This window comes from Chitinimonas naiadis (genome assembly GCF_054780835.1).
This window is the reverse complement of record NZ_BAAGVO010000004.1, coordinates 1,744,448-1,797,745: the sequence shown is the minus strand read 5'-3', so window position 1 is coordinate 1,797,745 and position 53,298 is coordinate 1,744,448. Positions and strand designations below refer to the sequence as shown.

The following is a 53,298-nucleotide window of genomic DNA, read 5'->3' as shown; positions in this document are numbered from 1 at the left end:
CCGACCGACCTGGATGCCAGCCATGCCGCCCTGCTGAAACTGGAGGCCAGGCTGGAGCATGCTCCGGTGGCTTTGTGGCAGGCTCAGGGAGAGAACGTCACCGCGCTCAATGCCGCCGCCCGGCGCTTGCAGGCACCCGGGCGCGCCAGCTCGCCAGAGGCTCTGCTCGGCGTGTTGCGCAGTGCGCCGGTCGGTCAGCGCAGATTGGTGGGCTTTGACAGTGAGCGTGGTCACGAACGGGCACTGCTGGCGGCGATCAGCCTTGCCATGGACGGAGAGGAAGAGCGCCTGCTGGCGCTGATGCCGATCGAGTCTGAACTCGAAGCCGAAACCCTCAAGGCCTGGCGGCAGCTGGTGCATGTGCTGACGCACGAGATCATGAACTCGCTGACACCCATCGCCTCGTTGTCGCGTACTGCCAGGGGACTGGTGGAAGAACAGCCGGATGCCGACGAAGATGTGCTGATGGCCATGGACACCATCGCCCGCCGTGCCAGCCACCTGGTGGAGTTCGTCGCCAGTTATCGCAGTGTCAGCCAGTTGCCGGAACCGAAGCTGGAGCCTGTCAGCGTGGTGGCCCTGTTTGCCCGCTTGCGGCAACTGGTGGCCGGTGACTGGTTGGCTCGTGGCGGGGAGGTCCGCTTCAGCGTCGAACCGGAATCACTGGAGCTGATGGCCGACCCGGGCCAGCTTGAACAGGCCTTGCTCAACCTGATCAAGAACGCGGCCGACGCCACGCGTGCACTCGCTACGCCACGCCTGCTGGTCGAGGCCAAGCTGGTGCGGGGTGGACGTTTGAGCATCGAGGTCAGCGATAACGGGCCGGGTGTGCCGCAGGGTATGGAGGCACAGATATTCACGCCGTTTTTCAGCACCAAGGAAAAGGGCCTGGGCGTTGGCCTGGCGCTGGTGCGTAACCAGATACACGGGATGGGCGGCACGGTGCGCTATACCAAGCGCGCCAGCGGCGGTGCCTGCTTCGTGCTGGCGTTCTAGCCGCCTGGGGCGTCGCATCAGGATCGTGCGGGGTCGGCCGGTTCCCAGAGTTCGATCGGGTTCCCTTCCGGGTCGTGCAGGCGCGCGAAGCGGCCGTTGGGGTAAGCCTCCGGGTCTACTTTCACCGTGATGCCGGCAGTCGTCAGCTGGGTCACCATCGCATCAAGGTTGCCTACCCGGAAATTGAGCATCCATGTCTGCTCGCTGCGGCCAAAGTAGTCGGTGCTGGCTGGGAAGGGGGCAAACGCGGTATGGCCGGCAGCTTGCTGCCAGGGTAGCTGGTCGTAGTCTTCCGGTATCGTGCTGATGCCAAGATGATCCCGGTACCACAGCGCGAGCTGCTTGGGATCCTGCGCTTTGAAGAAGAAACCACCTATGCCCTGAACGCGTTCCATGCCTGACTCCGTGCGACATCCATGATCGGGTGTCCGTGCGCAGGGCGGGTCTGGGCCGATCAGGCTTCTTCCAGCATGGCCTTGCGAAACTTGGGCCACTGCGAACGGATGGATTGGCGGGAGCTGCTTGCCCGCTCCGTCAGGATATACACCCGGATATCGTCTTTCCACTTTACCAGAATGCCGCGCATGGCAGAGCGGGGGTCGATGCTGAACCAGTGCTCCTGGCCTTCCCGGTCCGTGATCAGGTAGCGATCCACCGCCAGCCGGACCGGCTTGGGGCTCAGTAGTTGCCAGCCTTCCTCGCCCAGGACGTGTTCCGCGATCGAAGGGCCATTATGGAAATAGACATGATGGTCCTGAAAGCTCAGCCCCCAGCGGCACCAGCCGACGGTACCGTCCTTGCGCACAACAGGCAGCTTGGCGTTCGGTTCCCGAAACCAGATTTGGCGACCCTGGTATTCAATGGCAGTGCACATGGCGGTGGCTTTGTGACGAGCAATAAGGATTGGCTAATTCACATAGTACACAGTGAACGAACGTACTCCAAGTGCTTCTGGTGTGATTGATCACAGCCGCCCTTGCCCTGTCGCCGCAATCCCAGTCTGGATACGCCTTGGCAGGCTGCTCCGTCGGTCGCAATGATGCTTCCCTGATGCGCAAATCGGACGGTCAGGCCTTCAGTCGCAGCTTCAATTGCTGCCGTGCCATCAGCTTGCCGGCGCGCAAATAGCGGAAGTGGTAGTCGGCGGTCTGCTTGTCGCGGTTGACGCTGATATCGATCTGGACTTTGTCGTCGCTATCGAGTTCCGTCTCGATGCTGGCGGGAGACTTGGTCGAGAACAGCATCTTGGGCCGCGTCAGCACCCTGTTGTTGTCCAGGTCCATGACTTCGCTGGTGGCGACATACATGCCGGCCTTCTCGCTGGAAGGCTTGATATCTACCTGCACGGACAGATGGCCGGATGCCTGTGGCGCCGGATTCGTGTCTTCGGCATGCAATGAGGCGAGCGGCAACAGGGCGGCCAGCAGGCATGCCGGGCGGGAAATCTTCATATTCTTCTCGATGTAACGACGTGCTTTTTTATAAGAAGGGGGGGAGCTTAGTCACTCTGACCCGGCGAGACAATCCTCCACCTGGAGGAAGACAGCCGTTGTCCGATAAAGTTTTTTGCTCGCGTTATGCAATTTTCTTATCCCGATTCTCGGCAAGTTTGTATTTCACTAAATACTTATTAATCAGCTGCTTAGCCGCTTGCGGGTGTTTTCCTGGCATGACCGGAAAACAGGCCCGTCCTTGCAATATAAAAGTCATGTTCATGTCACTTCCTGCTTGTAGCGTGACGGCGCACGAGTGCCTCCAGCCGACCTGGATGCGCCGCAAAACAAAGGGGAAAACATGAAGAAGCGCAATATCGCTCTCGCCATCAGCATGGCGATGGCGGGCTTGGCCTTGCCGGCGTTCGCCGCGGGCCAGATCGTGATCAGCCAGGTCTACGGCGGTGGTGGCAATAGCGGCGCCACCTTGCGTAATGACTATATCGAGCTGTTCAACCGTGGCGATGCCACCGTCACCCTGGATGGCTGGAGTGTGCAGTACGCGAGCGCGGCCGGGACCACCTGGGCCAAGACGCCGCTGACCGGCAGTCTGCAGTCGGGCCAGTACTACCTGGTTCAGCAGGCGCAGGGTGCGGGCGGTAGCCAGGCCTTGCCCACGCCGGATGCCATCGGCACGCTGGCCTTGTCCGGCACCGCCGGCAAGGTGGCGGTCGTCAGCAACAATGTCGCGCTGGCCTGCGGCGCCAGCTGTGCCCTGACCGGCAATGTGGTGGACTTTGTCGGTTTTGGCTCGGCCAACAATGCCGAGGGCGCCAGCGCACCGGCACCGTCCAATACCCTGGCCATCTTGCGTGCGGCGGGCGGTTGTACCGACAGCAGCAATAACAGCGCCGATTTCAGCACCGGCTTCCCGGTGCCGCGCAACAGCGCCAGCGCCTTCACCGTCTGTACCGATACCGGCGGTGGCCAGAATCCCGGTCCGCAGGTGGCGCGTATCCGCGACATCCAGGGCAATGCACACCTGTCGCCGCTGAAGGGCGTCTCGGTCAGCAAGGTGCCCGGCGTCGTCACGGTGCTGATGGGCAATGGCTTCTTCATGCAGGACACCCAGCCCGACTCAGATCCGGCGACCTCGGAGGGAATCTTCGTCTACACCGTGGGGGCGCCCACGGTCGCCGTCGGGGATGCCGTCGAAGTGGCCGGTCTGGTGGCCGAGTATCGGTCCGGTGGCGCCAGCGGGGCGAGCAATCTCACGACCACTGAAATCACCGCACCCAGCATCAGTGTCCTTTCCAGCGGCAATGCCTTGCCGGCACCGATCATCATCGGCCAGGGCGGCCGCATGCCGCCGACCGGTGCCATCCATACCGGCAATGGTGACGTCGAGACGCTGGGTAGCCTGAATGTGTCCGCCAATGCGCTCGACTTCTACGAAAGCCTCGAGGGTATGCGGGTGCAGATCGACGCACCGGTCACGGTCGGCCCCACCAATGGTGGCGAACTGGTCGTGATCCCGGACGCCGGCGCCTGGTCGACGGTCCGTACCGGCCGCGGCGGCGTGGTGATCAGAGCGAGCGACTACAACCCGGAACGGGTCGTTGTGGCCCGAGGGACGGCAACCCCGCCATCTGCCAACGTGGGTGACACGTTCTCGCGCATCGTGGGGGTGTTCGACTACGCCAGCGGGAACTACAAGCTGATGGCGACCGAGATCAGCGGTTATCTGGACCAGGGCCTGCAAGCCGAGACCACCCGGGCGCAGACGACCAATGAGCTGGCGGTTGGCTCCTTCAATCTGGAGAACCTCGCAGCCAATGATGCGCAAAGCAAGTTTGATGGCCTGGCCCGGCAGATCGTCAGCCGCCTGAGTGCGCCCGACATCATCGGCGTGATGGAAGTGCAGGACAACGACGGTGCCACCAGTAGCGGCACGGTCGATGCCACCCAGACCATCGCCAAGCTGGTCCAGACCATCCAGCAGCTTGGTGGACCGCAGTACCTGTTTGTTGCCATCAACCCGCAGGATGGCCAGGACGGTGGTGAACCAGGCGGCAACATCCGGCAGGGCTTCCTGTACAACCCGGCGCGTGTCAGCTTTGCCGGCACCAGCGGCGGCAGTGCCACCAATCCGGTGAGCGTGCTGAACAATGCCGGCACACCGGCCCTGAGTTTCAATCCTGGCCGGATCGACCCGACCAACACGGTATTCAGCAATAGCCGCAAGCCGCTGGTAGCCGAGTTCGGTTTCAATGGCCAGAAGCTGTTCCTGATCGCCAACCACCTGAATGCCAAGACCACGGACCAGCCGCTGTTCGGCCGCTTCCAGCCGCCGCTGCTGAGCACCGAGGTCAAGCGTATCCAGCAGGCCGATGTGGTTGCCGGCTTTGTCAGCACCTTGCTGTCGGTCGATCCGCAAGCCAAGGTCGTGGTGCTGGGCGACATGAACGACTTCGAGTTTTCGTCGACCATTGCCAAGTTCAAGGGCGCAGGTCTTGCCGACCTGGTGGAAACCCTGCCGGCCAGCGAGCGCTACACCTACGTCTATACCGGCAACTCGCAGGCGCTGGACCATATCCTGGTTAGCAGCAGCCTGGTGAACAAGGCCGAGTACGACGTGGTGCATGTGAACAGCGAGTTCGCCAACCAGAACAGCGATCACGAGCCGGAAGTCGTGCGCCTCAGCCTGCCGGTGCTGGCGAACCTCTCCGGCAGCTTCAGCTGGTCGGCATCGGGGCTCAGCTACAACCGTGCTAGCGGTCTGTACCAGGGGACTGTCACCTTGACGGCCAAGAGCACGGTAACCGGCCCGCTTGCCCTGGCACTCGGCGCCTTGCCTGGCGGTGTCAGCCTGGCGAACAGCACGGTTACCGTGGCCGGCCTGCCGGCCATCAAGTTGCCGGGCTCGTTGGCAGCAGGGGCCAGCGTGACGGTGCCGGTGCAGTTCAAGAATACCGGTAGTGCCAAGATCGGCTACTCGGTCTACGTCTACGGCGGTATCTGATACGCCACATGTGCCGGATGGGGCATGCCCTATCCGGTACCCGAACTGATTGAGGGATGAACATGAAACGATTGCAGCAAACCCTGATCGGCCTGCTGGCCGGTCTCATGCTGAGCCTGACGGCTCAGGCCAGCGTGGTCTACAACGTCAAGGTCAATACCAGCAGCCTGGCCGGTACCCAGGGTTATCTGGACCTGGGCCTGATCGGCCTGGCGGATTCCCCGCTGGCACAGGCCGCCATCACCGGCCTCTCCGGCGGTACTGCGTTGGGGAACGACACACTTGATGGCGACAGCAGTGTCATTGCCGGTGGTTGGGCGCTGGGCAATACCACGGGCTTCAATGCGATCCTGAGCGCCTGGGAGTTCGGCCAGGAACTGGCTTTCCAGCTGGTGTTTTCCGGTGACTGGGAGGGCAATGGTGTTGGCAGCGGTACGACCTTTGCATTCAAGCTCTGGGATTCGGCCATCGGCAATACCTTGCTGAGTGACGACGCGCAGGGCGACCTGTTCCGTATCGATCTCTGGCCGGGGGCGCTCGTTGACATCAGTACCTTCGGAACCGACGGCACGCCCGCCGCGACGATCCAGCAGGTGACGGCCGTGCCTGAGCCGACCAGCATCGCCCTGCTGCTGGCGGGCCTGCTGGCGATCAGCCTGTTGCGTGCAGCCCGGCAGCGCAAGCAGGATTGAGGCGGGAAGGTTGGACTTGCAAGCAGGCCCGGCAGGGCCTGTTTGCAGGGTGGTGCTGCCCGCATGATGGTGTGGGCAGGCTTTGCGCCAGATCAAAACGTCGAGAGGGCTGGTGGCCCATAGTCTGCGTTGTTTGAGCAGGTGTTGCCGATCAGACAGATGGCAGAAGATTTTTCATCTAGCTAGGGTGACTTTTGTGTTTTAATCATTCCAACAGGCGGTTCAAGTTGCCAGCGTGTCTACAGGATACGCACTATTGAACTTTGATCGCCCAGCCCAATCTACAGGCTATTAAGCTGTGTAGCTGGCGCCGAATACATACCTAGACCGGTGCGCCACAATTCACATCTTCCGCTTATTCTGTGTTTTTCAGTTCGTATTCAGCTAATCTGACAGAAGCTAAGCAAAACTGTATTTCCCACTACCGCGCCGCTGCGGTTAAAAAAGCGAGTATGAGAACAACCAATACCAGTCGTACCCAGAGTCACGAAGCAATTGCAGCCCGTGCTGCCCTGGAAGCTTTATTCGGCAATGGCGATGCACCACAGGCCACGACATCCGTACCTGATGGCGCAGCACTTGTTGCCCGCAAAGCTGCTGAATCCAAGTCTGTCGCATCGCGCATCGATTTTCTGAAGCGCAAGCGTGAAGCCATGAACGAGATACTGCGCGAAGCAGCAGCTCGTGGCCTGACGGAAGACGACTTGAAATCAATCTAGGCCCCGGTGCCGGTCCAGCATTCAGGCTGGATACCTCCCGATTTGACCTGCTATCAGGTCTGCCCTTGCATTCGTGTACGCCATAAGCGGGCATTGCCACGCTCGCCGTTATTTGACTATTGCTTATGGACTATGCCGTTTAGGCAGTTATGTCCTTGCCCGACTGTTTTATCCCGTCGGGGATTAATCATGTGCAAATAACGTACCCACAACCCTCATGACTTTATGGTCAATGGGTGGGTCATGGCTTTCCCTATCGTTTCCGTACAGCTATATCTGCTGAGTGTTTACTCAGTCGGGCGGGGGGCGTGCATGGATCTGCTGATCAATATCGATGTCGATGACCTCGAGAAGGCCATTGCCTTCTATCAGGCTGTGTTCGATCTACGCCCCGCGCGTCGTTTTGGCGGCGGCGGGGTGGAGATGCTGGGCGCTTCGTCTCCCATCTACCTGCTATGCAAGCCAGCCGGCTCACCTGCCGCCAGGGGCTTGGCGCAGCAGCGCAGCTATGCCCGGCACTGGACGCCGCTGCACCTGGACTTTGTCGTGGCGGATATTGGCACGGCTGTGCAGCGCGCTGTTGCGGCAGGTGCACTGGCCGAAGGGGAAATCGAGACCCACGACTGGGGCCATATCGCGCATTTAGCAGATCCGTTCGGGCATGGCATTTGCCTCATCGAATTTCGTGGTCGTGGCTATGACGAGATTGCCGATCCGGCTTGAAAAGGCCCGGTCTGGTCCGTTCAGCGGAGATGGCAGCATGTACGTCGGCTAAGTGTTAAGAAGCAAAAAGGGAGCACGCTGTACTGAAAGCGAGGAGGTACCCTGAATGCGCAAACGGCTCTATTACCTGCTACCCGACCTGAGCAGTGCCAGGCGGACCATGAACGATCTTCTCCTGGCGCGAATCGACGAGCGCCATGTCCATTTTGTTGCCCGGGACGGTACCGACCTGACCGGCCTGCATGAAGCCAACCTGCTGCAGACTTCCGATATCGTGCACGGCGCTCAATCGGGTCTCGTGATTGGCGGTGTTTCCGGTCTGGCGGCCAGCCTGGTTGCGACCTTTGCCGTCATGTCGGGCTCGGGCCTGCCCTTGGGCGCCGTGGTGCTGGGTAGTACCCTGGCCAGCGCCCTGATCGGCGCCTGGGCGTCCAGCATGGTGGCCTGCTCCATACCCAATAGTCGGCTCAAGCAGTTCCAGTCAGCCATCGAGGCAGGGCAGTTGCTGCTGATGGTGGATGTGCCGCGCTGGCGCGTGGAGGAGGTTGAGAAGCTGATCCAGCGCCTCGACCCCGAGGCACATCTGGAGGGTGTCGAACCTACCATCCCCGCCTTTCCTTGAGGTGGGTCAAGGCGAAGCTGGCCGGCCATACCGGCCGTTTTCGTCTGTCGCCTGATCCCTGAGCAATATCCCGGCCGGTTCGCCTGATGCGGGCGGATGTCTGCTGCCGATGGCGGCTACGTGTGCCTGGTTGCACCGGACTTGCGAATTGGCAAGTCACGACCCCGTCTACCTGGATACGATGGGCGCGGGATGCCACAACCGTACGGGTGGGCATGTCGCACTTTTGCGGCAAACCGTCTTGTGGCAACCTAGCCAGGCTCGTTAAGGTGAACAGGTCTTGTACAGTCCTGCGCTCATCGGTCTGCCCATCCAGTTTCTTTCCGGTCTTGTCTGCAGCGGAGTGTTCCATGTCGGTATTCCAGAAACTCAGTTTGCAACTCAAGTTGCAGGCCGCCTTTGTCCTTGTCTCGCTGCTGACCATCGGCATTTTCACCATCCAGGCGGTCAAGACCGCCGAAGAGGATGCACTGGAGACCGTCGATGCCCAGCTGACCAGCGCCGCCCGTGCCTATGTATTGCTGCTCGGACAGAACTACCACGACAAGCTGCCGCCACGGGAAAGTGTGGACCTTGCCCAGAAGCGGCAAGAGGCCATTAAGCTCACGCGAGCTGCAGCGTTTCTGAAAGTCCAGTATCTGTACAGCTTCGTGGTGCGAGATGGCAAGGTGTTCTATGTCCAGGCCTCCTTGTCCGATGAGCAGGAGAAAGATGCGACCTTCGAGCTCTACCTGAAGCCCAGCGACGTGCCGGAAACCGATCCGCATGTGCTGGAGGCCATCAAGAGCGGCAAGCCCCTGTTCGACGAGAGCGACAATCCGCAGTATGGGCACCTGCGCACCATCATCATGCCGGTGCAGACCAGTAGTGGCGAAACCTATGTCGCCTGCGCCGATGTCAACGCCGATGTTGTCGCCGCCGAGGTCAAGAGTGCGGTCTGGACTGCGCTGTTGACGGGCATCGTGCTGTTGGGGGGCTCCCTGGTGGTGTCGCTGCTGCTGGGTAAGCTGATCGCCCGGCCGCTGCAACAACTGCGGGACATGATGCAGGCACTGACTACCGGCAGCGGCGACCTAACCGTCAAGCTGGAAGTGCGCTCGCAGGACGAGATCGGCCAGATTGCCACCTATTTCAATACCTTCATGGGCCAATTGCGCGAGATGTTCCTCAAGGTGCGGGAGGAGACCGTCAAGCTGACCGGTGGTGTGAAGCAGATCAGCAATATGGCGGAGCAGCTGTCGCAGGATGCACGTAGCCAATCGGACATGGCGAGCGCCACTGCCGCGACGATCGAGCAGATCACCGTCAGCGTGGACCATATCGCCAGCAATACCCAGGATGCCGATCAGAACGCGCAGGAGACGGGTCACCTGTCGGACGTCAGCGCCAATGCAGTGACCGATGTAGCACATCAGATCGAGCGTGCCGCGAGTTCGGTCGGTGAGCTGTCCGGTGTCATGGCTGCGCTGGACCAGCGTGCCATCCAGATCAGCACCATCGTCAATGTGATCAAGGAGATCGCTGATCAGACCAATCTGCTGGCGCTGAATGCGGCGATCGAAGCCGCCCGCGCCGGCGAGCAGGGACGAGGCTTTGCTGTCGTGGCGGACGAGGTACGCAAGCTGGCGGAGCGTACCGGCAGTGCCACCGTCGAGATCGAGCAGATGATAGGCGGCATGCGTACGCAGTCGAGCCAGGCCATGACCAGCATGGATGCGACGCACGACGTAGTGCAGAACAGTGTCGGCATGGCGCAGGCAGCGGCCGAGCAGATACGCGGCATCCGGCTGCGCATGGGCGAGGTGGTCAGCCGCGTGAGGGAAATTGCCGGCTCGGCACGCGAGCAATCTTCTGCGACGACCCTGATGGCACAGTCCGCTGAACGCATCAGTGTCATGGCACAGGATGGCGACCGCTCCATCCAGGTTGCCAAGGGGGTGATCGACGACCTGAATGCGCTGGCAGGTGAACTGCGGGAAATGATAGGGCGATTCAAGCTCTAGGCGATGTCCGGCGCTGGTGGCTCCATGGTGGCCCCGCGCCGGTCGACGCAGCAGGATGTTGCTGCACGCACAGCCTGGTGCTTCGGTGGGTCTAGTCCCGGGTGGCGGTGATCGCCTGGCGATAGGCGTCGCTCTGCTTCGTAATGGATAGTTCGGTCCAGAACTGTTCCATGGCGGCCGTATTCTGGGCATAGAACGACTTGCCAACGGCAAGGTAGGAGAGGCTCTCGCCCAGTGGTTCCGGCAGGGCTTCAAGGGTACCGGCGAACTCCGGCATGGCCAGCAAGCGGTTGGCGTCGCCCAGATACACGGCCATCAGTTCCGCACGGCCGGCCAGTATCTTGCGGGCATTCTGTTCATTGGTGGTTGCACCACTTTCACCTGCTACGGCCAGTTGCTTGAGCCGGGCGGCGATATCGGCGTAGCCATGCGGGTAGAGCACCGGACCTTGCAGGCCGACGATCTGCCGGCCGTTCCAGTAAGCCAGGCTACCGGTTTTACGTAGCAGTACATAGGGGGCGGAGACCACGGCCCGGGCGGTATCGATAGCGGGTCCTCGGCGCGGAAAGCTGAAGTTGGCCAGCGCATAGTCGGTGGTCGCCACGGCGAGCATGCCATCCTGCCTGCCGGTCTCCACATCGGTCTGGCAACGTCGCCAGGGCAGGGCGGTCAGTATCACCTTGTGGCCGAGGCGGCTGGCTGTCATGCGTACCAGGGTCTGAAGGGTACCGTCGCGATTGGGGTAGGTATAGGGTGCCCATTCATTGCTATCCACGCAGATTTTCAGCTCATTGGCCCAGAGCGGGCTCGCCAGTAGGCAGGGCAGCATCAGCAAGGTGTATCGCATGGGGTATCGGACCTGGCATGGGTAGGGCGGGTGGTGCTTCAGCATAGTCGAGCCCCGGACGGCGCGTTGCTGCAAGCAGACGCCCCTAGCGCCGCTAGCGATGCGCGAGGATGTGGCGCGTGAACAGACTGGCCAGTTGGTGGCAGTCGCCTGGCCAGCGCGCGGAAAAGTATTGGCCGTCGACCACGGCAAAGCCGGGTGACAGCTCGTCCGCGGTATCCCTGAGCGGCAATAGCGGACCGGCCGAGAAGTCATCGGCCTGGGCGAGCGCGGCTTTGACTTCGGCCTCCACGGTCTGCGGATAGGTGCGGTAGTAGTCGCCCAACCAGGGCTTGGTGATCAGCCAGGCACTCAATTCCATGCTGGCGGTCAGCGCCGTGGTCTTGCGGCCATGCAATACCGATCTGCCGGTGGTCGGGTCCATGGTCCTTGCGGGCAGCAGCACGCCATGGCAGACCGCGGCAACTGGTTTGTCGGTGCGGAAAAAACCCAGGCAGATGGCCTGGGCCACGGGAGACTCCAGCAGCGAGCGCACGCCGGCTGCATGACCGCCGGGGATGAATAAGCCCTCATAGTGGGTGGTGTCCACCTGGACATAGGGCTGGGGTGCCAGGAAGGCCGGTGTCGTGCTCATTGCGTGGTAGAGAGCAAGGTCTGCCGCCCGTGTCATCAGAAAGGGGTTCAGCACCCCGAAGCCCTCGCTCACAAGCCGTGCGTCGGCGTAGCCGGGCTCGCCTGCGGGTGTCGCAAACTGGACATCGATACCCGCCGTAGTCAGCGCGTGCCATAGCACGGCGCTCTCGGTCGGATCATGGTCTATGGCGGGTAGCAGGCAAAGTAGGGTCATCGCAGCAGCTTAGCGTCGGCCGGCATGGCCGGCGCGTTTACATGCCTGGATTTGGTGATTTTTACGCATGGCGCAACAGCATGATCTGGTCGATAGTGGATTCAATACCGGCCGATTCGTGGAATACACCATGCTACTTACCCGCGTCGCCCTGTTTGATGAGCTGCTCGCCCGGCATGCGCCGGACATGGGGCAGGATTACACCGCCTATCGCAACCACTGCTACCGGGTGATGAATTTCTGCGCAGCGCTGGCGCGCAGCGAACCTGATCTGATTGAGAAGCTGGCGATCACGGCAGCCTTCCACGACCTGGGTATCTGGACTGACCATACCTTTGACTACCTGCCACCGTCAGAACGGCTGGCGCAATCCTACCTCGCTCAGGCAGGACAGACCTTCTGGGAGCTGGAAATCACCGCCATGATCCATGAGCACCACAAGCTCACCCGTTATCAGGGCGGCCCGTCGGGCCTGGTCGAGGCTTTCCGGCAGGCGGACTGGGTGGACGTTTCGCACGGCCTGCTGCGTTTCGGCTTGCCAGGCAGCCTGCTGCGTGAGGTATTCGCCGTCTTCCCCAATGCGGGCTTTCACAGGCGGCTGTTACAACTGTCCTGTCGCCGCCTGTTGAGCCACCCATTGAGTCCCTTGCCGATGTTCCGGCTATAAAACTAAAGATAACTTGAAGCTGGCCTAGCGTACTGTCGTGGCATCCTGCCCGAACAGCAGCTTGCGGGATTCCTCATCCACAGTGGGGGCGAGGTTGATCTTGTCGGCAACGGCATAGGCACGTTGGGTGGCTGGGCGGTTGGCGATCCGCTCGAACCAGGCCTTGAGATGCGGAAAGTCATCGAGGTTTTGCTGCTGGCGCGTGTGCGGCACGATCCAGGGATAGCTGGCGATGTCCGCGATGGAATAGTCATCACCGCAGATATAGGTCCGTCCATCGGCCAGGTGCTTGTTCAGCACGCCATACAGTCGCGCGGTTTCGCGCACATAGCGGTCGATGGCATAGGGCAGTGGCTCTGGTGCGTACTGCACGAAATGGTGATTCTGGCCCGCCATGGGGCCAAGTCCGCCGACTTGCCAGAACAACCACTGCAGGGCCAGGTTGCGGCCCCGCACGTCCTTTGGAATGAGGTGCCCGGTCTTGTCGGCCAGATACGTCAGGATGGCGCCGGACTCGAACACCGGGATCGCCTCGCCACCGTCGGTGGGGGCGCGGTCCAGGATGGCGGGGATTCGGTTATTGGGCGACAGACGCAGGAACTCGGGCTTGAACTGGTCGCCCTTGCCGATATTTACCGGGATGACCTGATAGGGCAGGCCTGTCTCTTCCAGAAACATCGTGATCTTGTGGCCGTTCGGCGTGGTCCAGTAGTGCAGGTCTATCATGCTGTCTTCCTTGGCGTCGGTTGGGGTCTGGCCTTGTCTGCTAAGGGCGGGATACGGCTGCTGCGTTCCCGGCACTGCCTCCCTTTAAGCTTGGGGCCATCTACCGGTTTGCAAGCGGGGCAGCCTGGATACGGTCGGTGACCCGATCAGATAAAAAAGCAGGGCGCGGACTCATCCGGACCGTGCCCACGAATCAACGTGAGAGACCATGCAAGCGCGAGCAATCTCAATGAATATGAACGGTAAGGCGTGCAGGCTGGCGAGGTCGATGGCATGACTGCGCTGACGCTCCGACCCATCACTCGCGACAATTTCGAAGCGGTAACCGATCTGCAACTATTGGATCACCAGCGGCAGTACCTCGCGAGCAATGCATTTTCCATTGCGGAGGCGAGCTTCCATCCGTATTGCCACACCCGTGCCATCTACCAGCACGAAGCGCTGGTGGGTTTTCTGATGTACGTCTCGCCGCATGAGGAAGGGGACGCAGGTGAGTATGCAATCTGGCGCTTCATGATCGATGCGCGTCATCAGGGCAAGGGCTATGGCCGGCAGGCCATGCAAGGCGTGCTGGCGGAAATTTGCAGTAAAGCGGATGCGCAGCGGATATCGATCTCCTACTCGCCCACCAACCCGGTGGCGAAGGATTTCTACGCCAGCTTCGGTTTTGTCGAGTCAGGTCTTGATGAGGATGGCGAGATGCTTGCCCACATCGATCTGGCATAGCCGGGAAGGGCTGGCGACTCAGGCCACCAGGTGGACAGGGCCGGTGTCATCGCGATGGCGCTCGTAGTACAGCAGGTCGTACCAGCCGCCGTCCAGCAACATGGCGCGCGTGGCCCGGCCAAACTGCTGGAAGCCATTACGTTCCAGCACCCGCATGGACCCTCTGTTCTCTGGCCGCGCCGTCGCTTCGATCCGGTGCAAGTCCAACTCCCCGAACGCGCGATCGAGCAACAGGGCCAGCGCCTGCCCCGCTATGCCCTGGCCGGCGAACGATTCGCCGACCCGATAACCCAGCGTGGCTTTGTTGTAGTAAGGACGCGTGACCTGGGTGAGGTTGATCCGGCCGACGATAGCATCCTGCTGCCTGATCAGGAACTGGTAGGCCACATCAGCGGCGCTCTCACGCTCCGCCGCCTGGATCGCATCGCGGACGGCGTCGAGGCTGTAGTAGCTGGCAGGGCGGGCGTTGATCCAACTTTCGAAGTAGGCGCGATTGGCCAGCTCGAAGGCGAGGAGCGGTGCTGCGTCGGCAAGTGTGGGGGTACTTAGGGTAATGGAAGTCGACATGGTCCAGGGTCATGCGGTTGTTCGGAGCGTGCCTGTCATGGCAGACGCCACCGTATAGTCCAAGGAGGGCGGGCCATCATAATGGGACGCATCATCGCGGCTCAAGGGTTGCTGCGTATTCTTGCGCTCGTGGAGCGAGTTGCATATCGCGCTATGCTAGCCTCCCGCTATCGATGCGCAGTCTTTACCAGGGAGTAACGCTATGTCACGAGACGCCGCCTTCACCGAAGCGACTGCCGCGCTAGGCTATAGCTTCGATGGCGAGATCAGGGTCGGTGGCCATTATGTGCCGTTGCTGCGCGATGGCAATCAGGTCTACATCAGTGGTCAGGTACCAAGGGTGGGGGAGACGGTGGTCGTCACCGGTCGGGTCGGAGACGAGGTGAGCCTGGAGCAGGCACAGGTGGCTGCCCGTATCTGCGTTGCGCGGGCGCTCGCCCTGTTGCAGCGCTCCCTCGGTTCGCTGGATTTGATCCGGGCAATCCCGCGCATCAATGTCTATGTCCAGTCTGCTGCCGGCTTCACGCAGCAGAGTGAGGTGGCCGACGCTGCCTCCGACCTGCTCCGCGCCGTGCTCGGTGCGGCAGGCATCCACACCCGAACCTCAGTCGGTGTCTATCAGTTGCCCAAGAATGCATCGGTCGAACTCGACCTGATCGCCACGGTGGAGTAACCAGGCCATGACCGTACGTATCGTCCGGCTTGGCACGGCGCGTGCCACCGATGAAGGTACCCGCATAGGTACCGTGCGCCGTCCTCCGCGCGGCGTACCCAAGGCGGAATTTGCCTCACAAAACTGGTACGACGTCTGGTATCCCAATCTGGCACCGAGCGCCGAGACCATGAAGCTGGGGCAGGCGGCCACCACACCGCAGCTCTGGGCGGCTTTCGCTAAACAGTACAAGGCCGAGATGGCCCAGCCGGAGGTGAGCCGTACGTTGGATTTGCTGGCGGTGCTATCCAGGCACAGCAACTTCTCCGTGGGCTGCTATTGCGAGGATGAGGCCCATTGCCACCGCTCCCTGTTGCGGGATTTGTTGCAGGAGCGCGGGGCGCTGGTGGCGACGGCCACGAGCTAGATCTGCCGGCAGGCCGGGCACGTGCCTGGCTAGCAGTTCGGACGCCTTGTCCGACAGACGGCACGACCTGTGCAACCCAGTGCCAACGGGACTCCTTATCTGATACCGCCTGGATGTGATGTCAGAAAAACTTGACATCACATCTGCCTCCGTTCATGCTGGATTATGTCAATAAATTTTGACATGTAGTCATGTATACCAGACATGCAAAGAGGAGGTCGCGATGAGTCTCTCGTTCCAGGAAAAGAGTCTGTGGCTGATGCTGGTCAGCCTGCTGGGGGTTTTCGGTTTCTACTTCTGGTCGGTACTGCCGGGCGGCTCGGCCGATGTGATGCCGCAGCAAGTGGTGCTGTTCGTGCTGGCGATCGTGGTATTGGTCGTCATGCAGGTGGCAGGCCATGTCCTGATCGCCATCGTGGATCGGCGTACCCGTACCGATGAGCGCGACCAGCTGATTGCCCTGAAAGGCTCGCGCAATGCCGCCTATGTACTGGCCACCGGCGTGTTCCTTGCGCTATGTGCCGCCTTGCTGAGCAAGGGCAATTTTCTGTTTACCCATGTGCTGCTGGCGTCCTGGGTGATCGCGCAACTGGTGGAGATTGCCTCGCAGCTGTTCATGTACCGGCGCGGGGTGTGAGCCATGGGCAAGAGCGAGGGCTGCATCAGCAATACGATCCGCGCGCTGCGCTTCCATCAGGGCGAGATGACCCAGCAGGAACTGGCGGATCGGATAGGCGTTACCCGGCAGACGGTGAACGCGATCGAAGGCAACAAGTACTCGCCCTCGCTGGAGGTCGCGTTCCGCATCGCACGTGTGTTTGCGGTGCCGTTGGAGCGCGTGTTCCAGTATGGCGAAGACTGACCCGTCGCCGGGGCATCGCCTGTGGTGCAAGGGGGTAAAGTCCGGATGCGCGACGGTATCAGAACCTGCCGACTGTCAGGCCATGCCCAATCGCCACAAGGAGGTCACTTCCGCTGCACGCGCGGCATGCAGGGGATCGTCCGCATCGCTGGCCTTGGGGTGACGAGGCCGGATGTCGTGCTTCTCGATCACCTTCAGGCCCGCTTTAACAAAGGCCGCTTCCAGCTCGGCGCGGGACCGCAGGCCCAGGTGCTCGGCCAGGTCGGACAGGATCAGCCAGCCTTCGCCGTCCGGCGTCAGGTGTGATGCCAGGCCATTGAGAAAACCCAGCAGCATGCGGCTGTCCGGGTCGTAGACGGCGTATTCGATCGGTGAACTCGGCCTGGCCGGTACCCAGGGAGGGTTGCAGACGATCAAGGGAGCCCGTCCCTCGGGGAACAGGTCTACCTGCTGCAGCGTGACCTGCGAGGCGTAGCCCAACTGGCTCAGATTGTCCTGGGCGCAGGCCAGGGCGCGCGGGTCCTGGTCGGTTGCGACGATGCGTCGCACACCGCGACGGGCGAGGACGGCGGAGAGTACGCCGGTACCGGTACCGATATCGAACGCCAGTTCGGTGCCAGGCAGTGGCGCCTTGGCAACGAGTTCGATGTACTCGCCGCGGTTGGGTGAGAATACGCCGTGGTGGGCGTGGATACGACCACCCGTCTCAGGTATGTCCACCCCCTTCTTGCGCCATTCATGCGCACCGACCAGGCCCTGCAGTTCACGCAGTGACGTGACCGAGGCAACGCCGCTGTCTCCGTACGCCTCCTGGCAGGCTTGTCGCATATCCGGTGCCCGCTTGAGCGGGATGCCGTAGTCGGCATCGAGGGGGATCAGCAGCATGCCCAGGGTTCGGGCGCGTTGTGCCTGTGCCTGTCGATGCAGATTGAAGGCTTCGCTGGGCGAGGCGGCCTGCTTGCGCGGCTTGCGATCGGCACGGCGTGCCATGGCTTGCAGCAACTGCCGCGCGTTATGGAAGTCTCCCTGCCAGAGCAATGCCGTGCCTTCACAGGCCAAGCGGTAGGCATCGTCAGCCTTGAACTGGTCATCGGCCAGGATGACCCGCTTGGGCGGCGGGCTGGCAGCGATGGAGCGCCATAGCGTTTGATGCGGCTGGCCTTGGCCGTCGGTCCAGTTCAGGGTGGGGGTATCGGTCATACAAACAGTCTAGATGGTTGCCTGAGCAGGTGACTGCAGGCGGTGAAAGCGGGCTGCGGGACAACGGCTCAGGTGGCGATCAGCGGTTCCGGTAAGCACAGAAGCCCGGTCGCGGCCCGATCATGGGGTGATTGCGGCAAGTATTCGGCCGAGTCGCGTAGATGGTGCAGCGGCGGGTGTTGGCGTCGAGATAGCGACAATCGCCATTGGCCCGCCGTGTCAGCGTGAAGATGCTGTTCTTGAAGTTGAAGTGCGTGATCACGCCGGCTTTCATCAGCCGCTTGGCGATCTGCTTGGGCGGATCGACCTCGGCTTCGAACGCATCCACCAACTGCATGCGCATCAGGTCACCGAGCTTCACTTCTACCGGCATGGTGCAACACGTTGCCATGCAGCTCTCGCACAGGCCGTCGCGGTACTTGAGCCAGGTACCGGGCTTGTCCAGGTTGGAGAGATGGATCAGGGGCTTGTTCATGCTGCGGTTACGGCTCGGGTGGGCTAAGGCGTGATTATATCGGGCGTGCGGCCCCGTTCGCCTACCGTCTAGCCTTTTGCCTTGTCGAGGTCAGTCGGGCCGATAGGCACGGAGGAAAGCGTCGACCGCTCTTTGGGTGGTTTCCTTGATCTGGGCGGGTGTCACATCCAGCACGACGCACAGCAGCAGGACATCGTGCAGTTCCGATTCGAGCAGGGCGCGCAGATGCCAGGCGCTGACAAAACTGTCGGCCGGCCGTAGCTGACCCTTGTCCATCAACTTCTGCAGGAATTCCGCAACCATCGTCCAGCCGCGCTTGGGGCCGTGCTCGTACAGCAGGCGGCCCACATCGGATCGGACGGAGGAGGCAATCACCATGCGTCGCGTTGCAACCAGCGGTGGCGAGAAAACCACCTTCAGATAGTGCTGGCCAAAACGGTTGAGCACTTCTGGCAGGGCTTCGTCCTGCTTCAGGATGGTGAAGGCTTCCATCATGCCTTCCTCGGCCACGGCCATGACCGTGGCGACGAACAGCTCCTCCTTGGAGGAGAAGTAGTTGTAGAGCGTGGCCTTGGAGCCGCCGACGCGCTGCGAGATCTCGGCCATGGAAGCGTTCTCGAAGCCCACCTCGTGGAAGAGCTGGGTGGCGGTATCGATGATCGCCTTGCGGCGGGCCTCGCTTTTGGTACGCATCGGGTCTGCTGCTTTCGTCATGGTCAGAAGGGGCGGTGGCGCCGGCCGTCATTATCGGCGCAATGGGCGGCTGGCCCAAATCGGGCCGTTACAAATCGCATTAAGTTCAACCGTTCGTCGTTTAACTGAACTGTTCAGTTTAGTTTTGATTGACACCAAATATTTGTCAATGCAAAACTATACCGTACAGTTCAGTTATGAGTGAGTGAACATCATGCAAACCAGTGAACCCCTGCGTTCAGATTCCTCTCCGGCAGCCCATGCCGTGCCTGTGCGACGTACCGTCGTGATGGCATTGGCTGCGTTGACCCTGGGCGCTTGCGCCCAGTTGCCACAACTCTCGCCCAGCGCCGCACCTCGCCCGATAGCCGACTATGCTGGCGGCGAGGCCTTGCAGGATGGTCATGGCGCCTGGCCGCAGGACAGCTGGTGGTCCGCTTATGGCGATAGCCAGCTCGACAAGCTGATGGGCGAGGCATTGATCGGTTCGCCCAGCATGGCTGTCGCTCAGGCGCGGCTATTGCGGGCCGAAGGCGTGGCGCAGCAGCGTGACGCCAGCCTGTTGCCGAGCGTGAATGCGAATCTTTCCGCCAACAAGCAGAAGCAGAGTTACAACAATGGCGTACCGGCAGCGTTCGTGCCGCAGGGCTATCAGAATTATGGTCGCGGCACGCTGGATTTCAGTTATGAGTTCGACTTCTGGGGCAAGAACCGCGCCGCCCTGGCGGCTGCAACGTCCGATCTGGCTGCCGCCCAGGCCGATGCCGCCCAGGCTGCGCTGGCACTGACCACGAGCATTGCCGGTAGCTACGCCGATCTGGCACGCCTGCATGAAGAGCGTGATACCGCCGAGGCCGCCCTCAAGGTGCGGAGCGAGACTGCCAAATTGTTCCGCGAACGTTATCAGAACGGGTTGGAGACCCTGGGCAGCGTCAAGCAGGCCGAGGCCAAGCAGGCGAGCGCCGAATCCGATCTGCTGGGGGCGGACGAGTCGCTGGCGCTGACACGCAACCAGCTGGCGGCCTTGCTGGGGGCGGGCCCCGATCGCGGGCTGGGCATCACGCGGCCGAGCATCAAGCTGGCGCAAGCCAGCGGCCTGCCCAAGCAGATGCAGGCCAACCTGCTCGGTCGCCGGCCAGATGTGGTGGCGGCCCGGCTGCGGGCGGAAGCGGCGGCCAAGCGTATCGACGTTGCCCGTACCGCCTTCTATCCGAACGTGAACCTCAGTGCCTATGTCGGCGTGCAGTCGCTGGGTCTCAACATGCTGGGCAAGTCCGGTTCGGACATCGGCAGCTTTGGTCCGGCCATCTCGCTGCCCATCTTCAATACCGGTCGTTTGCAGGGCCAGTACCGCAGTGCCCGGGCGGACTATGACGAAGCCGTCGCCAACTACGACAGTACCGTTACCCAAGCCCTGCGTGATGTGGCCGATGTGGCAGTCAGCGAACGGGCCCTGAGTGAGCGCCTGGCGAGGAGCCAGGAGGCTGTCGATGCCGCTCGCGAGGCCTATCGCATTGTCCACAACCGCTATGAGGGCGGCTTGGCCAACCATCTGGAAGTGCTGACCGCCGAGGATGCCCTGCTGGGTAATCTGCGCGCCCTGGTGGCCATGCAGTCCCGCCTTTTCAGCCTCGATATCTCCCTGATCCGCGCCCTGGGCGGCGGATACCAGGTTACCCATTCTTGATCTTTTGGAGTGTGACGACATGTCCCATCGTGATGCAAACGTAGAAACCGCCGTTCAGACCGCCGATATCGAAGCGCCTGCCGGCAACCGCAAGAAACTGTTCCTGGCCCTGGCCGGCGTGGTCGCCATGGCGGGCCTGGCCTATGGCACCTACTGGCAGTTCATCGGCTCGCGCTATGTGAGTACCGACAATGCCTATACCGCGGCCGAAATCGCCCAGGTCACCCCGTCGGTGGGTGGTACGGTGCGCGAGGTCAAGGTGGTGGATACCCAGCACGTCAAGCAGGGCGAAGTACTGGTCGTGATCGACGATACCGATGCCAAGCTGGCGTTGGCGCAAGCCGAGGCTGAACTGGGTCGCGCCCAGCGCAAGGTGCGGGGTTACCAGGCCAATGACGAGGGACTCAGTGCCCAGGTCAATGCCCGCGCTGCCGATGAAAAGCAGGCTGCGGCGCAACTGGCGTCCGCCCAGGCGGATCTGGAACGAGCCGGCACCGACCTGCGCCGTCGCGAGGCTCTGGCCAAGTCCGGTTCGGTCTCGGGCGAGGAATTGAGCAATGCCCGTACGACCTTTGCGACGGCGTCCGCCAAGATGGAAGCAGCCCAGGCTGCCGTCGAACAAACCCGCGCCAACCGCGCTGCCGCCCTCGGCAATCAGCGCGCGAACGCGGTGCTGATCAGCGATACCACGGTCGATACCAACCCGGAGGTCGCACTGGCGCGCGCCAAGCGTGATCAGGCCCGGGTCGATCTGGCCCGCACCCTGCTGCGTGCGCCGGTCGATGGCGTGGTTGCCAAGCGCCAGGTGCAGATCGGTCAGCGCATCGCGGCCGGTGCCACCTTGCTGTCGGTCGTACCGGTGCAGAACGTGCACGTGGACGCAAACTTCAAGGAAGGCCAGTTGGGCAAGGTCAAACTGGGCCAGTCGGTCAGCCTGAAGGCGGACCTGTACGGCAGCTCGGTGGAGTACCACGGCACGGTGGTGGGTCTTTCCGGCGGGACGGGCTCGGCTTTCGCTATGATCCCGGCCCAGAACGCTACCGGCAACTGGATCAAGGTGGTCCAGCGCCTGCCGGTACGCATTGCCATCAATGCCGACGAACTGCAGGCCCGCCCGTTGCAAGTGGGCCTGTCGATGGAAGTCGAAGTCGATACCCACACCGAACCCGCCATCAAGACGGCATCGCGCTATTAAAAGGTGGCCAACATGGCTTCGGAATCCTCGAACGACATCCAGCTGTCGCCGCTGCAAGGCGGCCAGCTGGTGGCCGCCGGTCTCTTGCTGGCGGCCGCCAATTTCATCGCGGTGCTTGATACCACCATCGCCAACGTCTCGGTGCCCACCATCTCCGGTGCACTGGGTGCGTCGACGAGCCAGGGCACCTATGTCATCACCTCGTACGCGGTGGCGGAAGCGATCACCGTCCCCCTGACCGGCTGGCTGGCCGGGCGTTTTGGGGCCGTCAGGGTGTTTGTCACCTCCATGCTGATGTTCGGCCTGTTCTCCGCCCTGTGCGGCATGGCCAACTCGCTGGAGATGCTGGTGCTGTTCCGGGTGCTGCAAGGTTTGGCCGGCGGCCCGCTGATGCCCATGTCGCAGACCCTGTTGTTGCGGGTCTTCCCCAAGGAGAAGGCCGCTGCGGCGACCGGCCTCTGGGCCATGACCACGCTGATCGCCCCCATCATGGGGCCGATCCTGGGCGGAGTGATCTGCGACAACATGCACTGGTCGTTCATCTTCCTGATCAACGTGCCTGTCGCGGTGATGTGTGCCTGGCTGGGCTGGAAGATGCTCAAGCGCTACGAGACCAAGCTGGCCAAGGTCCGGATCGACGTCGTCGGCCTGACCCTGCTGATCGTCTGGGTCGGTGCGCTGCAACTGATGCTGGACGAAGGCAAGGACAAGGACTGGTTCAACTCGACCGAGATTGTCGTCCTGGCCGTCGTGGCGGCTGTCGGCTTTGCCGCCTTCATGATCTGGGAACTGACCGAAAAGCATCCGGTGGTGAACCTCCGCGTGTTCCGGCACCGGGGTTATTCGGCCAGTGTGCTGACCATCTGCCTCGCCTTTGGCGCCTTTTTCGGGGCGACGGTGCTGACCCCCCTGTGGCTGCAGAGCTATATGGGCTACACCTCGACCTGGGCGGGCTATACCACAGCGGTTTCGGGCATCCTGGCCGTGCTGGCGGCACCTGTCGCCGCCGGCATGACGGCCAAGTTCGATGCCCGACCGCTGGTGTTCTTCGGCGTGCTATGGCTCGGGGCGGTCACACTGTTCCGTACCGGCTCCAACCTCGACATGACGCAATGGCAGGTCGCCTTGCCGCTGCTGTTCCAGGGGCTGGGCATGCCGTTCTTCTTCGTGCCCTTGACCGGCCTTGCGCTGGCCAGCGTGAATGAGGAAGAAACCGCCTCGGCCGCAGGGTTGATGAGCTTCTGCCGGACGGTGTCGGGCGCCTTTGCCACCTCGCTCGTCAATACCTCCTGGGAGAGCAAGACCTCCTATAACCATGCCGAGCTTGCGGGCCTGGCCGACCGGACCGGGGAAGTCAGTACGCTGCTGGCACAGAACGGCTACAGCGCGGAACAGGCGCGTGGCACGGTAGAGCAGATGGTGCAGGCGCAGAGCGTCATGCTGGCGACCAACCAGATATTCCTGATTGCCGGCTGTGCCTTCGTGCTGGCGGCGGCAGCCATCTGGCTGGCACCGAAGCCGACACGGGTGGCCGATACCAGCGCTGCGCACTGACCGTCAGGCGGTGCAATCAAAAAAGCCCGGTCCTACAGGAACGGGCTTTTTCTATGCCGCCTTGGCGTGGCACTCGCTACACAGGCCATGGATGAACAGGCTGGCCCCCTGCAACCGGAAGCCGTGACTTGCGGCGATGCTGCGCTGGTGTTCGCTGATGGTGGGGTCGGTGAACTCGATCAGCCGTTCGCACCGTTGGCAGTGCAGGTGCCCGTTAGGGTCGGCGCGCCGCAGCGTGTACAGGGCGCGCTGCCTGCCCATCAGGTGCCGCTCCAGGAGGCCAATGCGGTTCAGCTCGGCAAAGGTGCGATAGATGGTGGCGAGGCTCAGGTCGTCGTCATGCCTGGACCAGCGGTGGTAGACATCCTCGGGCGAGAGATGGGTCTCTGCATCGAATAGCTGCAGGATGCGTACCCGCGGCAGCGTGGGGCGCAAATGATGGGCAGACAGGAGCGCGAGGACTTCCATGGACGCAGGCCAGAAAAATGCAAAAGCTGACAGGCTAGGCCTGCACACTTATTCGAGCATTAAGATGGCGGGTGTATTCATGGCCGGGCAACTATACCGGTGGCTCGAAACCCTCAGGAGAACACCCCATGCAGCCCCAGATGATTCTGGTCGCCGGTCCTTACCGGTCCGGCACCAATGACGACCCGATCAAGATCCAGCGCAATGTCGATGCCATGCTCGATGCCGCGCTGCAGCTGTTCCGGGCAGGCCACCTGCCGGTGATGGGGGAGTGGTATGCCTTGCCACTGATCGAGCATGCCGGCTCGACAGGGATAGGCGATCCGGTCTTCGATGAAATCTTCCATCCGGTCGCACGCCGCCTGGTGGCCAAGTGCGATGCCTGTCTGCGCATTGGCGGCCCATCTGCTGGGGCAGACGAGATGGTGGCGCTGGCCTTGTCGGCAGGGAAGCTGGTCTATCGTGGCATGGCGGAAGTGCCGGCCTGCGACGGCTGAGCAGCGCTACAGCATGTTGTGCAGGCGGATGGTGCTGCCGTCGGGCAGGGCCTGTATCTGTTTGAGTACATGGGCTGTGGCGGTGAAGTGTTCGCCGGCAGCCAGTAGCTTGAAGTTGTCCACCTCGTATTTCCCTTCGGCAAATACCGGCAGTACCTTGTAGCTGTAGCACTGGCCCTGGGCAGGTATCAGGCCGGCTTCATGCAGGGCTTCGATCAGGGGCGGCATGAACCATTCTTCGGTCTGTTCGCCACCCAGCAAGGCCTGGAAGGCGTCGACCGTGTCGGCCACCTGTGTGACCTCGGCCGTACCGGTGTTGAGCCAATACACTCCGCCCGACTGCTTCTCGAAGAACATGTCCCCCAGGCTGCTGAACAGCAGCGGGGAGAAGGGCTCATCCAGCAACCAGCCCCAGGCGGCCAACAGGTGCTGGATGGCGTCGTCGTCGGGAGTGCAGATCAGGTCGGACCAGGAAAGGGACATGGGCGATCAATACGGGGCGGTCGAGTCGGGCGCGCAGGATAACCGCAAATAGCATACCGGACGACCGCGCTCGTCGGTTTGCCTAGCCAGCTTGCTGGCCCCGATCCGCGCGCCAGGCCTGCCAGCCGTGCAGTACTACCGGTAGTACGGAGATCGCGACGATGCCCAGGCAGATCAGCGAGATATTCGCGCGGACCCAGTCAAAGCGGCCCAGCCAGTAGCCGGCCATGATCAACCCGACGCACCAGGTGATGCCACCGGTGATGTTGAACAGCAGGAAGCGGCGCGTATCCATGCCGGACAGGCCCGCGAGGAACGGTGCCAGCGTGCGGACGATGGGGACGAAGCGACCGACAAAGATCGTAAACCCGCCATAGCGCTCGAAGTAGTCATGGGTCTTGGCAAGATAGCGCTGCTTGACCCAGCCACGTGTGATCAATAACTGGCCGAAGCGTGAACGGCCTATGGCGTAGTTGCACGCGTCACCGGCGATGGCGGCGGCGGTGATCAGCAGCATCGGCACGATGGGCGAGGCGCCCACCACGCCGAGCAGCGCACCAGCCGTGAACAGCAGGGAGTCGCCAGGCAGGAAGGGCATGATGACCACGCCGGTCTCGACAAAGATCACACCAGCGATCAGCAGTGTGCCGAGCATCCAGTTGTCGGCCAGCAGTTGCAGCATCTGCTGCTCGTTGGTCAGTACTTGCCAGAGCGTGGTCAACATCAAGGGGCCTGCTTGCGGTGGGGCGTAAGGGACGGGATGCGGCGCAATGTCGCCGGTTGCGGCAGGCGAGTCAAGATTTTGCGGGTAGCTCTATCCTGGCTGGCGGTACGATCACGCCATCTGGGGCATCGACCAGGACGGCGTGGGCCGCCTTGAGGGCTGCCGGTAGTGCCTCGCTTTTCAGCCAGTTGTATTCTCTGAGGCGTGCAGCGCCGACGGGGTCCTGATCCACTGCTGCATTGGCCGGGTGGCAGGTCACCAGGCCCTGGTTCGGCGTATGCCGCATCCAGGCAGCCATCTGCTGGCCAAAATTCGTGTCCGATCGCATGGCATAGAGGCCGCCGTAGCCATGGTTATGACGCCAGCCCTCGACATGCAAGCGAGGTTCCTGCCGCTTGGCCCCCATCGCCCGCAGGCCGATCGCCTTGCTGGTCGAGTAAGGCAGGGTCAGGGGGCTGACAGCGCGGATCCACGGTTGGCGACCATATCGCCGGTCCAGCTCGGTGAGCACTACGTCCTCAAGGCCGGGAAAGACATGGATGTGTTGATGCCCATCGAGGAAGGCGGGCGGGGCCTGCATGATGTCTTCGTAGTCATCCAGCTGCTGCTGCAGGGTGGCGAGGGCAATGCGCCCATCCATCAACCCCAGACGGCAAGCCAGCATCAAGCGCCCGGTCGACATGCTGATGGCACCCGGAAACGCCTGGGTCAGGTTGTAGTGCAGTCCTGCCCGCTGCGCGAAGCCCGCCTCACGTAGTTTCGTGCCGTGCGCGGGCCATAATGGCGAGCCGGTAAAGCAGGCTGCGACACTGATCCTGCCATAGCTCAACAAGGTCAGGATGGCTTCGCTGACTGGTTCGTTCAGGGCGTAATCGTCGGCGCACAGTACCAGGCGCTTGGCAGGGCCGCGCTGCTGGGTGTCCTGTATCCGGGTGTAGATGTCCGACTGCGTCATGGCTTGCGACCGATACGATGTGTCCTGCCGCTTCCGGCAGGGGCTGGTTGATGATTCCGAGTGATTGGTCGCTTCTGGCGGCGAGGCCGCTCAAGTCATGTTGTAAGTGCTGGCCGGCAGAAAAGCCAAGCCTTTCTGGCGGAAGTCACCGTGCCCTTATCGGTATCCCCGTGCCTTCTTGCTTTGAGTGCCCTGCCACCCGGCGGTTCAATGTGTCACGCAGTGGACGAACTTGCTGGCGCCCTGGTGCATTGGCATTGCAAAGAGAACGTTCGTTCACCATAATCGACCCATGATCACCTTGCCAAGGTAGCTGCCTTCACTGGCCGTGGGGGCGCCGGAGCATGAACCGTACGCTGGAAGACCCTTACTACTACCTGCAGAACTTTCAGCGTGTGCTGGCCTGGATCGCCGAGCGCTATGACGACCTGCTGCTCGACGAAGAGCGCACCTTCCTCGCGGATTTTTCCAGGTTGCCCCGGCCCTCCCAGGCCTTACTGGTCCGCATGGTGATGCGCAAGGGCGAGCTGTTCCGCGCCAGCAAGCTCAACTACGCGGAGATTGGCGATGCCGCTGCAGCGGCCGAGGCTTTGCTGGCGGCAGGGTGGATCGAGGCCGATCCAGTGCTGGATGCGGTGCAGCTTGGCAAGCTCCTGACCAAGGCCGAACTCGATGTGGCACTGGGCGAGATGCTGGCGGCACAGGGGCTCAAGCTGGTGCGCAAGGGCGACATGCTGGCCGCGCTGGCGGCCGATCCGCCCGAGCCCCGACGCTACTCTGCCTGGCATACCGTCGGCGACGACCAGGTCTACCAGCTCAAGGTGATGCCGCTGTGCGAGCGCTTCCGCCTGATGTTCTTCGGCAACCTGCATCAGGACTGGTCGGAGTTCGTGCTGGCCGACTTGGGCATCTACCAGTATGAGCGGGTCGCCCTGGCGGCCGAAACGCGCGGCTTCCAGCAGCGCTGCGATATCGATACCTATCTGCATCTCAGCGATTGCCGGCGCCGTCTGCAAGAGGGAGAAGCGCTGCCAGCCGTACTGGCGGATATTCCCGTCGCGCCTTTGCCGAACGAATGGCTGGAAGCGCGCCGCAGCAAGCTTTTGCACGGCATCGCCCTGGCTCAGGAACGGCAGGGTGAGCTGGAGGCCGCGCTGAACCTCTATACCCGCAATCCCTATCCGGGTGCCCGAGCCCGTGCAGTCCGGGTCCTTGAGCGGCTGGAACGCCATGCAGACGCCCATGCGCTGGTAGTGGAGGCGATGGCGGCCCCAGAGAGCGAGCAGGAAGCACAGCAATTGCCGCGCGTCTTGCCCCGCCTGCGCCGCAAGCTGGGCTTGCCCAAGCCCGCAGCCAGGGCGGCATTGCCGCTGCAACGCCTGGACCTCTGCCTGCCCAGGCCGGAGGAGGGCTACTCTGTGGAGTTTATGGTGCGTGACCATCTGAGCGCAGACGATGCGCCGGTCCACTATGTCGAAAACACCCTGATCAACTCGCTGTTCGGTCTGCTGTGCTGGGAGGCGGTCTTTGCACCCTTGCCGGGGGCGTTTTTCCATCCATTCCACCGCGGCCCGGCCGATCTGCATAGCCCGGATTTCGTGACCCGCCGCACCGAACTGTTCGAGCGCTGCCTGGCACAGCTCGATGGCCCGCAATACCTCGCGACCATACGTCTTCACTACCGCGATAAATGGAACCTGCAGTCGCCGTTCGTGTTCTGGGGGCTACTCGACGAGGCGCTGCTGGAGCAGGCACTGGCCTGTCTGCCCCCGGCCCACCTGCGGCACTGGTTCCGCCGCATGCTGGCTGATCTGCCCGGCAATCGTTCCGGCTTGCCAGACCTGATCCAGTTCTACCCGCAAACGGGTGCTTATCGATTGATCGAAGTGAAGGGGCCGGGTGACCGCTTGCAGGACAATCAGTTGCGCTGGCTGGACTACTGCCTGGCGCACGATATCCCGGTCTGCGTCTGCTATGTGCAGTGGGCGGAGGCGCAGGGGTGAGCTATACGGTCGCGGTAAGGGCCCTGTGCGAGTTCACTGCCAAGCGCGGAGACCTGGACCTGCGCTTTACACCGGCGCCCACCGCCCAGGAGGGCATGACTGGGCACCAGATGGTGGCCTTGCGCCGGGCCGGCGGCTACCAGGCCGAGATCAGTCTGAGTGGCGAGTATGAACAGCTCACCGTCCGCGGGCGGGCGGATGGCTATGATCCGGCGCAGAACCAGCTGGAAGAGATCAAGACCTATCGGGGCGACCTCAAGCGCATGCCGGACAACCATCGGCAACTGCACTGGGCCCAGGCCTGTATCTACGGCTGGCTACTCTGCCAGCAGCGTGGCCTGAGCAATATCAAGGTGGCGCTGGTGTATTTCAACGTGGTCAGTCAGAAGGAGACGGTACTCAGCGAGGCGTATTCGGCCGAGGAGTTGCAGCATTTTTTTGTCGTGCAGTGTCAGCGCTTCCTCATCTGGGCAAAGCAGGAGCTGAGCCACCGTGCGGTGCGGGACGAGGCGCTGGCAGGTTTGCCGTTTCCTTACGCCGGTTTCCGGCCCGGCCAGCGGCAATTGGCTGAGTCCGTCTACAAGGCCGCCAGCCTGGGGCGTTGCCTGATGGCGGAAGCACCGACCGGTATCGGCAAGACGGTGGGGACGCTGTTCCCGCTGCTCAAGGCCTTGCCGGCCCAGCAACTGGACAAGGTCTGCTTTCTGGCGGCGAAGACGCCGGGCCGGCGGCTGGCACTCGATGCACTGGCGCTGATCCGCGATCAAACGCCGCGGCCTCCGTTGCGGGTGCTGGAACTGGTCGCACGTGACAAGGCCTGCGAGCATCCGGACAAGGAATGCCATGGCGAATCCTGTCCCTTGGCCCAAGGCTTCTACGACCGCTTGCCCGAAGCCCGGCAAGCGGCGGTTGCCCAGAGCGAGATGCTGGATCAGCAGACCCTGCGGCAGATTGCATTGGCCCATCAGGTCTGCCCCTACTACCTGAGTCAGGATCTGGCTCGCTGGGCCGATGTGGTGGTCGGGGACTACAACTACTACTTCGACATGGGGGCGCTGCTGTACGGTCTGGCGCTACTGAACCAGTGGCGCATGAGCGTACTGGTGGACGAGGCCCACAACCTGGTGGAGCGGGCGCGCAAGATGTATTCGGCCGAGCTGGACCAGCCCGCACTCAAGGCGGCGCGCAAGGTTGCCCCGCCCAAGCTGAAGCGGGTGCTCGACAAGGTCAACCGTGCCTGGGATGAGCTCAATCGCGACCAGGTCGAGCACTATCAGGTCTATCCGGCTGCACCGGAAAAGCTGTTGTCGACCCTGCAACAGGCCGGCAACGTGATCACCGATTACCTGACCGAACACCCGACGGGCATGGACCCGGCCTTGCAGCGCTTCTATTTCGACGCCCTGCATTTCGGGCGCTTGGCCGAGCTGCTGGACCAGCACTCCCTGTTCGATGTGACGCTGATCGACCCTCCGGGGCGTCGTACGGGCAGTAAGCCACTCGGGTCGGTACTGTGTTGCCGCAATGTGATACCTGCGCCTTTCCTCAAGCCACGCTTTGAGGATGCGCATGCCGCCGTACTGTTCTCCGCCACACTGAGCCCCTGGAACTACTACGCCGATATCCTGGGCCTGCCCGAGGACGTCGCCTGGATGGAGGCGGAGTCGCCCTTCCGGGCCGAGCAGCTGGTGGTCCACCTGGCCGGCAATATCTCCACCCGCTACCAGCATCGCGATGCCTCGCTCACGCCGATCAGCGAGTTGATGGCGAATCAGTACCAGGCGGCGCCGGGCAACTACCTGGCGTTCTTCAGCAGCTACGACTACCTGCACCGTGTGTTGAGCGTATTCCGCGAGCGCTACCCGGAGATACCCATCTGGGAGCAGGCTCGCAATATGGAAGAGGTCGAACGGGAGCGCTTCCTGGCCCGCTTCACGAACGATAGTCGTGGCATTGGCTTTGCGGTGCTGGGCGGCTCCTTCGGCGAGGGTATCGACCTGCCGGGCAGCCGCCTGATCGGCGCTTTTGTCGCCACCCTGGGTCTACCGCAGATCAATCCGGTGAACGAGCAGATCCGGCAGCGCATGCAGGCCTGCTTTGGTGCCGGCTATGACTACACCTACCTGTACCCGGGCCTGCAGAAGGTGGTACAGGCCGCCGGCCGGGTGATACGCACCCAGCAGGATCAGGGCGTGGTGCACCTGATTGACGACCGTTTCGCGCGGCAGGAAGTCAGGGACCTGCTGCCGCGCTGGTGGGCGGTGGCGGATCACTAGCCGGAGACTGGCCAGCGATGGGCTATTCGAGCGCCAGCATGATCAGGTCCAGTGCAGCCTGCTCCTGTGGGCTGATCTTGCTGCCCAGGCCCAGCAGCTTGCCACCCGATGCGCCGGCAATGGCGGTCGCCAGCCGGAACAGGCGCTGCTTGGCTTCCTGCGCTTTGCCGGCATCCAGATGCTGCTCAAGCAAGGCAGCGCCATCATTGACCATGCTGGCCATATTGAGGACGGCCGCTGCGGTGGTTTCTTCCGAGTCGATATGGCTCAGTACCGAACCCAGGTAGCGTTCCATATTGAGGTTCGCCTCGGCCAGCGCCAAGGCGCTCATGGCCCCCAGCAGACCTTCTACCTCGCTGAGTGCGGCCAGTTCGGCGGTGAAGACGTCGAACTCCTTGCGATCAATCTCACCGTCGATGCCACCAACCATCAGAAACAGCACGGCCGGGATCAGGCTGAGCAAGGCCAGCTCGGCGTGGCTCGGGCCATGTCCTTCGGCAACCTCGCCGACGCCGGCCTGATGCTTTACGGCCGCGGTGTAGAACTCGCGCCATGCCGCCTCATCCAGAGCAGGGCAGCGCAGGTGGTCCTCGCTTAGCCACTGCGCCCGATCACCCAGCAGGTCGACCAGTTTGTCGAAGGGGATCAGGATAGGTGCTTCGTCTGCGTCGGCATGCAATGGCAGACCGACCAGGTCGGCCTTGGCCCATAGCAGGCAGGCGTGGCCGGGGCGGTAGAAAACTGCGCGCCGACGTACACCCGCCGGTGTATTGGCAACCAGCAGCTCGGGACGGCTGAGCTGATGGCTTTCCGGGAAATTGAACTGCAGGACTTTCTCGAACCAGACCGGCGCGATGCGGGCCGGGTCTAGCAGCAACAGGGGGCGAAGACGTGGTCCGGCCACGAACTCCCGCTCCATGGTCACCATGCGGACCTGCTCCTGCGCGTGCTGCAGGTAAGGGCTCAGTACGGACTTCAGCGACTCGCGCACCTGGGCGCGTATCCAGTCGTCGTTATAGCTGTCGCGAAATGCCGCGACATCGAGCGGCGTACCGCCAGCCAGGCTCAGACGGGCCTGGGCGATCTGCGCAAAATTGATCGCCAGCGCAAAGGCGAGCTTGTAGTCGGCCGGGGCTGAACCCGCCAGGATGCGGATACTGAGCCGGCCACTCTCTAGTTCGACTTCGGTCGCACGGATGCTGCTGCCTTGCCGATACCAGTGGCTGATGCCGGCCGCCCAGGGGCCAGATGCCGGAAAGCCGGGTTCGACGCAGCGCAATTGTTCGATCTTGAGACGTTGCAGTACCTGGTGTATCGGCCAGACATGCGAGCCCTCGATCATGACTTCCAGACTCATTACTTCTCCTCTTGGTCTTGGTATTGGGTCCGGAGAGCTGACCAATTCGCCCGCCTGACCTTGCAGCCCGCGCAGTGTAACGGAGGAGAAACGAGGGGGATTCCACAGCGGACCGAGGGTCAGAAACTGTTGCATCCGTGTCGTTCTGGCGAGGGTGCATCGCGCGGATGAGCAGGGGCCGCAGGCCCCGTCAGGCAAGGTACGCAGGCCTTACGCCAGGTCCCAGGTCGGGCCGAAGCCCGGGTTCACCAGGCGCTGGTTTTTGGGCAAGGCCGCAATCAAGCGGCGGTCCTCGTCATCCAGTTGCAGGTGCAGTGCATCCAGGTTCGCCTGCTGGCTCTCTTTGCGCCGGGCTTTGGGAATGGCGGCGACGCCCTCCTGGTCCAGCAGCCATTTGAGTGCGACCTGTGCCGGCTGGGCGCCGTGCTTGGCCGCGATGCGTGCGAGGTCGGGGTGGTCCGCCAGCTTTCCCTGCGCCAGCGGGCAGTACGCGACCACAGGTACGCCGTGGCTTGCCAGATACGCCCTTACCGGAGTCTGGTCGAGCAGCAGGTGGTATTCGATCTGGTTGCAGGCGATGGGTGCGCCGATCTGCTCGATCACGCTGCGCAGCAGCGGCACGGTGAAGTTGCAGACGCCAACGGCGCGCACCAACCCTTGCTCCCTGAGCCGCAACAGGGTCTCGAAAATGGCCGGCAGGTCCATATCGGGGCTGGGCCAATGCACGAGAAAGAGATCGACGTAATCCAGGCGCAGCTTTTTCAGGCTGGTGGCCAATGCACGCTGGATGGCAGCCGGAGCCAATTGGTCGTGCCAGACCTTGGTGGTGATATGCAGCTCGTGGCGAGGAAGGCCTGCCTCGGTCAGCGTGGCGCCGATCTCCGCCTCGTTGTCGTACATGGTGGCGGTGTCGATGTGCCGGTAACCCAGTTCCAGTGCGCTCTCCAGGCTGCTACGGCAGATATCGCCCTCAAGCTTGAACGTGCCAAGGCCCAGTTTGGGCAGGCGTATGCCTTGGGTATCGAGGTAATCCATGCGTATGCTCCCTGTTTCAGTTCGACCGTGGTGGACGGGGACTGAACCGGATCATAGTGCGGTCATGCACTCGGCAGAAGCCACGATGTTGCCTCCACCTGTCACCGTAAGGACACTATGCCGCGCATCGGCCTGATTTCCGACACCCACGGCCTGCTCAGGCCGGAAGCACTGACCGAATTGCAGGGCTGCGACTACCTGATCCACGCCGGTGATATCGGTAAGCCCGAGATACTGGCCGCCCTTGCTGCCATCGCACCACTGACGGCGGTGCGGGGTAACAACGACCACGGTGACTGGGCCGACGCCCTGGCCGAACGGGTCGAGTTGCGGGTCGAAGGTGTGGGTATACACGTGCTGCATGATCTGGCCGAGCTGGATGCGCCGGGCCTATCGGCGGATGTGCAGGTCATCGTCAGCGGGCATTCGCACAAGCCCCTGATCATCGAGCGGGAAGGGCGGCTGCTGATCAACCCCGGCAGTGCCGGCCCACGCCGATTCTCGCTACCCGTCTCGGTCGCGGAGCTGCTGATCGTCGAAGGCCGGATGAGCGCACGGATCGTGAACCTTGTTCTGGCCTGATTCAGGCGCGTACCAGCAACTGTATCAGGCTGGCGGCACTGTCATCGAGTCGCTCGCGATTACCATAGACCCGCTCCATGACGGCTAGTCCACGCGTATAGGTCACGATCAACCGGGCTGCCGCCGTCGGCGGTAGCGCCAGGTTGGCGGTATGGCCTGCCAATTGTTCGGCGATGGTGGCCTCCAGTCGGTCGAGTCTTTCCTGTACGGCCGTATGCAGACGCTGGTCGCCGGCGTCCAGATCGGTGGCGGTCTTGGTCGTGAGGCAGCCGTGCGAGGGCTGGCCCGCCGTCATGGTATCGACCGTCAGTTTGAAGAAGGCGGTCAGGGCCGCCCGCAGGTCCGCGGTCTCGAACGCCGTCCGGGTATCCGCCAGGAAACGTGTCGAATACTGCTCATAGGCACGCAGGAACAAGGCTTCCTTGTCGCGATAGGCATTGTAGAGCGAGCCGCGCTGCACGCCGGTCGCCTGTGCCAGGTCCAGCATGGACGTTGCCCGGTAACCCTTTTCCCAAAACAGTGCCAGCGCCTTCTTCAGGGTGGCTTCCTCGTCGAACTGCCGCACGCCGGCCATTGTTTTGCTCCAAATATATTTGACAGTGCTGTCAAGATTGACAATTATGTCAACATTGACAGTGTTGATAAAGATAGCGCGTTATGCCGTGTCTGGCTACTACTGTCGCCTTGATCCTGACAAGGGGATAACCAACATGCAGACTCATCAAGCCATCGAACCTACGTCCATACCCTGGCATGCCTTGATCGCCGGTATGAGCGCCAGCCTGCTGGGCATCGGCCTGGCCCGCTTCTCCTATACGCCTTTGCTGCCCTCCCTGATTGCCGCGCACTGGTTTGCCGCGGCTGACGTGGTGTATCTGGGTGCCGCCAATCTGGCCGGCTACCTGGTCGGTGCGATGCTGGCGCGGCGTCTTGGCCGACAGTGGGGTAACCGCCGTACCTTGCAAGGGATGATGCTACTCGCCAGCCTGGCCTTTTTCGCCTGTGCCTTCCCTTTGTCGGTGGCGTGGTTTTTCAGTTGGCGTTTCCTTTCCGGTGTGGCAGGCGGGGTGATCATGGTGTTGGTGGCCGCGACCGTGCTGCCGCATTTCCCCTTACACAAGCGCGGCATCGGCAGTGGTGCCATCTTCATGGGGGCGGGCTTTGGCGTTGCGGCATCGGGCACGCTGATTCCCCTGTTGCTGCAGGCGGGCCTGCAGCAAACCTGGCTGGGCCTTGGCGTCACCGCGATGATCCTGACCGCGGTGAGCTGGACCGGCTGGCCTGACAGCGGTGTGCCGGCAAACCCGATCGCGGCGTCGCAATCGGCGCCCAAAGCCGGGCTGCTTCCGCTCTATCTGCAATATGGCCTGGTTGCGCTGGGGCTGGTGCCGCTGATGGTGTTCCTGGTCGATTTCGTTGCCCGCGGCCTGGGCGAAGGCGCCCATGTCGGCTCGCATTTCTGGGTGCTGTTTGGGCTATCCGCCTCGGTCGGTCCCTTGCTGTATGGCATGCTGGCCGATCGCATCGGCTTTGGCTTGACCCTGCGTGTCGGTCTGGCGCTGCAAGCGCTCATGCTGGCCGGCCTTGCGCTGACCCATTCTCTGCTTTGGGTGGGCTTGGTCAGCCTTATGGTCGGTGGCTTCCTGACCGGCGTGGTGCCGCTGGTGCTGGGGCGTGTGCAGGAAACACTGGCGGGAGACGCTGCCGCGCAAGGCGCTGCCTGGAGCCGAGCAACCACGGCGTTCGCCCTGTTCCAGGCATTGGGGGGCTATGGTTACTCCTATCTGTTCAACCAGAGTGGCGGTCACTACGGCGCGTTGTTTGCCGTGGGCAGTACGGCATTCCTGCTCTCGCTGACCATCGACCTGCTGGCGGGGGTGCGGCTGCAGCGTACCTATCGGGCAACGGTACCCTGCGCGTCCTGAGGTCGCTGTCGATGCGCCCGGCGCGGGTTCGTATCCGTATGGTGAGCAGGCAATGGCTCGCAGGCCGTGCCGTGGCTGGGCATAATCTGCGAGCAAGGAACAGCGAACCGGAACGGAGACGGAATGAGCAAGGCTGTCATGGCAGGTCTGATAGGGCTATGGCTCGCGATCACGGGAATGGCGTTGCCGCTCCAGGCCGCGTCGACGCCAACGACCACATCGAGCGAATACCGACTACGACACATCGTGCTGGGTAGCGAGGCGGAAGCCCGGAGCGTGCTGGCCGGGCTTAGGTCCGGCAAGGCGTCTTTCGACAAGCTGGCAGTTGCTTCCCGCGACACCAGCTCAGCGACGGAGGGCGGCGAGTTGGGCTGGCTGCTGCCCGAGTTTCTGCCACCTCCTATCGCCGCCGCCGTGCTGGCACAGGGCAAGGCCGGGCTGTTGCCCGATCCCATACCGACGCCCTTGGGCTGGCACGTGATCGAGATCGAAGGCATGCGGGCACCGGCAGGCATGACCCACTGCGATTTCGACTGCACGCTACGGCGCCATCTCGATGCCATCGACCAGCGAGACTGGCCGGCTTTCGAGGCGACGCTGACGCGCGGCGACACACTGAGCCTCATCCTGCCCAATGGTCGCCTGAGTACCGACGGGACAACATTTCGCAAGCAGATGCAGGCCTGGCTGGCCGACAAGGACTGGCAGTGGCAATACAGCATCGTGCACCAGCGACAGGGCAAGGGCTGGGGTTTGGCCGTACTGAAGGTGACCTATCAGGATAAGGATGAGCAGGGCCAGCCGTATCGGCTCGATTACCTGCTGCAGCTATTGTTCGAGCCGGAGGCCGGCCATTGGCGGCTGATCCATGACCAGAACACGCTGCTGAAGAAGGACTGACAAGTTATTGCCCGGTGCGGCCTGTAATGCAAGGCCTACCGGGCAATCGGACGATACGTGGGCGGGATTCAGGCGAAAGTATCGATGCTGCCACCTTTGCCCGGCTCCTTGACCGTCTGCCGCTGCACTTGCTGCTGTTCTTCCTGCTTCTTGGTCTGCTCGGCCTGGGCCTGGCGCTGCTGGTTGACGCTGCTGCTGGCCTGCAACTGCTGGCTGCTGGAATCGACGCTACCGACATTCATGGTCTCGCTCCTGTCCGCTGATTGGATGTGGCTCTCCGCAGTGTGGCATCGCGTGCGTAGCAGGTAGCTGAACCGGGCCACTTTGCCGATAAGCGGTCGTGGACCAGCGGGTACCGTGAAAGCCAGAAGCCGGAAACCATGGCTCAACGGCCGGCAAGGTTGGACGCCAGCCTGTCGAGCCGCAAGCGGTCGCGCGGGTCGCTGAGCCGCCATACCGCAAGATAGGCCGCACCGCAGGACGCGAGAAAGCCGCCGGCGGCCAGCAGGAACATCAACAGTATCTGGTATTTGGCCGATTCGATCGGGTCCATGCCGGCGAGGACTTGCCCGGTCATGATGCCGGGCAGGGTGATCACGCCCGCCGCGGCCATCTGGTTCATGAGCGGCAAGATGCCGGCCCTGACCGAACGGCGCAGCAGTTCATGGAAGGCCTGGTAACGCGTTGCACCCAGCGCCAACCTGGCCTCGATCGCGTTGCGTTCGCGACTGACGGTCGCAAACACATGGTTGAGCGCAACGCTGGCGGAGTTCATGACCGTCCCCAGGATGATCCCGACCAGCGGGATCAGGTGGTGCGCGTCGTACCAGGGTTGCGGCTTGAGTGAGGAGGTCAGGGCAAACAGGGCGATACCCAATGTGGCGATGGTGACCGGCACGCTACCTACGCCGTAGTGCCACCAGCCCTGCAGGCGTCGCTCCTGCCGTGACCCGACTTCATACGCAGCTGCCGCCAGCATGGCGGTGATGACCGCAGCGCTGAGCCAGCCGGACGACAGGACGAACAAGTATCTCAGGAATGTCCCAACCAGCAGCAACTGCAACACCATGCGTATCGCCGCCATTAGCAGGGGCCGGTGCAGGCCGAGTGCCAGTGCAAAGGATAGCCCGGCGGAGGCCAGTACCAGGGCGGAGCCAAGCACCAGCTCCACGGTACCAAGTGCAACCGGTCCTAATGCTGTGTTGCTCATGGCGTGACCGCCTCCATTCCATCCCGGTGCATGCGCCAGTGCGGCCCGCCCAGCCGCCCGATCTGGGCCTGGTTGTGGGAGACGACCAGCAACCCCATCCCCTCTGCCTGCCAGCGGCCCAGCAGCGATTCCACCTGAAGGGCGCTCGCTTCATCAAGTGCGGAAGTCGGTTCGTCCAGTAGTAGGAACTGGGGGCGTTGGGTGCCGGCCCTGAGCAAGGCCAAGCGCTGCCGCTCCCCGGTTGAGAGTTGTGCCACCGGCGCATCGAGCAAGCTATCTGGCAGGCCCAGCAGCGAGAGCAGCGCAGCCACCGCCTGCGGCGCCGCCATATGTTCGCGCACGCTGTCCGCCCACCAGCCCGACTCGGCGGCAACATAACAGACTCGTCGCCGCCATGCGGGCGCCGGCATGCTGTCACGGGTTTCCGTACCCAGACGGACTTCGCCGGTCCCGGGCTCCAGGTCGGCGATCATGCGCAACAACCGGCTCTTGCCCACGCCCGATGGCCCGCTGAGCAGCACGCACTGGCCGGGCGGGATGGTGAGCGAGTAGGGCCCGTTGTCCTCGCCACGGAGTTGCCGGACGAGCAGGGCGGGTGACGGGGGCTGAGGCTGGTCGGGCGGCATCGCAGTGGGCAGGTTCCGGGGCTTAGGCATCGAACGGCATGGCGAGTTATCGTTAAAAGCGATGATGACCTTGCAAGCTTATATTGGACTGAAGACGCCACACCTTTTAGCATTTCCGCCATGTCGCTTCCCCTACCTGCAGAAGTCCCCACCCGTTTGCCCAAACCCAAGGTCAAGACCCTGCCAGGGCAGGCGGCGGTTGCCTATGTGACAGTGGGTGTCGGTGCACCGGTAGTGCTGGTCCATGGCTCCTTGTGTGACTATCGCTACTGGACCCCACAACTGCTGGCCTTGGCTGACCGCTACCAACTGTTTGCGCCCAGCCTGGCGCACTACTACCCGCCCCTGGCGTCGGCTGCGGGCACGCCATTCTCGTGGGCCGCCCATGTGGCGCAAGTGGCTGCCTTTATCGATGCCCTGGCGGTCGGACCGGTCCACCTGGTAGGGCATTCCCGCGGTGGTGGCATTGCTTACCAGTTGGCAATTCGGCATCCCGCACTTTTGCGCAGCCTGGCGCTGCTCGACCCCGGTGGGCCGGTGGATCACCCCTTGGCGGGCCGGCAGGATCTCGCGGCGGGTCAGGGCGCGCTACGCGCCCACGCGGCCGAGCTGATCGCGGCAGGTGATGCCAATGCCGGCTTGCGCCTGTTTGTCGACGCAGTCAGCCGTCCCGGCTTCTGGGATAAGAGTGACGACGCATTCAAGCGCATGGCCCGTGACAATGCCAGCACCCTGCCGCTGCAACTGGCAGACCCCATGCCCGCCTATGACGCACAGGCTGCCGGCAATCTTGTCTGCCCGACCTTGCTGCTGGATGGTGAAAAGAGCCCCACCGCGTTCCGGGCGACGGTACAGACCTTGGTGCAATGGCTGCCGCATGCCGCCCGGACCAGTATCGCCGGGGCATCGCACGGCATGAGCCTGAGCCATGCCGGCGTCGTGAATGCGGCCCTGGCCAATTTTTGGGCGGCAGTGCCGCAGGCCTGATTACGGTGGCGCCGGACGCGCCTCGAACAGTTCGACTGGATTGCCGGATGGATCATCTACCAACACCTGCCGTCCGCCCGGGCCGTGTACTGGCTCGCTGCGCAGGTGCGCGCCGGTCTGCCGGATGGCGTTGACGGCGTTGTCCAGGTGGGAGACTTCCAGGACCAGTCGGTTCCAGCCACCGGGGACCGGTGTATTGCCATTGGGCAGTGTCTTGGCGGCTGAGGTACCGGGTCCGCTCAGCCAGAGCGAGAGATCGCCGCGCGTGACAATGGCAAAGGGTGGCCCCCAGCGATCGCTCAGCTCGAAACCCAGTGCCATGTAAAAGCGCAGGGCGGCGTCGACGTCATTGACCAGGTAGCGAACCGTCGCCATGTAGGCGCTCCATGTCGGGGTATTGGACCAATCTAGTCCATGCCGACGGAACCGTCAGCCTCCTTGATGACGACCAGGACCTGTACCGGTACTCAGCGTAATACCGAGAACAGCAGACCACACAGCGCACTGACGATGATCACTTCGATCACGCCGCGCTTGAACCGGAACAAGGCGACGGTGGCGCCGGCGGCGATCACGGCGGCGCGCCAGTCAAAGCCGGCTTGCCAGCCTTGCGGCCAAAGTACGTGGTAGCCAAAAAGCAGCGCCAGATTAAGTATCACGCCCACCACGGTGGCGGTGACCGCGCTGAGTGGCGCGGTAAAACCGAGCCGGCGATGGGTGGCTTCAACCAGTGGGCCGCCAGCCAGAATAAACAGGAAAGAGGGTAGGAAGGTGAACCAGGTCACCACGCAGGCTGCTAGCGTACCAGCCCAGAAGGGACTGCCGCCCGCCAGCAAGGGCTGACCGTAGCCGCCGAGAAAGCCCACGAAGGCCACAACCATGATCAAGGGGCCTGGTGTCGTCTCCCCCAGCGCCAGGCCATCCATCATCTGCCCGGCGCTGAGCCAGCCATACTGGTGGACGGCAGCCTGAAATACATAGGGCAACACCGCGTAAGCACCCCCAAACGTCAATAACGCCGCCTTGCTGAAGAACCAGCCCATTTGCGGCAAGGTGCCCTGCCAGCCGCCTTGGGCGCAAAGCAGGCTCATGGGGACCAGCCACAACAGCGTGCCGATGAGGGCGATGACCAGCAACCTGCCGGGACGATAGCGGGCGTGGGGCGGTGTGGGGGTATCGTCGTCCAGCAGGGCCGGTCCTTGGCGTGCGGTGTCGGTGCCGTGGGTGCCCACCGTGTTGAATTGATCGGGCAGGTAGCGTCCCCCGAGATGGCCGATCAGCGCCGCAGCCAACACGATGGCGGGAAAGGGAACATTCAGGGCAAAGACCGCCAGAAAGGAGGCCGCGGCCAGCCACCACAGCGCCGGTCTGCGCAAGGCGCGCGAGCCGATACGCCAGGCAGCATGCAGCACGATGGCGGCGACGGCGGGCTTGATGCCCTGGAACAATCCCGCAACCAGCGGCAAAGTGCCGAAGGCGACATAGAGCCAGGACAGGGCAATCAGGATCAGTAGCGAGGGCAGGACAAATAGGCCGCCGGCCACGATGCCGCCCCAGCTGCGATGCATCAGCCAACCGATATAGGTTGCCAGTTGCTGTGCCTCGGGACCTGGCAACAACATGCAGTAGTTGAGCGCGTGCAGGAAGCGCTGCTCGGACAGCCAGCGTCGTCGCTCGACCAGTTCGGTATGCATGATGGCAATCTGGCCGGCCGGGCCACCAAAGCTGATGAAACCGAGCTTGAGCCAGAAGCGCCAGGCTTCGGCCAGGCTGACGGGATCGGGGCGGGGCAGTTCGGCGGGTTCAGACATGGCGATGGATGATGTTGCGGTGCGCCCGCGCCGTCAAACGGACCTGCGGATTCGCTGTCTATGATGGCGTGTTGGCACGTCTTGGTGAGCAGGCAGCTTTTTACCGCAGAGGTATGACGGAATGACAATACGAGCATTGCAGCGCGGAGACGCCGGGGCGATCGCGACGCTCTGGCATGCGGGGACCAGTGAGAGCGGCGTACACGAGCCTCGCTATCTGCCGCGGATATCGGTCGTCGACTATGCGCGACGGATCGGTGAGGAACTGGCGCGTGGCGACATCTTCGGCTGGGGCGCGTTTGCCGACGAAGAGGTGGATGAGAGCATGCTGGCCTACATGACCGCGCTGATCCAGCCAGCCTCGATCGAATGCCGGCTGGACGCCTGCCTGCAGGTGATCGACGTCGATGTCGCCGCGCCAGCCCGTGGTCGGGGATGGGCGCGGGCCTTGCTGGAAGCGGCCAGGCTTCATGCCCGCGAGCGGGGACTGGCCCGGGTGGAAATCCACTGGCTGATTGATGACCCACGTGCCAGTGCAGTCTGGCACAAGTTGGGATTCAAGCCTTATCTGCAGCGGGGCTATCTGGCCGTTCAGGACGAGCCCGCCATGCTGGCTCAGTAGCGTTTGAGTTTGGCGGTGACCTTGACGTAACCCAGTTCCAGCTCCAGCAGGTAGTGATCCTTGTGGACTTCCATGCTCAGTACGTCGGCACTGCTGCTGAACATGGAGCGGATGTAGGCCTTCAAGTCGTCCCGGCTGGCATGGGCGAGCCCGTTCTCGCGGCTCTGCAGGAACTTGTCGACATGTGTCAGCGCCGCCGCAATTTCCTTGCGGGCATCGTCGGCGGGCGCAATTTCAAAATCCAGGATCATGGGCTTTCGCTTGCTTGGATTGTTGAGTAGGGCGTTGCTGCATCATACCGGCGGGTATGGACAGCAGAACCTATCGCTTGGTCTTTGGGGCTTGTTATTGGTTCAAACCGGCCACCAATGCCTTGAGCAACTGCTCGCCGGCCTCGTAGGCGGCTTCCTTGCTGGCATAGGTGTTGTCTTCATCCCGCACCGGCTGAATGATCTGGGTGCCGTTCTTGTACAAGCTGACCTCGATCAGAAAGCGACCCTGATGGCCGGTCTTGCACAGGATTTCGCCCTTGAAAGGGCCGAGATCGATGGTCTTGCCGAACTTGCTGATGTCCATGACTACCTCGATATTTTCTTGGTTTGTCTCATCCAGATACAAGCCTACCCCAGCTGTTGAGCGCTGTCGAAGCCGGGATGGATCACCTTGGCGTCAGCCTTGTCTGATTTTGTTGATCCGCCAGTTGCCACGCACCTTCTTTAGGAAGAAGGTGGTGCTGACCTCCCGGTTGCTGCAGGTGGCGCTGACTGCTTCGACCAGCGCGGCATCGGTTTCGATCACTTCCACCCGACCCAGCTCGACCCGCAGTTCCGGCAGGCGATTGGTCGGGTTGTAGTAACACTGTTGCTTGTTGATGGGGCGCCCCCCCTTGTTCCGCACCGGCATGAAGGCGGGATAGACCTTGCGCACGGCCAGGAAGACAGCATCCGACTTACGGGAGCGATAAGCAAGATAGAGGCTTTGCGGCGCGTTCTTGAACTCGCCCTGGCTGGGGGGCGGCAAGACCTGCAAGGTCACGGCACGGGAAATGGCGATCTCGTCGTCCAATGTCAGGGAGGGGCCGGGTTCTGCGGCACGGGGTAAAAGGCTGGTCAGTGCCAGCGCTGCCAGGAGTACAACTCTGCGCATGCGTTTCTCGGTCAGCAGGATCAAGCGCATAGGCTAAACCAAAAAACCACGGCAAGTCGCGTTTGCCGTGACGATGCGCCGATGGCTTGCGGACCGTGGCCCTGGCCATGCGTCACGCGGCCGCTATCGCTGCTACGACGAAACTTGCACAACTGTCTCAAATGAATTTGTCCTCCGCTGCGCAGGGTTTATGCTTCAGGCATGTCACCGTCCGCTACCTTGCCCGATGAACTGGTCGCCTTTCTGGAAGGCGGCCGCTCCTTGACAGTTGCCTCCCGCGACCAGGCTTTTCGTCCCTCACTGGCGAAGGCGGTAGCTGCCCGGGTGAGCGAAGACCGTTGTCAGGTGACCCTGCTGTTGCCGCGCAGCCAGTCGGTGCAATTGCTGCGGGATATTGCTGGCTGCGGCCAGATTGCCGCAGTGTTCTCCCAGCCCATCAGCCACCGAACCGTGCAGCTGAAGGGGAAGGATGCCCGGGAGATCGCAACCTCGGCCGAAGACTGGATGCGGTTGGAACAGCAGCGCGGCCGGGTCGTGGCTGAACTGGCAGGGTTGGGTTACGCCGCCGAGTTGATCGAGGCGTTCCTCGACTGCCGTGCGGACGACCTCGCGGCCATCCGCTTCACGCCGTTCGAGGCTTTCAGCCAGACACCGGGTCCGCGCGCCGGTGAGAGGTTGGGCGCAGCATGAGGCTCGAACAACTGCGTGACTGTTTCGAGGGCGGCGCGCCTTCCATGCTGGCGACCTGCTCGGCCGATGGCGTGCCGAACGTGACCTATGTCTCCCAGGTGCATTTTGTCGACGGTGAACACGTAGCGCTGTCGTTCCAGTTCTTCAACAAGACCCACGAGAACATCCTCGCCCATCCGTACGCTACGCTGTTAGTCCTCAATCCGGCGACCGCCGCTCGCTACCGGCTCACGCTGCACTATGTGCGCACGGAATCGGAAGGCCCGCTGTTCCAGTCCATGAAGGCCAAGCTCGCCAGCATCGCCTCGCACACCGGCATGGCCGGCGTGTTCCGCTTGCTGGGCTCGGATGTGTACCGGGTGACCGCGATTGAAACCGTGCCTGGTACGGTGCTCCCGGCGCCGGCTGCCACCTATAACCGGCTCAATGCCGTTCGGGTGCTGGCGCAGCGGCTGTCCTGTGTCGACGACCTGGCCGTGGCGTTCGACGTGGTGCTGGCCGCACTGACTGAATTGCTCGATATACATCACGCACTGGTGTTGTGCGTCGATGAATCCGGTTACTGGCTCTATACCGTGGCCAGCCTGGGCTATGCCCAGTCCGGCCTGGGGTCGGAAGTGGCGATCGGAGACGGGGTCGTCGGGATCGCGGCGCAATATCGCACGCCGATTCGCCTGGGGTGGCCCGCGGCCGAATACGCCTACGGCCGTGCCGTACGGGCGGAAGCCGTTCGCGATGGGCTGGTCGCCCTCGATACCGAGATCCCTTTTCCCGCCAGCGGCGAGCCCCATAGCCAGTTGGCCGTCCCCATCGAGGCTGGTGGCTGGTTGGCCGGCGTACTGTATGTGGAGAGTCCGCATGAGCGGCGTTTCAGCTACGAGGACGAGGACGCGCTAGTGGCCGTCGCCCAGTTGCTGGGCCAGACCATGCGTTGGCTGACCCGGCCACCCGAGCTACCCATGCCGCCGCTGCCCGTCGAACAAGCCGTGCCGCCGGCAGGCAAGACGGTGCTGGTGCGCTATTTTGGCGCGACCCAGAGCTTGTTCCTGGACGACGATTACCTGATCAAGGGCGTGGCCGGTGCGGTCCTGTGGCTGCTGCTGAACGACTATGTCGCGGATGGCCGCACCGACTGGAGCAACCGTGCCTTGCGGCTGGAACCGCGGCTACGCCTGCCGGAGCTGGACGACAACCTGGAGACCCGGCTGCTGCTGTTGCAGCGCCGGCTGCAGGAACGGTGCGACTGGTTGACGCTGCACAAGGTGGGGCGCGGTCGCTTGCGGCTGAGTGTCGCTCGCCCAGTCAAGTTGCTGGATGTAGAAGCGGCTTAACAGCAAGAGCGAGGTGAACAAGGTCTTCATGCCCGATGCTTGTAGACGTTGACCACGAATAACCCGACCGCACTCAAGGTCATCAGGCTACCCACGACAATGCCGGGCTCGGCGGCGGTATTCCCCTGCATGAGTAGCAACAGCGCGAGCAGCATGGTGGGCATGCCGGCGTTGTAGAGCCAGAAATGGGCCGTTGCGAGGCGGCTTTGTCCGGCCTTGGGAAAGAAATGGTAGATCACACCGGTGAGGGTCAGCGAGACCCAGCCCAGCAGGTTGAGGTGGGCGTGGACAGAGCGCAGCGTGTGATCGTGGCTCGCGCCCATATATACGCCGAGCGAGACGGCGCTGACAAAATAAAGCAGGGCGATATAGGCCCAGGGTTTGGCATGTGCTTGCATGGTGGCGTTTCTTCGAGGGTTGCTTGAGGCTCCGCGGGTGATGCTCTCAGCCGCGGGGCCGCCAAGGGTTTCAGGCGGGTACCGTTTGCGGATGAATAGGCGCGGCTTCAGAGGCCCGCTGGCTCAGCAAGGCGTGCGTCAGCTTCTGCATGTCGTGGCTGCGCAGGGTGCCCTGCAGCATGCTCATCACCGCATTGAAGGCACCGGGTGGTGCGGTGTACAGCATCCCCCCCAGCAATTGGGCCCGTTCCTGGGCGGTGCTGTAGGGCACCATCCAGCGCAGCGTCTCCATCATTTTTGTCGGCGGGATGCTATTGACCAGTTCACGATGGAGGTCGTGGATCTCGTTATCGGTATAGGCCGACCACAACATGCGGTTGTGTTCGCGTTCCTCGAAGGCCATATGTTCGAAATTGTCGGCCACGAACAGCGCCAGTTCGCGGTACAGCCGCTCGCCGGTGCTCTGGCGCAGGCTGGGCGTGGCACGTTCCACCGTGGCGATCAGGTCGAATAGTGTTTCCATCGCGGCCTGATGGCGGCTGTGGTCACTATCGGCCAGCATGCGGCCACGTGGCTCAGCAGCCTCGATGGCGGGGTGCAGATAAGTTTCTTCATGTTCCAGGTGGCCGTGGCACACCCCGAGCAATTCGCGCACGGTGGCGAGCGTGCTATCGCGTTCACTGGCGTCGTCCCAGTCGGTCCGGCCGACTTCGCACAGGGCGTGGCTCATCTGAGCGCGCAAGGCCTTGTGGATCAGGGCGTAAATATCAAAACGTGGGCTTGGGTTCTGCATCGTCACTACTCCGGTGGTTGGCATCCCGCCAGCCACATTGCCGTGCGGAATCACGAAGCGGAGTCTAGGGAGAGGTGTCGATGCGGTTGTCTAAAACGCGGTTAAATGGTGCCTAAGAATTCCCTAAGTAGGGATATTGGCTACCTGCGTTGTTGCTGGAGCGGCGTTTTATGGTCTAGGGGGATGGGTGGTGCTGGCAGGGTGTTTCAAGCGGCTGTTCGCCGTAATGTCCTGGCTGCGGGCGTTGAACACGGGCGCTGCGTCGCCGGCAGATGCATCGCCTTGCACCTGATTGTTGCGACAAGGTGGGGCGATGACAGACTGCTTTGCCCATAAAGCCCCGGCGCTTGGGAAGCCCGCGACCTGGCCCAGGCCTACTTCGCCTCTACCTCCGCCTCGTCATCCAGATCGGTGCTGCTGAGCATGTCGGCCTCATCGCCCAGGTCGGCCTCGACCAGGCGGTCGGCCGTCACGTCTTCAGGGTGGGGAGCGAACGGGGTAGGGGCGTCATCCGCTGCGGGTTTCGGGGTCGTAGGCATGGTGTTGTCTCTCGGTGATCGCCGTCGTCTGCAGCGATTTGGCTGTTGTGCTGGGGAGTATAGGCGCTTGGTCCGTCAGCCCGGCATTCGCCTGACCAACTGTGGTAACGACACCGATTGGACAAGAACAAGGCCACAGGATTCCGCCTGTGGCCTTGTTGTCTGTTACCAGGTTGCGTCGATCAGAAGCGGTGGTTGTACTGCATGCCCAGCAGCCAGGAGCTCACGTCGTAGCGGCCGCGCAAGGTGGCGCAGCTCGATGTGTTGCGGGTCGAGTCGCAAACCTGGGAGCCGGCGGCGTTGGTCTTGCCGCCATTGTCGTACATGTCGATCTGGCTCTTGGGCAGGTAGATATAGCTGAGGGCGAGATCCAGCGAGCTGGATTTGTCGAACATCCAGTTCAGGCCGCCAGACAACCAGTGCCGCTTGTTATCCGGGATGGACGGGGTGCGGTTGCCGGAGTCGACCGGGGATTCGTCGATCGCCAGGCCGCCGCGCAGCTTGAGCTTGTCGCTCCACTGGTATTCGGCACCGATCGAGTAGCGCGTCGTATCTTCCCAATTCTCGATGGTCAGGGAGTCCGGCAGGTTGTTGGCAAAATCCACCCGCAGTTCTTCGAAGCGGGAATGGCGGGTGCGGGTGATATCGGCCATCAGCGCGACGCGTTCGAACTGCTTGAAGGCGGAGATCGACAGCGATTCCGGTGTCGTGACCTTGAGCTTGGCTGGGCTATCGGTATAGGCAGCCAGCAGGTTGGCCCGGACCAGGTTGCCCACGCCGGGTAGCGCGCCGTTCAGCAGTGCGGCGAGATTGTCGGCCGGACGCTGCACATCCCACTTTGCCTCGCCTTCCAGCGTGTGCTTGATCTTCGAGCGGTAAGCCACGCCGATGCGGGTGCGGTCGTCGATGTCGAATAACAGGCCCAGGTTGTAGCCGAAGCCCCAGTCATCGCCCTTGATGTCGACCTTGCCGGAATAGGTGGGGTTGCCACTAACCGTCTTGATGATGCCGTTGAGCTGGTTGACCACGGCCGCCCGGATGATGGATTCCGGGACACCCGGGATGGCGTTGGCCTTGACCTGGCTTTCCACCAGGCTGTTCATCGCGCCGGAGCCGAAGTCCGCGCCCTTGGCCAGCTTGCCGTCCATGTACTGGGCCGAGATGCCGGCTCCCAGGCTCAAGCGGTCCGTGACTTTGAAGGCGACGGAGGGGTTCAGTGCGATCGTCTTCAGTTCGGTGCCGATGATGTTGTAGCGACCCACCCAGTCTTCGTCGTACTTGGTCTTGGAACCGAACGGCACAAATACGCCGAAGCCGGCGGTAAGCCGGTCGTTAAGACGATGGCTCAGGTAGGCATGGGGTACGGCAGTGACGTCGACAAAGTCGCCGCCATTCCCGCCGCCGGTTGGACGACCCCAGGAAGTCACGCTGCCACGATCCTCAAACTTGGTGCTGGGGATCACGATGTCCAGCACGCCCGATGCTTGCGTGCCCTCCAGCCGCGTCATGCCGGCCGGGTTGTAGAACAGCACCGAAGGGTCCGATGCCTGGGCGGCACTGGCATTGGCCGTGCCTTGTGCAGAGGCGGACTGCGACCCGAAGTGGTAGCCCGACGCCAGTGCCGGCAGGGCGGCAAAGGCATGGAGCACGGTCAGACAGAGCACGGTACGGCTGAGGCGCATGGCAAGTCTCCTGAATTTTTTTGTATGCGTTGAGGCCTGCCGGCTGGCGGTGCGCGCACGCGATCCTGGATTCGGGCAACAGGTGCAGGCGGCAGGTCGCTTCATCATAGCTCGGTCGCTGCCAGCGCCAAGCAATGGCAACAAGGAGTGATGCATAAAGGTTGCACAAGCGTACGGTAATAGAGCTTTTACGCAAAAATCGCGCGTAGGCTACCTAACAAGGCGATGGATTTCGCTATGCTGAACCGATGTGCGTCACAGGCATGGAAGCTCATGCCGGTCGCTGCAACGCCAAAGAAGACCACAAGGATCAGGAGACCTTCCCATGCTCGACACCCCGCGTCAGGCCTTGTCGCCGCGCCATCTATTGCTGGCCCTGCCGTTGGCGGCCGCCACCCTGCTATCGGCCTGTGGCGGTAGCGACAACGACCCGACCCAGCCCGCTACACCCACGCAGCCAGCCTATTCAGCCGAGATCCGCTACACCTCCTACGGCGTACCGCACATCAAGGCGGCCGACTTCAAGGGCGCCGGCTATGGCTATGGCTATGCCTTCGCGACCGACCATGTCTGCCTGTTCGCCGAGGAAGTCGTCACCATGCACGGCGAGCGCTCGCGCTACTTCGGGGATGTGGATGCCAAGGGCGTGCCGATCACCTATCTGGGCCAGTTCGGTGATTTCACCCCCAACCTGGCATCGGATTTCTTCTACAAGCTCTACCTGACGCCGAACCTGGCCGATGCCATGAAGGCAGCGGCAAGCCAGGACGTGCGGGACATCGTCAGCGGCTTCACGGCCGGCTATAACCGTTACCTGCGCGAAGCTGCCAGCAATGGCCTGCCGAGCGACTGCAAGAACGCCGCCTGGGTCAAACCCATCACCGAGGCGGATGTCTACTACCGCTTCAATCAGGCTGCGATGGCCGGTAGCTCCATGCAGTTCATCCCCTCGATCGGCAATGCCCAGCCGCCGGCGGCCAGCGCCAGCCAGGTGGCCATGCGCAAGGCCTCGCTCGACAAGGTCGCGCTGCTCAAGTCACCGTTGATCCAGGGCACCCGCTGGCTCAGTGAGCATGTGATCGGCTCCAACGGCTATGGCCTGGGCAAGGGCGTGACCCAGAGCGGCACCGGCATGGTGCTGGGCAACCCGCACTTCCCGTGGTGGGGGGCATTGCGCCTGCACCAGCTGCATATCACCGTTCCGGGCAAGTACGACGTCTACGGCGCCACCCTGCTGGGTGCGCCGTTGCCCCTGATCGGTTTCAACAAGGATGTGGCCTGGACCCACACCTTCACGACCGATAACCGCTTCACCCTGTTCGGCCTGCAGCTCGATCCAACCGATCCGACCCGCTACATGATCGACGGCGTGAGCAAGCCGATGACCACCACCAAGCTGACGGTCGATGCCCTGCAGCCGGATGGCAGCATCGTGCAGCGCAGCCGGACCATGTACGGGACCGACTTTGGCCCGGTATTGGCCGACAACAGCAACTTCAAGTGGGGCAAGTTCAGCGCCTTCGCGATCCGCGATGCCAACTACACCAACTACAAGCTGTTCGACCAGGTCCTGCTGAACGGCCAGGCCGATAGCGCCGCCAGCCTGCAGAAGGCGCAGGCGACCTACAGCGCCATGCCGTGGGTCAACACCATGGCGGCCGACAAGAACGGCAAGACGCTCTATGCCAACTACTCGGTCGCAGCCAATGTCAGCGATACACAGTTGGCAAGCTGCGTGAACAACCCGACCGCCCAGTTCCTGCTGGCGACCCAGGGTCTGGTGTTGATGGACGGTACCAAGAGCAGCTGCAACTGGAATGGCGCCATCCCCAGTGCCCAGCGGCCCTATGTGCTGCGTGACGACTACATCATGAACGCCAATGACAGCCATTGGCTGCCCAATGATCAGGTCCGGCTGTCGGGCTACCCCAAGATCATTGCCACCGGACCAGTCGCCGAAGGCTTGCCGCAAGGGGAGCGGACGCGTGCCGGTATTGCGCAGATCCTGGATCGGGTAAAGGGAACCGATGGTTTGCCGGGGACGGGCTTTACGCTGGCCAACCTGCAGCAGGTCTATATGCGTGGGCGCTTCTTCAAGCCGGAGATGTGGCTGGACGAGTTCCTGGCCGCGACTTGCGTGGGTGCGGCTCCGATGGCCAACGACAGTACCGGCAAGGCTACCGACCTGACCCAGGCCTGTGCCGTGCTCAAGGGGTGGAAGAAGACCGAAAGCCCGGCCGATCCTGGCTCGTTGCTGTTCCGTAAGCTGTATGAGCTGTCGAGCGAGCTGAAGGACGCGAGCTACTGGCGCGTGCCGTTCGATCCGGCCAATCCGGTCTATACGCCGAGCGGCTTCAATACCGCCAACACCAAGGCGGCGACCTACTTTGCCGATGCCGTACAGTGGTTTGCCACCAACAAGTTTGCCCTGGGCGAGATCAACGCGCGCAAACAGGTCGTTGTGCGCAACGGCACGCCCATCCCTATCCCGGGCGGGCGCTACACCTTCAACAACTGGCGCGGCAACCTGACCAGCGGGGTGTATACCGATCCCGGCTACGGCAATAGCTACATGCAGTTCGTGACCTTCGATGCGAACGGCCCGGTGGCCGAAGGCATGCTGACCTACTCGCAATCGTCAGCCTTGTCGTCCTCGCACTATTCGGACCTGACCCAGCTTTACTCCGATATCTACTTCAAGGGTGCGAAGTGGATGAAGCTGCGCTACAGCGAAGCGGAGATCACCGGTGACCCGGCCTATACGACCAGGACCATTGCCGAATAATACGAACGACCCTGAGACTGAGAACCCCGCCCATGGCGGGGTTTTTTCATGGCAGCGCCGTCCGGGATGGATGGCGGTCCACACGGCCGGCAAAGCAGCCGCGACGGGCAAAATGGATATGCTGATAGGCAACCTGCGGGTCGGCGAAGCAGCGCTCGATCAGGGGTTCTGCCAGTAGACCATCGCAGACATCGGCGGTGACCATCTGGTGGTCACGGTCGAAGGCGCGTATCGATAGAAGCCGGCGCTGGAATTGCTCGGGGACCGTGCCCACATGGACGGCAGCGGCCAAGGCCTGCTCGCGCACATAGATGGCATGTCGGGACTGATAGGGGCCAGGGGCAGGCTGGTGGGCGTAGTTGACGAGGATGACGGTCTCGCCTACCTCGGCATCCTGCAGCGTGATGCGACAGGGGCAGGCGTTGGCTTCCGTCACCGGGTGACGCTGGGCGTGGTGCCGGGCCAGCTCGGCGTCGGATAGCCCGACCAGATGCTGGAACAGGGATGGGGCGAGGCCCTCGATGCGATAGCTCATGTGACGACTCCGGGTAGATGCTTACCCTCAGCCTAGTCATCGCAGGCTGGGCGGCCTATCCGCTTCTTGCCATCGTATTCTGCTGAGCCGCCACGTTCAGGTGGCGCGTGGCGCCAGCCATAGATAGCGCTTGTAGCCCAGGGTGGCGTAGTAGATCGCCGTGAACAGCTTGAGCCCCCTGAGATTGGACCCGCACTGAAAGCCAAGTTGCTCGCCTTCTGCCACGCTAAAGCGCAGCGAGTTGGAGGTGCACCAGTCGATCTTCAGTGACAGCTCGTGCGTGCCGGCCGGGATATCGAACACCTGCTGCTCGCCATCGCCGATTGCGCCAAGGTACTGGCCATTCAGCAGCACGGTGTAGTCGCGGGCTTTGTCGGCATAGCCGCTATCGCGGGTGAGCTGCAATTGCGTGGTCATATTGGAGTCTGGGTGTGCGGCGGCATTGGCAGGGGAGGGCAGCATAGCATGGTGCCGGAAGCACCCGCGCGCTTACCGCAAACACCGCCTCACCCTTCAATAGAGGCCGGGAATAAAGCGTTGAGTGCGCGTGCAATAGGCATCGTAGACCGGACCGAAAGCCTGTCGCAGCAAGGTCTCTTCCGAGCGGGCACGCAAGTCGCTGCCCAGGACCATCGCGATGAAGCCGAGCCAGCATCCTGGATTGGGGACCCAGATTGCGCTGCCCAGCGCCAGCAGGTTGAGCGCCATATAGATGGGATGGCGGAACAACCGGAACGGGCCGTCCGTGGCGAGTTCGTGGCCGGTGTCGAGCTGGGCCCGGAAGCGCCAGGATCGAAAATGCAGCAGCGACCAGCTTGCCAGTGCGGCACCCAGGCCGATGATGATCGCGCCGACCAGACGTTGGCCTGCGAACCATCCCGGAACGTGTCCACCCAATACCGCCGAGTTGGTGCCCCAGTACATCAGTGTGAAGGCGATGCTATGCAGGACGACCAGCCAGCGCGAATAAGGTGCTGTGCGTGGCTCAGTATTGGTCGGCGCTGCCGTTGAGGTCGCGGTGTCGCCTTGCTTGAGGACGGCACGCGTGATGCCAAAGCTAGCCCAGAAGCCGATATGCAACAGGAAGAGGGAATGATCGATCGAAAACATGGTTCACCGTAAGCCTTGGCCAGGTTGAGGGTGAGCGGTGTGGGCGATGTGCCCGCCGCTCTTGAGGCCCTGACCCTACGGTGTGGTGTTGCCTGCTGCCGGGCCTTGCGATGAACTGCCGCCATGAGGCGCGAAATGACCGGACCACGCCGCCATTGCGGCGGAACGGCTAGCTGCTCAGGGAAGCAAGGACAGGCGGTCGCCGACCGCAATCGTGCCATCGCTCAGGACATCGGCGCGGATGCCGGCCTTGTGGAGAAATTGCTTGACCACCTTGGCGGGCTGCAGGCCGTCGGAAGCGAGACGCTCGCCCAGCCCCATGCACGGCTCGCAGAGCTCCACGCCGCGCAGGCGAACACCACCCAGCATGAATTCCTGCCCGATCAGCGCATTGAGGCGCACGCCACGGGTCACTACATTGCGGCGCGTACAACCCAGGTCAAACGCCGTGCCGTTCGCAGCATTGAAAGTCTCGATCTCTTCGGCTTCGACC

General features: G+C 62.6%; 61 protein-coding genes (2 of these 61 only partly in view). 27 read left to right on the top strand and 34 right to left on the bottom strand.

Annotated features, from left to right (window positions below; translation table 11 throughout):
- A protein-coding gene (locus tag ACYVHK_RS14730; RefSeq protein ID WP_460533526.1) for a sensor histidine kinase crosses the window boundary here: on the top strand, positions 1-996 show its 3' portion. It extends 237 nt beyond the left edge of the window; the window shows 996 of its 1,233 coding nt (coding positions 238-1,233); its start codon lies off the left edge, out of view; the stop codon is at positions 994-996.
- Positions 997-1,013: 17 nt separating this feature from the next.
- Here the strand turns inward: ACYVHK_RS14730 and ACYVHK_RS14725 are convergent, their stop codons facing one another.
- The 4 genes from ACYVHK_RS14725 to ACYVHK_RS14710 all read right to left on the bottom strand — a co-directional run bounded on the left by ACYVHK_RS14725 (position 1,014) and on the right by ACYVHK_RS14710 (position 2,712).
- Positions 1,014-1,391 (bottom strand): VOC family protein, encoded by a 378-nt coding sequence (locus tag ACYVHK_RS14725; protein WP_460533523.1) that lies wholly within the window; start codon positions 1,389-1,391, stop codon positions 1,014-1,016.
- 59 nt (positions 1,392-1,450) lie between these two features.
- On the bottom strand, positions 1,451-1,870 hold the full coding sequence (locus ACYVHK_RS14720) for a hypothetical protein (protein WP_460533520.1): 420 nt from the start codon (positions 1,868-1,870) through the stop codon (positions 1,451-1,453).
- A 193-nt stretch (positions 1,871-2,063) separates the two neighbouring features.
- Positions 2,064-2,447 (bottom strand): hypothetical protein, encoded by a 384-nt coding sequence (locus ACYVHK_RS14715; RefSeq protein ID WP_460533517.1) that lies wholly within the window; start codon positions 2,445-2,447, stop codon positions 2,064-2,066.
- Positions 2,448-2,571: 124 nt separating this feature from the next.
- Positions 2,572-2,712 (bottom strand): hypothetical protein, encoded by a 141-nt coding sequence (locus tag ACYVHK_RS14710; RefSeq protein ID WP_460533515.1) that lies wholly within the window; start codon positions 2,710-2,712, stop codon positions 2,572-2,574.
- 78 nt (positions 2,713-2,790) lie between these two features.
- Here ACYVHK_RS14710 and ACYVHK_RS14705 point away from each other — a divergent pair, with 78 nt between their 5' ends.
- The 6 genes from ACYVHK_RS14705 (at position 2,791) to ACYVHK_RS14680 (ending at position 10,210) form a co-directional block, all read left to right on the top strand.
- Positions 2,791-5,451, top strand: a complete 2,661-nt coding sequence (locus ACYVHK_RS14705; RefSeq protein ID WP_460533512.1) for a lamin tail domain-containing protein — start codon at positions 2,791-2,793, stop codon at positions 5,449-5,451.
- A 56-nt stretch (positions 5,452-5,507) separates the two neighbouring features.
- Positions 5,508-6,143 carry an NF038129 family PEP-CTERM protein gene (locus tag ACYVHK_RS14700; protein ID WP_460533509.1) on the top strand — a complete coding sequence of 212 codons (636 nt, stop codon included), beginning with the start codon at positions 5,508-5,510 and terminating at the stop codon, positions 6,141-6,143.
- 362 nt (positions 6,144-6,505) lie between these two features.
- Positions 6,506-6,862: a hypothetical protein gene (locus ACYVHK_RS14695; RefSeq protein ID WP_460533506.1), complete on the top strand. Its 357-nt coding sequence runs from the start codon at positions 6,506-6,508 to the stop codon at positions 6,860-6,862.
- A gap of 312 nt (positions 6,863-7,174) precedes the next feature.
- Positions 7,175-7,585 (top strand): VOC family protein, encoded by a 411-nt coding sequence (locus ACYVHK_RS14690; RefSeq protein WP_460533503.1) that lies wholly within the window; start codon positions 7,175-7,177, stop codon positions 7,583-7,585.
- A gap of 106 nt (positions 7,586-7,691) precedes the next feature.
- Positions 7,692-8,207, top strand: coding sequence for a DUF1269 domain-containing protein (locus ACYVHK_RS14685; RefSeq protein ID WP_460533500.1), 516 nt, complete (start codon positions 7,692-7,694; stop codon positions 8,205-8,207).
- Between the two features lie 350 nt (positions 8,208-8,557).
- Positions 8,558-10,210, top strand: a complete 1,653-nt coding sequence (locus ACYVHK_RS14680) for a methyl-accepting chemotaxis protein (RefSeq protein ID WP_460533497.1) — start codon at positions 8,558-8,560, stop codon at positions 10,208-10,210.
- A gap of 91 nt (positions 10,211-10,301) precedes the next feature.
- Here ACYVHK_RS14680 and ACYVHK_RS14675 read toward each other — a convergent pair whose 3' ends face one another.
- Positions 10,302-11,057 (bottom strand): substrate-binding periplasmic protein, encoded by a 756-nt coding sequence (locus ACYVHK_RS14675; protein ID WP_460533494.1) that lies wholly within the window; start codon positions 11,055-11,057, stop codon positions 10,302-10,304.
- Between the two features lie 94 nt (positions 11,058-11,151).
- Entirely contained in the window at positions 11,152-11,904 is a 753-nt protein-coding gene (locus ACYVHK_RS14670; RefSeq protein WP_460533491.1) for a type 1 glutamine amidotransferase family protein, read from the bottom strand.
- Positions 11,905-11,971: 67 nt separating this feature from the next.
- Here ACYVHK_RS14670 and ACYVHK_RS14665 point away from each other — a divergent pair, with 67 nt between their 5' ends.
- The gene (locus ACYVHK_RS14665; RefSeq protein WP_460533488.1) at positions 11,972-12,571 is read left to right on the top strand and encodes an HD domain-containing protein; all 600 of its coding nucleotides are present in this window, start codon (positions 11,972-11,974) and stop codon (positions 12,569-12,571) included.
- Positions 12,572-12,595: 24 nt separating this feature from the next.
- On the opposite strand, the gene ACYVHK_RS14660 is transcribed toward ACYVHK_RS14665, so the two are convergent.
- A complete protein-coding gene (locus tag ACYVHK_RS14660) occupies positions 12,596-13,297 on the bottom strand; it encodes a glutathione binding-like protein (protein WP_460533485.1) in 702 nt (233 codons plus the stop codon).
- Positions 13,298-13,570: 273 nt separating this feature from the next.
- Here ACYVHK_RS14660 and ACYVHK_RS14655 point away from each other — a divergent pair, with 273 nt between their 5' ends.
- Positions 13,571-14,023, top strand: a complete 453-nt coding sequence (locus tag ACYVHK_RS14655; protein ID WP_460533482.1) for a GNAT family N-acetyltransferase — start codon at positions 13,571-13,573, stop codon at positions 14,021-14,023.
- A gap of 18 nt (positions 14,024-14,041) precedes the next feature.
- Here the strand turns inward: ACYVHK_RS14655 and ACYVHK_RS14650 are convergent, their stop codons facing one another.
- Positions 14,042-14,590: a GNAT family N-acetyltransferase gene (locus ACYVHK_RS14650; RefSeq protein WP_460533479.1), complete on the bottom strand. Its 549-nt coding sequence runs from the start codon at positions 14,588-14,590 to the stop codon at positions 14,042-14,044.
- A gap of 202 nt (positions 14,591-14,792) precedes the next feature.
- On the opposite strand from ACYVHK_RS14650, the gene ACYVHK_RS14645 reads away from it, so the two are divergent.
- The 4 genes from ACYVHK_RS14645 (at position 14,793) to ACYVHK_RS14630 (ending at position 16,531) form a co-directional block, all read left to right on the top strand.
- Positions 14,793-15,263, top strand: a complete 471-nt coding sequence (locus ACYVHK_RS14645) for a RidA family protein (protein WP_460533476.1) — start codon at positions 14,793-14,795, stop codon at positions 15,261-15,263.
- Between the two features lie 7 nt (positions 15,264-15,270).
- Positions 15,271-15,669 carry a DUF488 domain-containing protein gene (locus tag ACYVHK_RS14640; RefSeq protein ID WP_460533473.1) on the top strand — a complete coding sequence of 133 codons (399 nt, stop codon included), beginning with the start codon at positions 15,271-15,273 and terminating at the stop codon, positions 15,667-15,669.
- 223 nt (positions 15,670-15,892) lie between these two features.
- Complete coding sequence (locus tag ACYVHK_RS14635) at positions 15,893-16,306, top strand: hypothetical protein (protein WP_460533470.1); 414 nt, start codon at positions 15,893-15,895, stop codon at positions 16,304-16,306.
- A 3-nt stretch (positions 16,307-16,309) separates the two neighbouring features.
- A complete protein-coding gene (locus tag ACYVHK_RS14630; RefSeq protein ID WP_460533467.1) occupies positions 16,310-16,531 on the top strand; it encodes a helix-turn-helix transcriptional regulator in 222 nt (73 codons plus the stop codon).
- Between the two features lie 75 nt (positions 16,532-16,606).
- Here the strand turns inward: ACYVHK_RS14630 and ACYVHK_RS14625 are convergent, their stop codons facing one another.
- The 3 genes from ACYVHK_RS14625 to ACYVHK_RS14615 form a co-directional block, all read right to left on the bottom strand.
- On the bottom strand, positions 16,607-17,731 hold the full coding sequence (locus ACYVHK_RS14625) for a class I SAM-dependent methyltransferase (protein WP_460533464.1): 1,125 nt from the start codon (positions 17,729-17,731) through the stop codon (positions 16,607-16,609).
- A 79-nt stretch (positions 17,732-17,810) separates the two neighbouring features.
- Entirely contained in the window at positions 17,811-18,206 is a 396-nt protein-coding gene (locus ACYVHK_RS14620; RefSeq protein WP_460533461.1) for a YkgJ family cysteine cluster protein, read from the bottom strand.
- 90 nt (positions 18,207-18,296) lie between these two features.
- A complete protein-coding gene (locus tag ACYVHK_RS14615; RefSeq protein ID WP_460533458.1) occupies positions 18,297-18,899 on the bottom strand; it encodes a TetR/AcrR family transcriptional regulator in 603 nt (200 codons plus the stop codon).
- Between the two features lie 214 nt (positions 18,900-19,113).
- On the opposite strand from ACYVHK_RS14615, the gene ACYVHK_RS14610 reads away from it, so the two are divergent.
- Genes ACYVHK_RS14610 through ACYVHK_RS14600 form a run of 3 tightly spaced genes read left to right on the top strand, consistent with a single transcriptional unit; the run spans position 19,114 to position 23,335 of the window.
- Complete coding sequence (locus ACYVHK_RS14610; RefSeq protein WP_460533455.1) at positions 19,114-20,586, top strand: outer membrane factor lipoprotein domain-containing protein; 1,473 nt, start codon at positions 19,114-19,116, stop codon at positions 20,584-20,586.
- 19 nt (positions 20,587-20,605) lie between these two features.
- Positions 20,606-21,781 carry an HlyD family efflux transporter periplasmic adaptor subunit gene (locus ACYVHK_RS14605; protein WP_460533452.1) on the top strand — a complete coding sequence of 392 codons (1,176 nt, stop codon included), beginning with the start codon at positions 20,606-20,608 and terminating at the stop codon, positions 21,779-21,781.
- Between the two features lie 12 nt (positions 21,782-21,793).
- Positions 21,794-23,335: an efflux MFS transporter permease gene (locus tag ACYVHK_RS14600; RefSeq protein ID WP_460533449.1), complete on the top strand. Its 1,542-nt coding sequence runs from the start codon at positions 21,794-21,796 to the stop codon at positions 23,333-23,335.
- A 51-nt stretch (positions 23,336-23,386) separates the two neighbouring features.
- On the opposite strand, the gene ACYVHK_RS14595 is transcribed toward ACYVHK_RS14600, so the two are convergent.
- Positions 23,387-23,803, bottom strand: coding sequence for a Fur family transcriptional regulator (locus tag ACYVHK_RS14595; RefSeq protein WP_460533446.1), 417 nt, complete (start codon positions 23,801-23,803; stop codon positions 23,387-23,389).
- A gap of 128 nt (positions 23,804-23,931) precedes the next feature.
- Here ACYVHK_RS14595 and ACYVHK_RS14590 point away from each other — a divergent pair, with 128 nt between their 5' ends.
- Positions 23,932-24,300: a DUF4406 domain-containing protein gene (locus ACYVHK_RS14590; protein ID WP_460533443.1), complete on the top strand. Its 369-nt coding sequence runs from the start codon at positions 23,932-23,934 to the stop codon at positions 24,298-24,300.
- 6 nt (positions 24,301-24,306) lie between these two features.
- Here ACYVHK_RS14590 and ACYVHK_RS14585 read toward each other — a convergent pair whose 3' ends face one another.
- The 3 genes from ACYVHK_RS14585 to ACYVHK_RS14575 all read right to left on the bottom strand — a co-directional run bounded on the left by ACYVHK_RS14585 (position 24,307) and on the right by ACYVHK_RS14575 (position 26,462).
- Positions 24,307-24,783 carry a T6SS immunity protein Tdi1 domain-containing protein gene (locus tag ACYVHK_RS14585; RefSeq protein WP_460533440.1) on the bottom strand — a complete coding sequence of 159 codons (477 nt, stop codon included), beginning with the start codon at positions 24,781-24,783 and terminating at the stop codon, positions 24,307-24,309.
- An 82-nt stretch (positions 24,784-24,865) separates the two neighbouring features.
- Positions 24,866-25,507: an SNARE-associated domain-containing protein gene (locus tag ACYVHK_RS14580; RefSeq protein WP_460533437.1), complete on the bottom strand. Its 642-nt coding sequence runs from the start codon at positions 25,505-25,507 to the stop codon at positions 24,866-24,868.
- Positions 25,508-25,577: 70 nt separating this feature from the next.
- Positions 25,578-26,462 (bottom strand): ChbG/HpnK family deacetylase, encoded by an 885-nt coding sequence (locus ACYVHK_RS14575; RefSeq protein ID WP_460533433.1) that lies wholly within the window; start codon positions 26,460-26,462, stop codon positions 25,578-25,580.
- A gap of 344 nt (positions 26,463-26,806) precedes the next feature.
- Here ACYVHK_RS14575 and ACYVHK_RS14570 point away from each other — a divergent pair, with 344 nt between their 5' ends.
- Positions 26,807-28,465, top strand: a complete 1,659-nt coding sequence (locus tag ACYVHK_RS14570) for a PDDEXK family nuclease (protein WP_460533430.1) — start codon at positions 26,807-26,809, stop codon at positions 28,463-28,465.
- Positions 28,462-30,741: an ATP-dependent DNA helicase gene (locus ACYVHK_RS14565; protein ID WP_460533427.1), complete on the top strand. Its 2,280-nt coding sequence runs from the start codon at positions 28,462-28,464 to the stop codon at positions 30,739-30,741. The genes ACYVHK_RS14570 and ACYVHK_RS14565 overlap by 4 nt, the downstream gene beginning before the upstream one ends.
- A gap of 22 nt (positions 30,742-30,763) precedes the next feature.
- Here ACYVHK_RS14565 and ACYVHK_RS14560 read toward each other — a convergent pair whose 3' ends face one another.
- Together ACYVHK_RS14560 and ACYVHK_RS14555 are read right to left on the bottom strand one after the other, a co-directional pair.
- Entirely contained in the window at positions 30,764-32,098 is a 1,335-nt protein-coding gene (locus tag ACYVHK_RS14560; RefSeq protein WP_460533424.1) for a hypothetical protein, read from the bottom strand.
- 210 nt (positions 32,099-32,308) lie between these two features.
- Positions 32,309-33,133, bottom strand: coding sequence for an aldo/keto reductase (locus ACYVHK_RS14555; RefSeq protein ID WP_460533421.1), 825 nt, complete (start codon positions 33,131-33,133; stop codon positions 32,309-32,311).
- 117 nt (positions 33,134-33,250) lie between these two features.
- On the opposite strand from ACYVHK_RS14555, the gene ACYVHK_RS14550 reads away from it, so the two are divergent.
- Positions 33,251-33,715, top strand: coding sequence for a metallophosphoesterase family protein (locus ACYVHK_RS14550; RefSeq protein WP_460533418.1), 465 nt, complete (start codon positions 33,251-33,253; stop codon positions 33,713-33,715).
- Between the two features lies 1 nt (position 33,716).
- Here the strand turns inward: ACYVHK_RS14550 and ACYVHK_RS14545 are convergent, their stop codons facing one another.
- Positions 33,717-34,289 (bottom strand): TetR/AcrR family transcriptional regulator, encoded by a 573-nt coding sequence (locus tag ACYVHK_RS14545; protein WP_460533415.1) that lies wholly within the window; start codon positions 34,287-34,289, stop codon positions 33,717-33,719.
- A gap of 136 nt (positions 34,290-34,425) precedes the next feature.
- Between ACYVHK_RS14545 and ACYVHK_RS14540 the strand changes: the two genes are divergently transcribed.
- Both ACYVHK_RS14540 and ACYVHK_RS14535 read left to right on the top strand, forming a co-directional pair.
- On the top strand, positions 34,426-35,640 hold the full coding sequence (locus ACYVHK_RS14540; protein ID WP_460533412.1) for an MFS transporter: 1,215 nt from the start codon (positions 34,426-34,428) through the stop codon (positions 35,638-35,640).
- Positions 35,641-35,763: 123 nt separating this feature from the next.
- Positions 35,764-36,540, top strand: coding sequence for a peptidylprolyl isomerase (locus ACYVHK_RS14535; protein WP_460533409.1), 777 nt, complete (start codon positions 35,764-35,766; stop codon positions 36,538-36,540).
- Between the two features lie 68 nt (positions 36,541-36,608).
- Here ACYVHK_RS14535 and ACYVHK_RS14530 read toward each other — a convergent pair whose 3' ends face one another.
- From ACYVHK_RS14530 to ACYVHK_RS14520, 3 genes are all read right to left on the bottom strand, one after another.
- Complete coding sequence (locus tag ACYVHK_RS14530) at positions 36,609-36,782, bottom strand: hypothetical protein (RefSeq protein WP_460533406.1); 174 nt, start codon at positions 36,780-36,782, stop codon at positions 36,609-36,611.
- 143 nt (positions 36,783-36,925) lie between these two features.
- Positions 36,926-37,750 (bottom strand): ABC transporter permease, encoded by an 825-nt coding sequence (locus ACYVHK_RS14525; RefSeq protein ID WP_460533403.1) that lies wholly within the window; start codon positions 37,748-37,750, stop codon positions 36,926-36,928.
- Positions 37,747-38,406, bottom strand: a complete 660-nt coding sequence (locus ACYVHK_RS14520; protein WP_460533400.1) for an ABC transporter ATP-binding protein — start codon at positions 38,404-38,406, stop codon at positions 37,747-37,749. The genes ACYVHK_RS14525 and ACYVHK_RS14520 overlap by 4 nt, the downstream gene beginning before the upstream one ends.
- 90 nt (positions 38,407-38,496) lie before the next feature.
- Between ACYVHK_RS14520 and ACYVHK_RS14515 the strand changes: the two genes are divergently transcribed.
- A complete protein-coding gene (locus ACYVHK_RS14515) occupies positions 38,497-39,363 on the top strand; it encodes an alpha/beta fold hydrolase (RefSeq protein ID WP_460533397.1) in 867 nt (288 codons plus the stop codon).
- On the opposite strand, the gene ACYVHK_RS14510 is transcribed toward ACYVHK_RS14515, so the two are convergent.
- A complete protein-coding gene (locus ACYVHK_RS14510; RefSeq protein WP_460533394.1) occupies positions 39,364-39,738 on the bottom strand; it encodes a VOC family protein in 375 nt (124 codons plus the stop codon).
- 92 nt (positions 39,739-39,830) lie between these two features.
- Positions 39,831-41,174 carry a chromate transporter gene (gene chrA, locus ACYVHK_RS14505; protein WP_460533391.1) on the bottom strand — a complete coding sequence of 448 codons (1,344 nt, stop codon included), beginning with the start codon at positions 41,172-41,174 and terminating at the stop codon, positions 39,831-39,833.
- Between the two features lie 121 nt (positions 41,175-41,295).
- On the opposite strand from chrA, the gene ACYVHK_RS14500 reads away from it, so the two are divergent.
- Positions 41,296-41,796: a GNAT family N-acetyltransferase gene (locus ACYVHK_RS14500; protein WP_460533388.1), complete on the top strand. Its 501-nt coding sequence runs from the start codon at positions 41,296-41,298 to the stop codon at positions 41,794-41,796.
- Here the strand turns inward: ACYVHK_RS14500 and ACYVHK_RS14495 are convergent.
- The 3 genes from ACYVHK_RS14495 to ACYVHK_RS14485 all read right to left on the bottom strand — a co-directional run bounded on the left by ACYVHK_RS14495 (position 41,790) and on the right by ACYVHK_RS14485 (position 42,972).
- Positions 41,790-42,047 carry a hypothetical protein gene (locus ACYVHK_RS14495; protein WP_460533385.1) on the bottom strand — a complete coding sequence of 86 codons (258 nt, stop codon included), beginning with the start codon at positions 42,045-42,047 and terminating at the stop codon, positions 41,790-41,792. The genes ACYVHK_RS14500 and ACYVHK_RS14495 overlap by 7 nt on opposite strands.
- A 94-nt stretch (positions 42,048-42,141) precedes the next feature.
- Complete coding sequence (locus ACYVHK_RS14490) at positions 42,142-42,372, bottom strand: hypothetical protein (protein WP_460533382.1); 231 nt, start codon at positions 42,370-42,372, stop codon at positions 42,142-42,144.
- Positions 42,373-42,465: 93 nt separating this feature from the next.
- On the bottom strand, positions 42,466-42,972 hold the full coding sequence (locus tag ACYVHK_RS14485) for a hypothetical protein (RefSeq protein ID WP_460533379.1): 507 nt from the start codon (positions 42,970-42,972) through the stop codon (positions 42,466-42,468).
- Between the two features lie 171 nt (positions 42,973-43,143).
- Between ACYVHK_RS14485 and ACYVHK_RS14480 the strand changes: the two genes are divergently transcribed.
- Both ACYVHK_RS14480 and ACYVHK_RS14475 read left to right on the top strand, forming a co-directional pair.
- A complete protein-coding gene (locus ACYVHK_RS14480) occupies positions 43,144-43,632 on the top strand; it encodes a hypothetical protein (RefSeq protein WP_460533376.1) in 489 nt (162 codons plus the stop codon).
- The gene (locus ACYVHK_RS14475; RefSeq protein WP_460533373.1) at positions 43,629-44,963 is read left to right on the top strand and encodes a pyridoxamine 5'-phosphate oxidase family protein; all 1,335 of its coding nucleotides are present in this window, start codon (positions 43,629-43,631) and stop codon (positions 44,961-44,963) included. The genes ACYVHK_RS14480 and ACYVHK_RS14475 overlap by 4 nt, the downstream gene beginning before the upstream one ends.
- A 26-nt stretch (positions 44,964-44,989) precedes the next feature.
- On the opposite strand, the gene ACYVHK_RS14470 is transcribed toward ACYVHK_RS14475, so the two are convergent.
- From ACYVHK_RS14470 to ACYVHK_RS14455, 4 genes are all read right to left on the bottom strand, one after another.
- Entirely contained in the window at positions 44,990-45,361 is a 372-nt protein-coding gene (locus tag ACYVHK_RS14470; RefSeq protein ID WP_460533370.1) for a hypothetical protein, read from the bottom strand.
- Between the two features lie 70 nt (positions 45,362-45,431).
- The gene (locus ACYVHK_RS14465) at positions 45,432-46,154 is read right to left on the bottom strand and encodes a hemerythrin domain-containing protein (RefSeq protein WP_460533367.1); all 723 of its coding nucleotides are present in this window, start codon (positions 46,152-46,154) and stop codon (positions 45,432-45,434) included.
- Between the two features lie 374 nt (positions 46,155-46,528).
- Positions 46,529-46,693 carry a hypothetical protein gene (locus ACYVHK_RS14460; RefSeq protein WP_460533364.1) on the bottom strand — a complete coding sequence of 55 codons (165 nt, stop codon included), beginning with the start codon at positions 46,691-46,693 and terminating at the stop codon, positions 46,529-46,531.
- A 182-nt stretch (positions 46,694-46,875) separates the two neighbouring features.
- A complete protein-coding gene (locus ACYVHK_RS14455) occupies positions 46,876-48,375 on the bottom strand; it encodes an OmpP1/FadL family transporter (RefSeq protein ID WP_460533361.1) in 1,500 nt (499 codons plus the stop codon).
- A gap of 325 nt (positions 48,376-48,700) precedes the next feature.
- Between ACYVHK_RS14455 and ACYVHK_RS14450 the strand changes: the two genes are divergently transcribed.
- Complete coding sequence (locus ACYVHK_RS14450; RefSeq protein ID WP_460533358.1) at positions 48,701-51,160, top strand: Ntn hydrolase family protein; 2,460 nt, start codon at positions 48,701-48,703, stop codon at positions 51,158-51,160.
- A gap of 46 nt (positions 51,161-51,206) precedes the next feature.
- Here the strand turns inward: ACYVHK_RS14450 and ACYVHK_RS14445 are convergent, their stop codons facing one another.
- From ACYVHK_RS14445 to ACYVHK_RS14430, 4 genes are all read right to left on the bottom strand, one after another.
- Positions 51,207-51,695, bottom strand: coding sequence for a DUF1203 domain-containing protein (locus ACYVHK_RS14445; RefSeq protein ID WP_460533355.1), 489 nt, complete (start codon positions 51,693-51,695; stop codon positions 51,207-51,209).
- A 96-nt stretch (positions 51,696-51,791) separates the two neighbouring features.
- Positions 51,792-52,112, bottom strand: a complete 321-nt coding sequence (locus ACYVHK_RS14440; RefSeq protein ID WP_460533352.1) for a hypothetical protein — start codon at positions 52,110-52,112, stop codon at positions 51,792-51,794.
- A 96-nt stretch (positions 52,113-52,208) separates the two neighbouring features.
- A complete protein-coding gene (locus ACYVHK_RS14435) occupies positions 52,209-52,805 on the bottom strand; it encodes a methyltransferase family protein (protein ID WP_460533349.1) in 597 nt (198 codons plus the stop codon).
- 177 nt (positions 52,806-52,982) lie between these two features.
- Positions 52,983-53,298, bottom strand: partial view of an MOSC domain-containing protein gene (locus tag ACYVHK_RS14430; protein ID WP_460533346.1) — the 3' portion only. The gene runs 143 nt beyond the window's last position; 316 of the gene's 459 nt are visible here — the last part of the coding sequence; its start codon lies beyond the right edge, outside the window — the gene reads right to left on this strand; it ends in the stop codon at positions 52,983-52,985.

Coding starts and splice junctions, on each gene's coding strand:
- ACYVHK_RS14650 (WP_460533479.1), bottom strand. CDS start 14,590: ATGTCGACTTCCATTACCCTAAGTACCCCCACACTTGCCGACGCAGCA.
- ACYVHK_RS14625 (WP_460533464.1), bottom strand. CDS start 17,731: ATGACCGATACCCCCACCCTGAACTGGACCGACGGCCAAGGCCAGCCG.
- ACYVHK_RS14445 (WP_460533355.1), bottom strand. CDS start 51,695: ATGAGCTATCGCATCGAGGGCCTCGCCCCATCCCTGTTCCAGCATCTG.
- ACYVHK_RS14640 (WP_460533473.1), top strand. CDS start 15,271: ATGACCGTACGTATCGTCCGGCTTGGCACGGCGCGTGCCACCGATGAA.
- ACYVHK_RS14535 (WP_460533409.1), top strand. CDS start 35,764: ATGAGCAAGGCTGTCATGGCAGGTCTGATAGGGCTATGGCTCGCGATC.
- ACYVHK_RS14675 (WP_460533494.1), bottom strand. CDS start 11,057: ATGCGATACACCTTGCTGATGCTGCCCTGCCTACTGGCGAGCCCGCTC.
- ACYVHK_RS14555 (WP_460533421.1), bottom strand. CDS start 33,133: ATGGATTACCTCGATACCCAAGGCATACGCCTGCCCAAACTGGGCCTT.
- ACYVHK_RS14715 (WP_460533517.1), bottom strand. CDS start 2,447: ATGAAGATTTCCCGCCCGGCATGCCTGCTGGCCGCCCTGTTGCCGCTC.
- ACYVHK_RS14660 (WP_460533485.1), bottom strand. CDS start 13,297: ATGATAGACCTGCACTACTGGACCACGCCGAACGGCCACAAGATCACG.
- ACYVHK_RS14490 (WP_460533382.1), bottom strand. CDS start 42,372: ATGGACATCAGCAAGTTCGGCAAGACCATCGATCTCGGCCCTTTCAAG.
- ACYVHK_RS14450 (WP_460533358.1), top strand. CDS start 48,701: ATGCTCGACACCCCGCGTCAGGCCTTGTCGCCGCGCCATCTATTGCTG.
- ACYVHK_RS14480 (WP_460533376.1), top strand. CDS start 43,144: ATGTCACCGTCCGCTACCTTGCCCGATGAACTGGTCGCCTTTCTGGAA.
- ACYVHK_RS14710 (WP_460533515.1), bottom strand. CDS start 2,712: ATGAACATGACTTTTATATTGCAAGGACGGGCCTGTTTTCCGGTCATG.
- ACYVHK_RS14635 (WP_460533470.1), top strand. CDS start 15,893: ATGAGTCTCTCGTTCCAGGAAAAGAGTCTGTGGCTGATGCTGGTCAGC.
- ACYVHK_RS14525 (WP_460533403.1), bottom strand. CDS start 37,750: ATGAGCAACACAGCATTAGGACCGGTTGCACTTGGTACCGTGGAGCTG.
- ACYVHK_RS14690 (WP_460533503.1), top strand. CDS start 7,175: ATGGATCTGCTGATCAATATCGATGTCGATGACCTCGAGAAGGCCATT.
- ACYVHK_RS14605 (WP_460533452.1), top strand. CDS start 20,606: ATGTCCCATCGTGATGCAAACGTAGAAACCGCCGTTCAGACCGCCGAT.
- ACYVHK_RS14665 (WP_460533488.1), top strand. CDS start 11,972: ATGGCGCAACAGCATGATCTGGTCGATAGTGGATTCAATACCGGCCGA.
- ACYVHK_RS14585 (WP_460533440.1), bottom strand. CDS start 24,783: ATGTCCCTTTCCTGGTCCGACCTGATCTGCACTCCCGACGACGACGCC.
- ACYVHK_RS14570 (WP_460533430.1), top strand. CDS start 26,807: ATGAACCGTACGCTGGAAGACCCTTACTACTACCTGCAGAACTTTCAG.
- ACYVHK_RS14645 (WP_460533476.1), top strand. CDS start 14,793: ATGTCACGAGACGCCGCCTTCACCGAAGCGACTGCCGCGCTAGGCTAT.
- ACYVHK_RS14630 (WP_460533467.1), top strand. CDS start 16,310: ATGGGCAAGAGCGAGGGCTGCATCAGCAATACGATCCGCGCGCTGCGC.
- ACYVHK_RS14515 (WP_460533397.1), top strand. CDS start 38,497: ATGTCGCTTCCCCTACCTGCAGAAGTCCCCACCCGTTTGCCCAAACCC.
- ACYVHK_RS14435 (WP_460533349.1), bottom strand. CDS start 52,805: ATGTTTTCGATCGATCATTCCCTCTTCCTGTTGCATATCGGCTTCTGG.
- ACYVHK_RS14575 (WP_460533433.1), bottom strand. CDS start 26,462: ATGACGCAGTCGGACATCTACACCCGGATACAGGACACCCAGCAGCGC.
- ACYVHK_RS14465 (WP_460533367.1), bottom strand. CDS start 46,154: ATGCAGAACCCAAGCCCACGTTTTGATATTTACGCCCTGATCCACAAG.
- ACYVHK_RS14685 (WP_460533500.1), top strand. CDS start 7,692: ATGCGCAAACGGCTCTATTACCTGCTACCCGACCTGAGCAGTGCCAGG.
- ACYVHK_RS14460 (WP_460533364.1), bottom strand. CDS start 46,693: ATGCCTACGACCCCGAAACCCGCAGCGGATGACGCCCCTACCCCGTTC.
- ACYVHK_RS14620 (WP_460533461.1), bottom strand. CDS start 18,206: ATGAACAAGCCCCTGATCCATCTCTCCAACCTGGACAAGCCCGGTACC.
- ACYVHK_RS14615 (WP_460533458.1), bottom strand. CDS start 18,899: ATGCGTACCAAAAGCGAGGCCCGCCGCAAGGCGATCATCGATACCGCC.
- ACYVHK_RS14595 (WP_460533446.1), bottom strand. CDS start 23,803: ATGGAAGTCCTCGCGCTCCTGTCTGCCCATCATTTGCGCCCCACGCTG.
- ACYVHK_RS14705 (WP_460533512.1), top strand. CDS start 2,791: ATGAAGAAGCGCAATATCGCTCTCGCCATCAGCATGGCGATGGCGGGC.
- ACYVHK_RS14520 (WP_460533400.1), bottom strand. CDS start 38,406: ATGCCTAAGCCCCGGAACCTGCCCACTGCGATGCCGCCCGACCAGCCT.
- ACYVHK_RS14485 (WP_460533379.1), bottom strand. CDS start 42,972: ATGCGCTTGATCCTGCTGACCGAGAAACGCATGCGCAGAGTTGTACTC.
- ACYVHK_RS14475 (WP_460533373.1), top strand. CDS start 43,629: ATGAGGCTCGAACAACTGCGTGACTGTTTCGAGGGCGGCGCGCCTTCC.
- ACYVHK_RS14440 (WP_460533352.1), bottom strand. CDS start 52,112: ATGACCACGCAATTGCAGCTCACCCGCGATAGCGGCTATGCCGACAAA.
- ACYVHK_RS14590 (WP_460533443.1), top strand. CDS start 23,932: ATGCAGCCCCAGATGATTCTGGTCGCCGGTCCTTACCGGTCCGGCACC.
- ACYVHK_RS14470 (WP_460533370.1), bottom strand. CDS start 45,361: ATGCAAGCACATGCCAAACCCTGGGCCTATATCGCCCTGCTTTATTTT.
- ACYVHK_RS14670 (WP_460533491.1), bottom strand. CDS start 11,904: ATGACCCTACTTTGCCTGCTACCCGCCATAGACCATGATCCGACCGAG.
- ACYVHK_RS14700 (WP_460533509.1), top strand. CDS start 5,508: ATGAACATGAAACGATTGCAGCAAACCCTGATCGGCCTGCTGGCCGGT.
- ACYVHK_RS14495 (WP_460533385.1), bottom strand. CDS start 42,047: ATGATCCTGGATTTTGAAATTGCGCCCGCCGACGATGCCCGCAAGGAA.
- ACYVHK_RS14725 (WP_460533523.1), bottom strand. CDS start 1,391: ATGGAACGCGTTCAGGGCATAGGTGGTTTCTTCTTCAAAGCGCAGGAT.
- ACYVHK_RS14500 (WP_460533388.1), top strand. CDS start 41,296: ATGACAATACGAGCATTGCAGCGCGGAGACGCCGGGGCGATCGCGACG.
- ACYVHK_RS14545 (WP_460533415.1), bottom strand. CDS start 34,289: ATGGCCGGCGTGCGGCAGTTCGACGAGGAAGCCACCCTGAAGAAGGCG.
- ACYVHK_RS14510 (WP_460533394.1), bottom strand. CDS start 39,738: ATGGCGACGGTTCGCTACCTGGTCAATGACGTCGACGCCGCCCTGCGC.
- ACYVHK_RS14560 (WP_460533424.1), bottom strand. CDS start 32,098: ATGAGTCTGGAAGTCATGATCGAGGGCTCGCATGTCTGGCCGATACAC.
- ACYVHK_RS14580 (WP_460533437.1), bottom strand. CDS start 25,507: ATGTTGACCACGCTCTGGCAAGTACTGACCAACGAGCAGCAGATGCTG.
- ACYVHK_RS14455 (WP_460533361.1), bottom strand. CDS start 48,375: ATGCGCCTCAGCCGTACCGTGCTCTGTCTGACCGTGCTCCATGCCTTT.
- ACYVHK_RS14655 (WP_460533482.1), top strand. CDS start 13,571: ATGACTGCGCTGACGCTCCGACCCATCACTCGCGACAATTTCGAAGCG.
- chrA (WP_460533391.1), bottom strand. CDS start 41,174: ATGTCTGAACCCGCCGAACTGCCCCGCCCCGATCCCGTCAGCCTGGCC.
- ACYVHK_RS14550 (WP_460533418.1), top strand. CDS start 33,251: ATGCCGCGCATCGGCCTGATTTCCGACACCCACGGCCTGCTCAGGCCG.
- ACYVHK_RS14540 (WP_460533412.1), top strand. CDS start 34,426: ATGCAGACTCATCAAGCCATCGAACCTACGTCCATACCCTGGCATGCC.
- ACYVHK_RS14720 (WP_460533520.1), bottom strand. CDS start 1,870: ATGTGCACTGCCATTGAATACCAGGGTCGCCAAATCTGGTTTCGGGAA.
- ACYVHK_RS14680 (WP_460533497.1), top strand. CDS start 8,558: ATGTCGGTATTCCAGAAACTCAGTTTGCAACTCAAGTTGCAGGCCGCC.
- ACYVHK_RS14610 (WP_460533455.1), top strand. CDS start 19,114: ATGCAAACCAGTGAACCCCTGCGTTCAGATTCCTCTCCGGCAGCCCAT.
- ACYVHK_RS14530 (WP_460533406.1), bottom strand. CDS start 36,782: ATGAATGTCGGTAGCGTCGATTCCAGCAGCCAGCAGTTGCAGGCCAGC.
- ACYVHK_RS14600 (WP_460533449.1), top strand. CDS start 21,794: ATGGCTTCGGAATCCTCGAACGACATCCAGCTGTCGCCGCTGCAAGGC.